Here is a 57671-nt window from a genome sequence, read left to right on the forward strand (position 1 = left end):
GTGTGAATGGCATCTCTCCATGTTAACCCGTACCAACTAAATAACGCTAAATACGGAACACCGAATGAACGAAGCTTTGAAAAATAAATGACGATGATAAAGAACGAAGCGAAAAAACCGAATAGTCCTAACAAAGCAGATAAAAGCAGACACCCCATGCGCAACAACGTCACCGATCCCGCTAACGATTGGTTGCTGATTGTATAGCTGGCCAGTGTCGACAGCGCGACAATCACGACAACGGACGGGGAAATAAAACCCGCCCGAATAGCAGCATCCCCAATAATGAGACCGCCGACCACCGTCAACGTTTGCCCGATGGAAGAAGGCAACCGCGCTCCTGCCTCGCGAAATATTTCGAGCAATGTAAATACAATAATAAGTTCCATCGGTGCCGGAAACGGCAAGCCGAGGCGCGCCATCGTGACCGTCGCTAAAAGCGGAAACGGAATCTGATCTTGATGGTATGAAATAAGCGCTGTCCAAAATCCCGGCAAAAACACGGCCATCATTAATCCCATTAAGCGGAAAAAGCGGCTGAATGACACGATATAATACGGAAAATGGAGATCTTCCGGCGATTTTAATAAAAAAGTCAAATTAGTCGGTCCAATGATCGCCGCAGGGTTGCCGTCCACCAAAATCGCAAATCTTCCTTTTAATAAAGATGCCACTACAAAATCCGGACGCGTGGAATCAGCGATTATCGGAACGATGGAAGCCGGGTCATCTTCGATTAAACTTTCAAGCTGCGTCACCGAATAAATACCATCAAATTCCACTTTCTTTAGCCGGCGGACCACTTCGTTTAACAGTTGTTCATTCATCACGTCGTCAAGGTATAACAAGGCAACTGTCGTCTTCGTTTCGGCGCCAAGAATAAACTTTTGATAACACAAATGCGATGTTTTTAACCGTTTGCGCAAAAGAGCAATATTCGTTTCCACATCTTCCACAAATCCTTCACGCGGTCCGCGAATCGCGACTTCCGATTTCGATTCTTCTAATGACCGTTTTGGTTTCTCCGCAGCATCGATCGCGACAAAATAATTTTTTTCAAAAAAGCACACGATGAGAAACCCGTCGAATACTTTTTCCGCCACTTCATGAAGCGTGATCGATTCTGGCATCGTCTGGCATTGCAGTGATTGCAGGAAAAAATGAAAGTTCTGAATATCTTGAGCTGCTTTTTGCAGTTTCGGATCGATATGTTCACTTAACAGTTCCTTATTCACAACCGATTCACAGTATAAAACGACGAACGGATCGATAAAATGAATGTTGACATCGCTATGTTTCGCAAAAAAGGAAACGAGCTGATCCAGATTGCTTTGTTGTAATGGTATTTCGTGCGGCATCTTTTATCCTTCCCTTTTTATAAAAATAAAAAGCCCCATGAGAAGAGATAAGCTGATAAAAAAACATAAAGCAGCTGGAAAATAAATATGCTTAATAAAAGAGTAAAGTTCGGCATCTCCAATTCGTTTCAGAGACGTTGCCACTAATAACAGGGAGAGAATTCGCAATAGCCATTTTCGATGCGATGTTTGAATCGGAAAGAGATCGGCGATGAGATATAACAAAATGGAAATACGAATTAATGTCCCAGACAACCATTGATAAATCGAGAAAAAATCAACATGGGAAATATATTTGCCAATTTGCAACAGCCGCCATTGTTCATAGGCTGGATAGCGTTGATGACTTGCCTCCGACACACCGAAAATGGTAATGCTCCCTATGAGCGGGCCTAGCGTTAAGACCACCAGAATCAATCCTAATAGCAACATGCTTTTTAATCGAATGGATGGAGAAATGCGGTGTTGTAAAAAGATGATGAGCGCCATTTCTGCCAAGCCGCCTCCGATATAAATGATGCCTCGCAGTGCTGGGGAAACCCCTTTTTCAAAAATCGGAAACAATCTGGTATAGTCTTTATACATAAAATTGGCCGTCATGACGAAAAAGCCGAGAATGAGGACAAAAAATAAAATGACAGCGGCCGATATCGCCAACGATTGAATATTGGACGAAGCACAAATATACCCGATCACCGCAAACAACAACCCTAATATGATGATCGGTGTTTGCGGAAAGTACGACGTAATCGTCCAAGTCAACGTATCTTTGAATGTAATAAACATCATTAAAAAAAGAAATATCGCAACCATCAGCGATAACAACCATGCTAAAAATGAACCGAACCTTTCACTGATCCATTCAAAAAAAGGGGCCCCATTCATGTTTTTCACAATCCAATAAAGGAAAACAATCCAGCCAGCGTAAAGAAAAGAAGTGAAAACGACAGAAACCCAAGCGTCTCGTCCCGATACTTCCAACAAAACCGGAATCACCATTACATGATTGACAAGCCCGCTGCTCAACATAAAAATGATGATCGCTTGTTTTGGAGCAATTTTATCATTATTCATTTTCAATCATCCCGCTTCACTGCTTCACGATTTTTTTACTATTATTTTCACAGAAATGGAAAAGTATACTCTGATTGAATACGGATATACCCTTTGAACCGAATCGCCTATTTTCCTTATATGTTTTCAATAGTCAGAAGAGGAATTATATCATTAAAAATTAGGAGGGAAGGAAGGGATGGCAGAAGGAATACCCTATCAAGCGAAAGACATTTTCTTTAAGTCGTTAGGCGAACTGTATAAAAATCAAACGCTTGAAGTTTATGGACTGCATGACCTGCCAAAGATCACGGAATTATTGCCGAATGAATATGCATCCGTTCGGATACGCTCTTTCTTCTGGAAGAAGGCTTGATTCTCATATTGGAATATGAAATCAATCAACAGATCATCGAGAATCGAGTCAAAACATGAAAAGACCACGAAGCTTTCTGCAAAAAACGCTTTGCAGCCTTGTGGTCTCCATCTTTCTGTATACGTTTTATGGTGATAAACCAACCGCATCATGTAGATTATTACGGAGTGATTTGTTATGCAAAAGATAGGTCAAAATAGAAATAAAAATTGCAGAATTTTTCTGTTCTCCAGTTTTTAATTTGATGGTGTTGCAAAACTAGAGTAAAAACTCGAAGTTATGCATAAGGATGCAACATAACACATGCAGTAAATATCGATGAAATCCATACCATCGGGGTTGTTCCACCCCATCGCTCTTTAACTCGTTAATACCCGTTCAAACCCGCGGCGAAGCCCAAACAGCCATTGGCCAAATCTCGTTTTCAACAAGACAGGAAGAACCCGGCCATAGGCATCTTTCCGTTCCTCGCTATTGCGGCGGTTGATGGGAGAAAGGAATAGGATTCCTGCTTGTTCGGCTGTTTGTCGAACCTTTTCGCTGTCATACGCGGCATCCCCTAACACGAACTCAATCTCCCATTGCCCTAAAGAAGCGAGCAATGCTGGTACCACTGCCGCATCATTCCGATTCGCTGTAGTCAACACATGAGATAAAATGATTTCCTCGGCAGTGGTGCAGTGATGGAGTTTATATCCTTTAAACCAGTGGTATCGGGTGGACACTCCCCACTTTGCCTGTGAATCGTAAAGACTGCTTCGAAGGGCCGTGCTGTCGATCAGCACGATTTGGGGATACCGTACTTCTAGATCTTTGAGTAGCTGTGCATGAAAAATAGGAAATCCCTGTTCCCGAAACCACTTTGCCGCACGGGAAAATGTAGACAGATGAAGGACTTCACTAAGCCCGCAAGCCCGCTGAAAACAGCGAAAACGCTGCAAGATGCGCACTAACTTTCGCAAGGAATCAATAGCAAAATAAGTTTTCAAAAAGAAACATTTCAACAATGATTTTTTCGACACCGGCGGTCTTCCTGTCACATACGGCGTTTCCGGCAACGACAGCGAATCGATATATCGAAATAATGCTTCTAAAATTGGATCGATTTCATAAGACCATGCATGTTCACTGTTCCAATTGGAAATCATAATAGTGTCCACCCCTTGGTAGTTGGTTTTGGTCACTGTATATGATTTCCAAGGTGGTGGATTTTTTATGTGCATTTATGCATTTGTTATGCGTTTTGCAACACGTTTTTGACATAATACCAGGTATTTTTCAATGAGTAGCTTGGCTCAATTTCACTTTACTTTATAAAATCTTTATTTTTAAACAACAATTCGTTTTAAATATAAAGAAAACCTTGAAGGCATATAGCCTATCAAGGTCTTTGTTTTAAATCAAGTTACCTCCATCTCCAATTTATTTCTCCGTCTTCATACACAGCTGGCAAATAAATTCCTCTTTTATTTTGATGATCATCCACAATAAACCAATTATCATCTTTCAACCATTCTTCATTATATTCACTTTCTTTAAAATCATTTTCTTCACTCGTAAGAGCCTTAAAAAAATCTTTAAACTTTACTATATTTTGATTAGGTATAAGTTTACCATACATCCACATGCCTTCAGTGTTGATATCTTGTATTTCACCCAGACATTCATCTTGGAAATATAATAAAAACATAATATACTCACTCCTTAGGAGAAATTTTTATGAATTTGCTTAGGTATTTCTCCTCTTATCAAATATTCATTGTCTCTTGTGGTCCAAGTTAACGCTCTATTTTTCCAAAAATCAGAAACAGAACTATCTCTCTCAATTAATTTCCGAATCTGCTTTGGAGATAAAATGGCCACATTTTTAACTTCTCCTGATCTAATCGCTTTTCTCAAAGCAGAAATATCTAATTCTATCAAGTAATCCCCATAATTTCTAACAATACCTTTATTACTAGTGAAACTAATATAAGGACTATTTGATTTTGCTCCCCTTCTGTAACCTCCTAAAATATGCTCTATAACAGCAACTTGTCGATTTTTGTATATACCTTTACTATTTGCAGGAACTAAATTACCTGAATCTGATATAAATGGCTTACCAACTCCATTAGGTCTTTTAGGTGAATTCAATAAACTATCTCCTCTATAAAGTTTACTGGTACCCTTATATGCAGCATCCCCCGTTCCTTTCCCCACTTCACCTCCGACTTCACTCATCGAAAAGCGTACGGAGCTGGCGGCTTCTTTCGCGGTCTCCCGCACCCCTGCCCTGGATACCGGCCCTATCCCGGCAAATGCCGGCTGCCATTGGACAGCTCGAACGCTGGCAAGAAGATCTTCCCATTGCTCTTTGAACGAACGGATCGTTTGGGTAATCGGTGCCTTTACGACTTGGTGGTATACCGCTTGAAGGGCAGGAATAACTTTATCATAGCGGAGAGCATGTTTCGTTTGCGAAACCAATTGGAAACATCCGCTGCTGTTTCTGCCGCTTTCAATCCTTTGATCCCTGCTTTGCCGGCGATGCCTGCTCCTTTGGCTGGAGGAATGACGGTCAATAATAGCATTCCCCCCGCAAGCAGACGGTCTCCTGCTGTAATCCGTTCTCCGGTGATTGGGTCGTATTCTCCAAACAATCGCTGCACATCATACCAGCCACTAAGCTCCAGACCAAATTCTTTCATGTTATCGGCAAGCGTTTGGTCTGCCTGTCGCATTGCTCGAAAGTTTTTTATTCATGCTATATCTGTTCTAGTAATTAAACTCTGTTTTTCATCTACTAACTAGCATGCAAAAAAGGCTTATTCCTTCTAAAATGGTAAATGGGAATAAGCCTACAAAATTTATCTGGTGAGTTTGTTTAGCTGGTAAGTGTATGGATTCCGCTTGGAAGATAGAAACACGCTAATCTATTGATTCAAAAGAGTTCTTCTCAAAGTTTTTATCTTCTCTATTTCATATTCATAATTACACTTCTCTTTGAAACACTTCTCCATACTTTGAAAAAAGTCATCGGCCCCCCGCAATAAAGCCTCAACCAACTCTCTTTTCGGCAATACAACTTTTATATGGTCATTCGCCTCTATTTCATAAAGCACTAAATCTTCAGATATTGAGTTTATTTGGAGCTTGACAGGTTGATCTGGAAAGTAAGTCTCGCCTTTTCCTGTACGTAACAAACTCTCAAGGACATTTAATATATACGCCCATAATTGATCAACTAAATCCCATAATGTAACATCAAGCAAAATTTGTTCACCATATTTGAATAGAATTGCCCCACTTAAATATTCAAAATCCAATAATTCTTCGATATTCAATAATTCTCTAGTATCAGTAATTGGCACGAAATAACTTTCAATATTATTCTTCAAAAGTGATAGGTCATTTATTTTTTTATCTGGTCTACAAATGAAAGTATTTACATAAAACAATTTTCTCACCTACTATTCAAGTGGATAAAATTGACCAACTCGTCCTCTGTTAAAACCAACTACATATTCTATTCCATTATAGGTTCCTTTTATTTGATAACTAAAGGTCGTTCCATTTTTCAATAGGGTATTTCGATTTTGCATTATAATAGTTTCTATAGCATTCACTATCTCATCAATGGACATATCTTTCCTTAGAAAAGTCTGTTTTGCTTTTATTGACCCATCCCAATACTCAGGATGATGCCTTTCAAGAATGTGCTTCATTCCTCGTTTATCTAGCAGGAATGTTTGATTCCCAACTACAAATTTTTTGCTTTGGAAATTAGCGAGTACGTTTACTACCTTACTAGGTTCAGCTTTCACCATCCCTTCAATAACTTCGTCAGATTTTTTAATCATGAAATGTCTAAACGTGTTAGTGGCTTCTTCCGCGGTCTCCCGCACCCCTGCCCTAGATACCGGCCCTATCCCGGCAAATGCCGGCTGCAGTTGGACAGATCGAACGCTGTCAAGAAGATCGTCCCATTTCTTTTTGAACGAACGGATCGTTTGGGTAATCGGTGCCTTTACGACTTGGTGGTATACCGCTTGAAGGGCAGGCACGATTTTATCATAGCGGAGAACATGTCTCGTTTGCGAGACCAATTTGGAAACATCCGCTGCTGTTTCTGCCGCTTTCAATCCTTTGATCCCTGCTTTGCCGGCGATGCCTGCTCCTTTGGCTGGAGGAATGACGGTCAATAATAGCATTCCCCCCGCAAGCAGACGGTCTCCTGCTGTAATCCGTTCTCCGGTGATTGGGTCGTATTCTCCAAACAATCGCTGCACATCATACCAGCCACTAAGCTCCAGACCAAATTCTTTCATGTTATCGGCAAGCGTTTGGTCTGCCTGTCTTATTGCCGCGGCCGTCCGGTACAGCAGTTCTTCCGCTTCATTCAGCTTTTCTTCATAACGGTCGAGCCAATGAATCAGCTCATCTCTGAGACTATCGATCGCATCAGTGCTAATGCCGGGAATCTTCATCACCAACGATGGAAATTCCCACGAAAGCGAGGTCCGAGCACGGGAGCAGCCGTCTTCGGCATCGGGGACATGCTCAGCTACAGATTCTAGCTCTTCCGGATTGACTCGAATCGTCGTCATTGCAGCTCCTCTATCTTTCGCTAAATTTAGGTAATTTCCTTTCTCATTTCACAAAAAAGAGTACCGGCACAGGATAAATATGAAGATTGGCGCAATTTCAGAAAACAGCCCCAAAATAATCTGAAAAAAATAACGAAATTAATATGCTAATTTACAATTAGGGTTATATTTTGTTAGTAACGAAGAAAGTGGCTTATTCGGCACTGGGTATCCTCCGCCAAAAAAGAAACTTTGAAAGGCATAAAACCCATCAAGGCTGAAAATAGAAGTAATCTAATAACTAATGAGGTTCATCACCAAATTTTGTGATTTAGTGACAAAAAAGAGAAAGCACTAACGAGATCCTAGCAATAATGTTAGCGGTGAAATAAACATTAAGGAGGTCTCGTAAGTGCTTTCTATACCACTAGGATTGCCGGAATTTAAAGTTATTAAACAAGAACTTCTTTCCTATGGTTATGCGATTCATGTAGAGAAAGCAGAGACACAGGAACGTTGCCCTCATTGTGGGTTTTCCACTTCCTCTGTCCACGACAGGCGGACAAGAAAAGTACGGGATTTGGCGATTTTCCATCAACCGGTGTACTTGTTTGTAAAGGTAAAGCGCTATCGGTGCTGGAATTGTTCCCAAGTGTTTTCCGCCTCTTTGGAATCGATTCAACCCAATCAACACTACACCAATCGATTTTGTGAGTATTTGTATGAACTTTGTGAAGGCTCCACCATTCAAGAGGTTAGCCGAAAGCACCGTATTCCATATACGACATTGGAGCGCATCTATTACTTCATTGCATCGAAAAAAGCAAAAGATCGTCAAACAGCGATAGAAGCATCTTCTCAAGAAGAGATGGTGCTTAGCTTAGATGAAATCGCTGTAAAAAGGGACATCAGTATGAAACCGTATTGATGGATGCCAAAGCCGGATCGGTCATGGGAATGCATGCCGATCGCCAATGTGACTCCGCCATCAACTTGTTGAGCCAAAATGTCCTGTCGAAAGAAATGGTCCAAACGGTGATTCTTGACATGTGGGAACCTTATCATAAGGCGGTTCGTGCCCTGTTTCCATCTGCTTCGATTGTCATCGATAAGTACCATGTGGTTCAAAAAGTGACACAAGCCTTGGATCAAGCAAGAAAGGAATTTTCTCCATTGAAAAAGGCTCGATATCTTCTCTTAAAAGGCTGTGAAAAGCTTCGTAAGGACCAACGGCTTCGATTAGACGATATCTTGGAGGAGTATCCGGTACTTTCCATTGTTTATTATCTGAAAGAGTTGTTTCGGGATTTTTACCGAACCGATGGATATAACGAAGCAAAGGAACGCTTGGAAGAATGGATTAAGTTAGCCAAACAGAGCCCTTTTGTTTCTTTTCAGGAAGCAGCCAACACTCTTGAAAAGTGGAAGGAGCCTATTCTTTCCTACTTTTTGTGTCCATATACGAACGCCCGAATCGAGGGGACGAATCACAAGATCAAAAACATCAAACGCCGGGCATATAGCTATCGAAATCTAGAACGGTTTCGTTTGCGTGTATTTCTGGAGTGTACAGGGAACACTACAGGTAGTCAGGCTGCCTAAGCGCTCCCTTCTTCCGCTATCGGTATGATAGTTGGCAGAATGGAACCCGTCAAGGAAAGCACTTGACTGTTTCCATTCTACCAACTTCATGGTCTGTATGCGGAAGAAGGATCCTGACTGATGAACCTATTTCATCCAGCTAACATGTTTCTAGGATTGAGTAGAAATCACAGAAAATGGTGAAGACCCAAATGTTATTTATTGTATATATGATTGTTACAGTGTATATAAAATAATTCGAGATATGCTAAAAAAATACCTCAAAAGAGATTTAATATCTCCTTTGAGGCTCTATATTACCATACTACAAGTTTCTATCTTATACCAACCCACACTTCCCCTTCATGATATATTTCTATTACATATCCTGAAGTTGGCGAAAAGATCCAAGTATCAAAACTAACCGCCGTAACATCATCAATAACTTCTAAAACCTTTTTTAAATCAGACTTGATAATGGGCAAAGTCCCCTCGTCCCAAATTATATAGACAACTGGATCAAAATTTTGGTAACAATTTTCTAGATAAGCTATTATATCATCTACAGTATTTACATTTTCTTTTTTACTAACCTTGTCCCAATCAATACGCCCCCATTCAGCAAATGGAAAAGAGCTTTCCAAAGCATCAAGAACTTTCTCTTTTTCACTATTCATTAAAATTTCAGCATCTTCACCTAAGGCTTCAATACATTCATCTAATAAAGTCATTCAAATTCACCCTTATCTATTCAAGTGTTTTAAATAAGTTTTAAAAGTACTTTTATTACCTTCAAAAGGTATTACATATTTTTTAGCTTTAAGCCCTTTACCCTCACGAAAATCTTCTACATTAATATGTGGCCCTTTATTAGGGTCGTAGTCTAATCTCCATCTAACCTTTCCATCAGCAGATTGCCTACCCACAACTTTTCCGTACCCTGCACTAGATTTAAGAGTACCTATATATGGCTTTGAATTTGGACCTAAATCCCCTACTAATTCAAGTGCTTTATTTCTAGCTTGTTCATACGTTCTTACCTTATCAAGTATTTGTTCACCTTTGCCAATACCCTTGCCAATCACCTGATCCCTCGTTCTGCTGACGATATTCATCATCGTTCCTTTGGCTTCCCTCTCAGCCCCGCTCATCCACATGCGGGATGTCGGGCCGCCGACTCCTGCCAAGGCCGGCTGTGGTCCCATCAGGACAGAGCCAACATTTTCGAGAAGTTGTTCCCATTGCTGTTTGAACGAACGGATCGTTGCAGTGATAGGCCCTTTGATGACCTGGTGATAGATCGTTTGTAAAGCCCCTTTGATTTTATCAACATTCAGGACGTTTTTCGTTTTCGAAATCCATTTCGAAACATCCGCTGCGGTTCCGGCCGCTTTCACTCCTTTAATCCCCACTTTGCCGGCGATGCCTGCTCCTTTGGCTGGAGGAATGACGGACAACAATAACATTCCCCCCGCTAGCAGGCGGTCTCCAAATGAAAGCCGTTCCCCTGTCAGCGGATCATATTCCCCAAACACCCGCTGCACATCATACCAACCAAGAAGCTCCAAACCGAATTCTTTCATGTTGTCCGCAAGCGTTTGGTCTGCCTGTCTTATTGCCGCGGCCGTCCGGTACAGCAGTTCTTCCGCTTCATTCAGCTTTTCTTCATAACGGTCGAGCCAATGAATCAGCTCATCTCTGAGACTATCGATCGCATCAGTGCTAATGCCGGGAATCTTCATCACCAACGATGGAAATTCCCACGAAAGCGAGGTCCGAGCACGGGAGCAGCCGTCTTCGGCATCGGGGACATGCTCAGCTACAGATTCTAGCTCTTCCGGATTGACTCGAATCATCGTCATTGCAGCTCCTCTATCTTTCGCCGAAGGCGGGCGATTTCCCTGCTTATTTCATGCAAAAGATCATCAGCGGTCGCATAAATATGTGCCTCAATTTGCCGCAAGTCCCCGTATACCAATTCATACGCTTCCCTCGATTCTCCCTGCCAATGCGGAGCATACTCGTCATTGGCGCGATAAAAGGCACGAGAGCCATATTGAAATTCCTCCATCGCTTCTTTGACCTGTCCCTGATAAGATTGCAAACAATCGATCATCATCTCATAGGCCCAACGTCTTAATTCTTTTTCAGCCGATTCCAATAAAGACGCCACCTTGGTTTCTCCTCCATATACACGCTATTTAAATGGCAACACAAGGATAAATCATGATATATTCCTATTTTTCCAGATGACAAATAGAGACTTTTTCTTATCTATGATTCTGCGATGTGAAACATGCCGCAAATATCCATTTATGAAACAAACTTTTTCATACGCGGAACGATTACCGTGAAGAGGACGATAAGAAAGCCGAAAATGAAAAAGCCGAACAGCCATGGCAGAAACGATGATGATGTTTGTTCCGCCTCATCCAATGGCTGATGAGACGGAACTGTTTGTTCTTCGATGGAAGAAAACAATTCTAGTTTCTCCGCTTTGGCGGCAATCGTATTCGTTTCTTTTTCACCCGATAAAAATAACTGTGCTTTTGTTTGTTCAAAGAAAGAAGATGTCGGTCTTTGAAATGTCAGCGATGTTTGCACCTCTGGTAAATCTCTTTTTTCATCGAGCAGCGACTCTTCATGAATGTAATCCATACGTAATTCGATGTTCTGCCGTTGATATTGATTTGGTTCAATTTCCGGCCACTTGTCCGTTTCCGCGTAAACCGTCCCCCCCATCGCAGCCAATACAAAGCAGAGGAAGGGGAAAAAGAACATCACAAGGCGTCCTCTACCCTTCATATGTTTCCTCCTCCTTCTGCAGAGCGGCTAGGCGCTGCTTCAAAAACGGAACAACGGACATGAATAGAGTGACAACTCCTAACGTAATGACAGCTGGATAAAATGCTTGCTGGTCTCCATATTGAATCGACATGTACGTTTTTGAGATCGGATGATCAAAGCTAAAGTTTGGCAATACTAAGTCGAGTAATGGAGTAATGAAAAACAGGATTAAGCCGACTCCGAGCACCCAGCCGGTAAACGGTCCGATGAAAAAGGCCAAACGAACAATGGCGGAACAGAAAAATAATAAGATGATGGTAAAAATGCTCCACTTGAGGGCCTGCACATCTTGCATCGGATAAATTCGCAATCCATATGTGCTGATGATGAAACCAACAAGTAAGTTCATCATGACGAGCAATGCAGCCTGCATCATAAGCGGAACAGAAGAATAATAATGCAGGAAGAACCCAATGAGCATGCCGCAGAGCAAAATAATGATAAACATCACGACAGGCGGCGTGTACGTTGTCTTCTCTTCCGGAATATCTCCTTTTACTTGTACCGGATTGGTTAAGTAATCATACACATATCCGTTTGCTTGTTGGTCTACCATCGCATTGTCTAGCAGATGATAGACATCATTTTTAATTTGTTTAGTTGTATTAACATTGGCTGCCCATTTGTTGTTTAACTCATCCGCCCGATCTTGGACCGATGCCACTTTGTCACGCAGATCATTTGTATAATCGATCATCCGGTCTTGCCCTTTGGCAATGGAAGTGACTAAATCAGAAATTTGTGCAACGTCTTGCATCGTGTTTTGCTGCATGGTAATAACAAATTCGCCATCGTTGGCTCCTAGCGTCGATTGTATAGTTTCTTCTTGATCCATGGTTTGCTGAAGCTGTGCTGTTACTTCATTCGCGGCGTCGTTTAGTGATTGTAATTGTCCCATCAACTCTTTTTGCGCTTTTTCCACATTTTCATCATATTGCCGTATATATTCAAGCGTTGCTTCAACAAAAGAATGAACGTTATTTTCAGCCGTTTCTGCACCTTGCAAAGAAGCGGCTGAGTCGCCCTGCAACTGCTGAATTCCGCTATGAATGTTCGATAAAGTTTGGAAAATCTCCGCTTTTTCCTTCCAATTTAAAATCAGCTGATCCACAAGTGCTTCATCAACATTCCCCGTTCGCTTTAATGCATCCTCAAAAATCGATAACCAAGCAAAATAGGCGAGAAGATCATTCATGTTTCTGCTTTGGATAGCCGGCTGAAAGCAGGCTGATAATTGTTGCTTTCGTCCTTCAGATAACGACGGAGACTGAAGAATAGCTTGTTCTTTGGCGATAATTTGCTGAACCACTGTTTCTTCCGATTGCCCATTGGCATCATTTGCCTGCGCGGCCAATTGCGCATATTTTTTCTGCCATTGCTGCTCGAGGGATAACTGCTTTTGCCATGCTTCTTTTGCCTTTTGCATTTCTATTTCCAGCTGATTCATGACATTGTCAATATTCCCCCAGCTTTCCGATGTACCTTGCCCTTCCTGCGTCTCTTGCGGGAGTTGCGGTTTTACCGTTTGCAGCTCGGTCTTTAAAGACGCCAGCTGCTGCTCGAGCGCATTCAGCCACTCTCCGTTCCCTGCCGGCTGCGGCAACTCTCCCGGTACCGGCGGTTCATTCGGTGCTGATGGAGTGGCGGCGGATTGCAGCTGCTGCCGTAGCGAAATGAGTTTTTGCTGCACTTCGTCCAATGTCTTTGTATCTGTTTGTTGTTGATACTGACGGATGAGATCTTTTTGCGACTCCAACAGTCGTTCATCAACGTTGGCATTTTCCAGCTGGTCATAGAGATTCGTCAATGCCGTATGGCTGTTCGCAACCGTATTACGCAGTGTGGACACAGATTCGAGCAAGGTTTGGCCATTTAATTTCAACTCCGGTTTGACATTCCATGGCCGTTCTACGACGGAACGTATTCCTTGACTCACCATCATTTCATACTGATGAATTCCTTCTTGGATGAGATCATGCTGCCGTTGCTGATATTCTTTATACTCCTGAATATCCTCGATAAACGAAGCAATCTCCGCTTTCGCCCGCTCCAAACCTTTTAACGTATCGTTGGAGGAGCTTTCGGCGTTTTTCGAAGACGAAAGCAGCTGTTCAAGCATCTTCTTTTGACTCTCGATCTCTTTTGTTAATTTTGTAGAACTAGGGGTGTAAAAATCATACATCGTCTTTTGAAAAGCGATTTCTTTTTCCAAAATAGCGCTGAATTTTTTGCGAATATCTTCTATCGCTTGACTGACATAGCTCCAATACAGTGTAGACATCTTTTGATTGATTGTATTTTTGGCTGCCTCTAACTCTTTTTGTACCCGCTCCCGATTTTTCGCCTCAAGATTTGGCTGGATTTTATATTGAACAGTTGCCTTTAGCGGCTGTTTTTCATTAAACGTTAAAATGTTTCTGGAAAAATCGGATGGCAGATAAACGACAGCGTCATATTGACCGTCCGCCAGCCCCTTTTCCGCCTGACTGCGGTTGACGACAGACCATTGATAAGTAGAAGCATCATCAAGGGCTGGTATCATTTCTTTGCCGAATTCGTATGTTTTCTTATCGTAAGTGGCTCCTAAATCTTCGTTGACTACCGCGATTCGGTTCGTTGTCCTCTCCGTTACCTTCATTGGGTTATGGCCAATGAACGTAAAGAATAGTACAGGAAGAGCAACAATAAACACAATCTTCGCAATCAACTGGACGATTTTCCCTTTTTCCGTCATATAATTCACCTGATTTCCTTTATTCTACTTTTGGGATTTGTATTTTTTGTTCTTTTCCATTTAAGACAAAGTAGCCAAACCCCGGATCCACTTCTGGTTCGTGTCGTGTAAATGGCAGTGCAAACAAGCTTTGTTCCGATTTTTTCATGACAAGGATTGCTTGCCGAATTTGTTTCAGTTCCGTTGTCAGCGCATCAAAGCCCTTTATAAATTCATTCGCGTTTCCTGCTACAATGACACTAAATCCAAGATGGCTGTATCGCTTCATCATCATCGCGATTCTCTCGTGAGTTTTACTATCCACAAACTGCTGAAACCGGGAAAGGCTATCCGCGACAAAAACAACCGGTGAAAAGGATTGCCCATGAACATTCACTTTCCTAATTGCCGCTAAATACTCTTCCTCTCTCTTTTGCAATATTCCGTTTACTTCATCAAGCCAATGGTGCATTTGCTCCTTTGCTTCTATATAGACGACGTTTTCTTTATTAGCGTATAAAGCAAGTCCACGGTCAACTCCATCAAACAGCCCGATGCCTGCTGTCGGCTGGGCGAGCAATGATTCCAATATCACTTTGATCACATTCGTCTTTCCTTTGCGCGACTGTCCTACTACAAGACAATGCGGATTGGTTTGTATACGAAGGGAGATCGGACGAACCGTCTCTTCATCGAGTCCAATCGGAATCAAGCCAGGCTGCGGCTCGCCCACATACGTTTTGGCAAAGACCGCAAATGGCAATTGCGCTGGAAGCATTGGAATAGGCTCTGGCGTCTTCATTTCCTTATATCGCTCTTTTAATCTCGTTATCTCTTGCTTTACGTTTTCGTGCACGGCGATGTCATGATCTCCATCAGCTGGAAGATATATTTGCGTTAAGACCGCTTGTTCTTTTTTTACCAGCGCTCGCCCCGGAATGGGTTCGACCTCGTACGGAGTTCGTCCAATGATGGAAAACCGTTCCGAACTGTCAAGGAAATAATGAACGATTTTTGTTTTTAAATTGTTCATAAGCGAAGGGCGAATTCCGCTAATTCTTGTTGCCGTCATTATCAAAAATATTCCAAGCGACTGCCCGTCTCGAGCATATTGAATAAGCTGTGTTTCCAAATCCGGCATTTCCTCTTTGACAAGGTCAAAATTGTCAATTGCAATAAAAATAATCGGAAGTTTTTCTTCAGAAAGCGTGTTATATAATTTGATGGTGCTTACTTCTTTTTCCATAAACCGTTGTTTCCGCCGCTCCATTTCCTCTTTCATGAACTTGATGAATTTTTCTATTTTCTTTCCATCGTCAAAACGGAAATAATCGGCGGTATGCGGCAATTGCCGCAACGGCAGCAGCGCGCTGTTGCCAAAGTCGAAAATGTAATAATGAAGCTGTTCCGGACTATAGACGGACGCAAAGCTCATTAACAATGTCATCGCCGTTGTCGATTTCCCATATCCCGCAGAACCAAAAATGCCGATATTTCCGTCTTCAAGCCATTGATATAAGTAGTCCGATTGCCGCTGCAGTTCAGGTTCATCTTTTAGACCAATCGGAAAATGAACGGTGTCTCGTTCTAGCAAGGCAGGGCGATGCAAGCGCGTAGATAGCGGCGGCAGCCATGGGCTCGGCAGCTTTTCGATCCCGAGTTGCTGCTGCGCCTTGATAATTTCTTGAACAACCATTTCAATTTCTGTTTTTTGTGTTTTCTTGTTTTTCTTCATTTTCGCATCAATATTCGAAACGGGAACAAGTCCTAAGTCGGTGACAATATAAATATCATCTTCTGATTCAAAGCCTTCTTCCATATACGGCGCACCGCTCCATGCCGATTGAAACAGTTCGTATACTTCATTATTCCCGACTTGAAGATAAGCGCGGCCTGTTACGGTAATGGTAGCCGCATCTCCGTTTTTCAATATTTCCTTGCTGTCGCTGGCATCTTGCACTTTCAAGCAGATACGAAAGCGGGCATTGCTCCAAATTTGCTCGTCGATGACTCCTCTTGGCTTTTGTGTTGCTAAAATAAGATGAACTCCTAAGCTGCGGCCAATCCGCGCCGCGCTCACTAATTCGCGAATAAAGTCCGGTTCTTCGCTTTTTAATTCGGCAAATTCATCGGCGATTAAGAATAGATGAGGCAGAGGCTGTTTCGCTTTGCCTTGTTTATATAAATCCATGTAATCATTGATATGATTGACTTCGTAGCGGTCAAACAAACGCTGCCGCTTTTTCAGCTCACTATTAATGGAAGCCAACGCGCGTGCGCTGAAGTTTTTGCTGCCGTGAATATTCGTAATGGTGCCTAATAAATGCGGAATGTTTTTAAACGGCTGCGCCATGCCGCCTCCCTTATAGTCAATGAGCAAAAACGCAACTTCATGAGGGTGAAAATGCGCCGCCAATGACAAAATATACGTTTGCAGCAGTTCACTCTTCCCGGACCCCGTCGTTCCCGCGACAAGCCCGTGCGGACCGTGCGCTTTTTCATGCAGGTTCAGCTCCACGACGTCTTTTTTGCCTTTTAGTCCAATTGGAACGGCCAGCGAGCGCGAAGACTGATGTGTCATCCAATTTTCCTTAATATTTATCTCTTCCGCATTCTTCACCTGAAGTAATTCGAAAAACGTTACTTTTTCTGGAATAGAGTTGTGCATTCCCCTTTGATGATCTAAAGAGCGCAATAGGCGGGCGAACCGCTCGTTTCCTTCCCGAGTATGTTCATCGAGCGTAAACGGAATATGCGCCGCTTTCCGGTGCTGAATTAAAATTTCTCCATCCCGTTCGTTGATATATTGCACAAGTGTATGAATGTTTTCTGTTAAACTTTCCTTTGTATCGGAAGCAAAAATAACGGAAATGCCGATATCTTCGTTTTTTTCCTCCAAATATTCTAAAATCACATGTTCGGCGATTAAAGAGCGGTTGGCAACGATAAACACAAAATGCGGGGAAAACCGTTTTTTCTCTTTTTCCTCATCGAGATCGCGTTCCCGCAATATCTCGTAAATGGACGACAACAATTGGTCACGTGTCTGTTCGTTATAAATAAATCCTTTCGCGAAAGAATTGGGCAGTTGAAAATGCGGGAGCCATTTCATCCATTCCCAATCCTTATAATCCTTTTCAGCAAAGATGGCAACAAACCGTACATCGTGGTAACTGTGGAAAAAGGCGATTTGCCCTACAAGCTGCTGAATTTCATGATTGACGATCGAAGCTTTCCCGATCATTCCCATTGCCCCGCTTGACAAATCAATCGTAAGCGGCACATTTTTGACGGTTTGATAAACTTGCGCCATCTGTTGAGCTTGCTCCAATAAATCATCGATTTCCCGATTGGCTAAATCACTCATACTCACCGACACTTCATAGGTAGACGGAACATCCGCTTTTCCGATCCGAAGATGGAGGAAATCGTCGCTTTCCATCGTTCGTTCCCAAATACGGTCGCTAATTTGCAGTGCGAACGATTTCATCTTTTCAAATGATGGAAAGTGGTAATATAGCACGTTTCTTTGTTTCTCGTATAGTGCGTGAAGCTCTTCCCGTTTTTGTTCCAAGTAATTCGTATAAATGCGCCGTCGTTTCTCTTTCCGTGCTTTGCGATTCTTTCTTTCCCGAAAATATTGCGCGGTCGATGTCACTAACGTGGTCGCAAACATCACGATCGAAATGAGGATAAAGATGCCCCGTGGTTGAATTAAAGCAATAACCCCCATAACAAGAAGCATCATCAACGGCGGTAAAATCATTAGCCATAAACCGCGCTGATCCCCATCTCCTTCTTGGCTTGGAAATGAAACCGTGACCTTTTCTCTTGGCGGTTCATAAATCATGCGCGGTGTCCGGTGATAAACAGGATATTTTTTTTTCATTTCTGAAACCGGCGGCAATGTTTCCGTCAGCAAAGATGTTATCTCTTGGCTGCTCGTGACCGCTAATAAATCATCCTCTAAAAAAACAAATTGTACATACGGACATAGGATCACGTCCCCGTTTTGTAAAGGTGCCATGTTAGATATTTTCGCCCCATTGAGAAACAGAGGTGATTCATGGTTTGAAGCAACCAACCATTCTCCTTGCTGCTTGACAAACGATGCCCTCGCTGTTTTGATTTGAATGTCTGCTTGTAGATCAGGCGCCACCATCAGTTCGGTTTTATTGCCGACGTAATAAATGTGCGTTTTTATTTCCTTGTCCATCCACACAACCGTAATCGTTTGTCCATCGTCATCCACCGTAAAGGGAGTGCACGGCTTCAATTCCCCAATTGGTTTATCTCCTTGCAGCACCGTCATGGCGGAAGCATCTGTTTGTTTGATTTCTATATATCCGTTACGAAATAAAAAGGATGGGATGGTGATATGATGCTCCAGTTTATTTCCGATAGAAATGCAACCCTCTTGTCCCGTCAGTGGGAATAGCTGGCAAGTATCCTTATAAAAAATCCATAATTGACTCATATAATCCTCTCCTATGATGCTCGTTGCTGCGCTTTCTTCCATTTATTTTTTCGTTTCCGCATTGTTTGGCTTCGCGCTATTAGATGCAGGCGGCTTATGATTAGGCGCCGGTGTGTTGGACTGTTGTTTTGGCGCCGCCGAAGCCGGAGGGCTGGTTGCCGGCTGCTGTGCCGGGGGTTGCTGCTGGCTTGTCTCCTCTTGCTGCTTTTCTTTCAATTGCTTTTCCTGCTCCTCTCTTTCTTTCTCATATTCTTCTATCTCTCTATCAATCTCTTCTAATTTTTGCTGCTTTTCCTCTCCGGACAACTCTTTGTCCACCTTTATTTCTTCACGGTATTTTAACAAACCGTACATAATCAGCTCCCTATCTTCCATCGCTCTCGCCAATTCAAGCGCGTCCTCGCTTCTTCCCCGGCCGATATAGATCCAATACAGCAAATACTGCGGGTCTGTTTTCAACGTAATATTATTTAATACCACTTTCTGCTGCTCTTCCGTAAGCGACTCTGTCATGACATAGGAAGAAGCAAGTTCATATTGCACTACATACGGCATTTTTTCTGGAGGGTAATTTTCTAATGTCGTAATCACGTCGCTATATTTATTTTGTAAAAACAGCTCGGTACTTTGGATATATGCTTCTTGTTTTGGCTGCAAAAAAAAGAAAGAATAAAACGTATAAATCATAGCAGGAATTAACAAACCAACTGTCGAAAAGAATATATATTGTTGCATAGTCCATTTTCGTTTTGGAATATGTACAGACGCTCGTTCTTTTGCTTCTTCCTCATCCATCCATCGTTCTAAAATGGACAAAAGCGCTTCTAGGTTTTCTGCTTGCAACATTTCCTTAGCGATATCGGAACATTTTAATGTTTCATGAAATTTAAAGTATTCTTCAAAACGGTGTTGCCCATCTGTCAATGCTAGCACCGTCGCTTTTACTTCTTGAAGGAGACGTGCTTCATCCGGTTCATACGGCGGCAGGCTCTCCTTTATTCCGACATGAAGGAAAAAAGGTTCCAATCCATGATCAAACACAAGGTTTTCCGGGCATATAATAAGGATAAACCGACGAAGAGAGTGATTTTTCACTTTTGTGACGAGTTGATATGCCGCTCTTAGCCGGGAAAGCAGCGATTTTTTCCGTACAGCTGGAAACGAAAAAAACGATGCAGGTGGAGTGATGGTGATCTTCACTTCATCCTCAGACACGTCAATATCCCGTAACAAATAAGGATCGATTTCCTTTATGATCTGTAATTCTAGCGGATGCTGCATTTTTAATTTCGCACGCTGGAAGACAATCGTGTAATGTTTATCTTTGGTCATTACGGCATCGATTTGCGTTTCCAAATAGGTCTTTTTCTCTTCCATAATAAAATAGAACTCCTTTTCTCTTTCTCGATGGCTACAATATAACGATGCGGTCTCCATCCGTAATTCCGCTGTCCTTTAATGTAAAATAGCCCGGGCAGACCATTTGTTTATTGTCTACCCGCACCCAGTAGCCTTCTCTTGGCGGCGCCGATATGTTTTTTAACTGCCAAACAATATCGATGAGTTTTTTGATCGAATAAAAATTGGACAGACGAAGATCAAATACATCCTCTGTATAATGCCGGAGATCGATTGTGACTTGAATGTACATGAGATAAGCCCCCAATATAGAAAAAAGCGCCATAATCTTTCTTAGATTTGTAGCGCTTTTTTCGAACATGTCACTCTTTATCCACGGATTTGGCTGGCGATTTGCTGATCTGTTTCTTCCAAAATCGTAGCGGAATTGTGCAATTGTTGCGCGATTTCGTTTAATAGTACAGCCATTTTTTCAAACGATGGGCGCAACTCGTGATACTGCTGGATAAATGCTTGACTGGAAGCACCTTCCCAAATTCCTTGCAGCATATTGCTCATTTGATCCAATCGTGAAACCAATTCCGTGACATTAGAGCTTTCTGTATTATATTGTCTTGCGACTCCACGCAATTCTTCCGGTGTTAAACGAATAACGCCTGACATAGTTTCTCCCCCTATAGCCATATTTTCCCTTTTATTTTAATGAAGATGACAAGCAGCGGTCAACAATATATAACCTTTTCTTTTAAAATAAGGAAAAGGTAGTATTTTTTACCTGATTGCCCAACGATTTTGTGCCATTTTTCTCATTACGCCAGATACTTTCTTACTATTCATGGAATTAAAAGAAGACGGAGTATAGGAGGAATGTATGTGGATAGGCGGGGCTGATGTTCTGATGTTCATTAACCCCCTCATTTATCTTTTCTTTTCCCGAATAACGACATCATAATACAAGATGATATTTTGTCCTCTCATCTCATTAATCATGTCTGTGTATAGCGAAGCGACGTATCTCATGTCGTCCCTGAACGTATAATTAATCGATAGGTTATTTTCTTGATACTGTTTTATCGCTTCATTGGTTTTGTCAATGATTTGCCCACTGCCATATTTCATTTCATGATGAATCAAATGAACCAATTCCTCATCCAATTCACTCATTCTATTTAATTGTTGAATAAAAGTGTTCGCTTTATACGTAAAATCCTGCTCTAGACCAAAATTATAGAGCATATTCAGTTGTCCCATACAGAATACCTCCCCTTATCAATACCGCAAATCAAATATTTTGGACAGATTTTGGTCCTGCTTAAAAAACTCCTCAAACGATTTTTTAATGGTTTCAATGAGTTCTTTTCCTCTAGAAATTTCATGTTCATAATACGAAAACATCGATTCTTCAAAGATATACGGAATCCTCCGATCCAACGGTGGAATAGACTCATGGACATCAATGCGGCGTAACACATACACTTGTTTTGCATCATCGGTAAAATGCCCCAATAAATGCTGATAAGCCCAGGGATTTTGTTCCATGTCCTCGATTTTCTTCATCAGTTCTCGTTTTTGTATTTCAAAATCCTCTACATATTCATCGAAATAATACTGCTTCATCTTATGCAATACCGCTTCTTTTTCTTCCATAATTTGCAGTCCCTTTTGATATATTCTTACGGCGGAGGAAAGATTCACCCGGATTTCGTGTTCTCCCACCTTCTTGATTAAAATTAAATTTCCATACTCATCATACGTTCTGCCTTTCGAACGGGCGAGAGCATTGATGACTTCGTTCAAGGAATGGGCATTCACGCTTGTGGTGATAGCATTTTGAAGATTCCTCGTATTTTCTTGGATGATTTGAAGACGTTTTTCAATGTCCAATGCCTTATCCCGAATTTGGAATAACGTCTCAATGCATTGAAGAATATCAACAGGATTTAAGAGAACGATCCCATTCCATAGTTCATGAAGCAGCTGTTGTATCAATGTGACATCTTTTTCAATTCCCTTGACTTCTCTCAACACTGTGTTCTTTTCCTCTACTGTCATGTAGCCTAATTGCACGAATACACTCAACATCGGGTCCAGATTTTTATACAGTATTCCGATGTGCCTGAGCAGCACTGGAATCTTCTCACTCATTTCATCGTACATATGATCGATTTTAGAAAGAATGTCTTTTGCATGCATCACATAGTCTATGGCATCATAGCCCTGAAGCGACTCAATAAAAGCGATATCGACTCCCGTCATCGCCTGAACAACCCCATCAAATCCTTTTTCGTTGTAAATGTCCGAATATTGCGACAAATACAATTGAATGGCTTTTACATCTTTATCGGATATTTTCGCAATCAAATCTTTGATACTAGTAAAATCCTTGTTCGTATCAATGACCTGGCGGCTTCCGATATCGATGAATCCCCGCACTCCGCTTACCGCATACAATAGATCCTCTTGAGCGGTCAGATGATGAATCGAACGCTCGTCGATTTGCTTTTTATAGTATTCTTCCGCAAAGGCCTTGAGCTCGGAAGGGGGGAGGGAGTAGATTAAGTTGTAATCTGACAATATATTTGGAGTAAATTTTTCAGCTAATTCATATCGAAATCTTTTATCTATATATGCCAGTTGATACGCACTGGGCGGCGCATCGTTAATGACATACACTTGGTCAAATCGATGTGCAGTGAGTTGGATCACTTGGACATGGTTCCCGCCCAGCGAATGACCCAATCCGATTTTTTTCAGTTCGATTGTTTGACCGTTCCTCTTTAATTCTTCGGTAATGATTTGTGTCACCACCTCATCAAACCGTAATGCATCATCATATTGATTTTTGTTTTGTCCGACAAAAATTCCAAAAGTATTGTACGCCCAATCCAGAGGTTTCCATGTATCTTTTTCTTGTATTTCGCTTCCCCGTGCAATGGTATACATTTGATTGATTCTTTTTTCTTCATCATAAAAATGAATAATCGTACCGTCAAAACCGGAATCGTTGATGTTTATATTTTTAAAGTCTTGCGAATGATAAACACGGATTTGGTCAGGGGGGTCGCTCCTTGTCTCTTCAATGTAGATACGCCTGATTTCCTCTACGGTCAAATGTTCGTATTCCAAATTCATCACTCTTGCCCGCAAGAGATCTGTATCCAAAACCAGTTTCTGAGACATGGCGCTTTCACCTCCATATCCCTTAATCGTGAAACTCAATGGATTTCATCAACATTTTTGCCCTTTCTTCCTCTTTGCCCACATCGATATGGCATCCCCGATCGGCATCCTTGCAACTGACCCCGTATATAAACCGCACTGCTTGGTGGCTGTGATTGGATTTGATATAGGCAAAAAATTTATAAACAATATCTTTCTTGTTATCTACAGATATATGCTGTTCATTTTTTGCAAAATAAATGGTACTGCGGTCAGCCTTTATCTTCGTGTATTTCCCGTCATAGTTGGCATAAGCAGATGAAGATAACAAAAAAAGATTTGTATCAATATCATCTGTTATGTGTCTGTTTTCATATACCATATCAATATCGTATATGATATTCTCCTGCTCTCTCACTCCCGCAATAACGGAAGATTCATAATATTTGTCATGCTTTTCATACAATCCTCTGTTTATTTTTGCGTCTTTCGGAAACCACATCGTAAAGCCGCCGGTTTTCGACTTGAACAAATAATACCCTTCTTTCACTTCTTTCGGCGAAACCATAAATTCCCGAGTAAACTTGTCTTGAAACGCCACCGTATCCGGCAACTTCTCCGGTTGAGCCTTGGAATCCATCTCACACCCTCCGATCCATATCAACATCAATAACAGCAAGTTTCTCCATCGCTTAAGCAAAGGACAGTCTCCTTTCCCAATTATCTCCATTCTCTCTATACGTATCATATGATCACAGTGTGATCAATAAAAAATGTAATTATATCCAAATTAAGAAAAAAGAACTATAGCTTTAAGAGGAAATGTAGGCGACTTATGACTTTAGACCTTATTGATGAATCAGAGAAATGAAAAGAAAATGAGGGGCTTGTCTTGCATGTCCTTTGAGGGGATTTTTGAAAGAGGTACCTGACATACACTTGGTCAAATCGATGTGCAGTGAGTTGGATCACTTGGACATGGTTCCCGCCCAGCGAATGACCCAATCCGATTTTTTTCAGTTCGATTGTTTGACCGTTCCTCTTTAATTCTTCGGTAATGATTTGCGTCACTTTCCGGTCACATTCCAATGCATCTCTATATTGACTTCTGCTTTGTCCGACGAAAATTCCAAAAGCATTGTAAGCCCAGTCGAGCGGCTTCCAAGTATCGTTTTCCTGCATTTCACTTCCCCGTGCAATGGTATACATTTGATTGATTCCTTTTTCCTCATTGTATAGATGAATCACTGGGCCATCAAAACCGGAATCGATATCGTTTAAATTCTTAAAATCATCAGAACGGTAAATGGTGATATTTGCAGGCGGCTCTTTTCCCGTCTCTTCGATATAAATTCTTTTGATTTCGTCAATGGTAAGATTTTGATATTCTACATTCATAATCCGCGCACGCAATATATCCGTATTTAGCACTTCTTCATTTGACACAAAATCTTCACCTCCCTCTCTCCATCAATACTGAAATTTTATCGATTTCATAAACATTTTTGCCCATTCTTCTTCTTTCTGTACATCCATGTTACACTTCTGGTTTGCGTCCTTACAAGTGACTGCATATATAAATCGGACTGCTTGATAGCTGTGATTCGACTTTACATAGCTGAAAAAATAATAAATAATATCATTATTGGAAATATGTTGTTCATTCTTACCAAAGTAAATCGTGTTGTTATTAGATTCAAATTTTGTATATTTGCCATTATAGTGGACATAGGTAGATAATAAATCAAGGTTTACGTCAATGTTTTCCGTTATTTTTGCATTTTCATATGTCATTCTGATATAGTTGGAAATATTTTCCTTTTCTCTCCCCCCTCCCAAATGTATAGATTCATAATATTTTTTATGCTTTTCATAAAACATGCGGTCTATTTTTGCATTTTTCGGATACAGCATCGTATATCCGCCGGTTTTCGACTTGAATAAGTAATATCCTTCTTTCACTTCTTTTGGCGAGACCATAAATTCTCGAGTAAACTTGTCTTGAAATGCCACCGTATCCGGCAACTTCTCCTGTTGAGCTTTTGAATCCATCTCACACCCTCCGATCCATATCAACGTCAATAGCAGCAAGTTCCTCCATATCTTAAGCAAGGACGGTCTCCTTTCCCAATTATCTCCATTCTCTCTATACGTATCATATGTTCACTGCTTAATCAATAAGAAATGTAATTATATCCAAATTTATACAAAAAGAACTATAAAGTCAATATAATTTTGGACGAGAATGTAAGCGACTTATAACTTTAGACCTTAATTGATGAATTGGAAAAATGGAAAATAACGAGGAGATTGGTTCTGTATGCTTGTTGAGGAGTGGTACACGCTGATCTAGGCTGAAGGCTCGCTGCCTGCTTCTTTTGATTTCCTCTGCGACGAAGATAAAAAAATCAATAAGAGACACAAAACTTACTTTATTTATATCAAATATCAAGACGAATTTTATGAAATTCAAAGATATCAAGTACTTATTATATAAATATAATGATAAATGTTTTTTATTGGAAGGAGAGGTGCTATATTATGAAAAAAGCCGGCATCATGCCGGCTCCTTGATTATTTATATACTTTAACTTTTACTGTTCTGACGCCCCATTGGATAGCTTTTGCTTTTGTAGGCATGAGTACGTCAATTTTATAGCCTCTGATTCCGCTTCCTTTATCAGCTGCAACCGCATAGCCGTAACCTTCCACATAAACTTTTGAACCTAACGGAATTACCTTTGGATCAACGGCAATTACTTTCATCGAAGGGTTTTTCTTTAAATTTAAGCCTGTAGCCGTTATTCCGCGGCAACCTTTGCAGTTTACTGTATAAGCATATGCTTTAACGGTGATTGTTTTGTACGCTGCTGTTTTGGCTGCTGCTTTTTTTACTGTAGTTTTGGCAGCCGTTTTGGTTACTGGTCCTGAAATCTTTAAAACCTGCTTTGGTTTGATCAAATCGCTTTTAAGGTTATTCCATCTCTTTAGCTGGCTGACAGTCACTTTATACTTTTTAGCTATACCCCAAAGAGTGTCACCACTTTTTACCTGATATGTACCGGCTGCCGATGCAACTCCTGAAAATCCGAATGCTAGAAAGATTGATGAAGTAATATATAATAGTAATTTTTTCAAGATAATAACCCCCCCGTGCTTACATTTGTAACAATAGAATATCAATAAAATGTAACAATTATGTTTCATATAATTAGTAATTATGTTACAAAATGAAGACATAATTGTATCATCTTGTTTTTTCTTGACTTTTAGTTCTTCCATCATCAGATAGACTTTATTAAATTTGCTGGTAATTTCCACTCTGGCAATTTTTGAAACCACTGTGAGTAGCTGAACAAACTTGTTTCAGGATAACACTAAGCACACTTTTGAACTATCCAGCCCAATAATCTAAGAAGATACTCTCTCTAGAGAACAACAAAAAAGGCAGATCGCTTTGATCTACCTTTTTTGTGATATGAATTAGTTGCCCTTACAGCTTATATTATCTTAACCTCACGTAAGAAACGAATTTTCTTGGAAGTACAAAAACCTTAAAGTCTTCTTAAATGGGAGCATTAAATAGGAGTGCCAGGCACTTTTAAGAATGCACATAATGAAAAAGGAAAGTTTCACCAAAGGGTGAAGTCTGTCCAAAATAAGGTCGAATTCATTCATAGGCGGTTTGTTAACAGGATATTGCTGTTCTATGTTTCCAGTGAATTATTTTTGCACCCAGAACTCCATTTGAATACATTTTGATTCTTTACACCGAATAACCATCCTTTTTTAGATTGATAGTATCAATCAGTATGTCCAAGTTTGCTAGATTTCTTGCACTAGCCCCCATAGTATCCCTACAACAACTACAGATGACATCCGGCCCTCCCCCTTCACGAAAGGGAATTCCTATTTCTTACATACCTCGTCAATTCTGTTGTCATTTCATAACGCATAAACGGAGTAATTAGATAAATCCCTTGAAAATATTCAAGAACTTTATCCACGAGTTCCTTCGCAATTTCCATTCCTTGTTTTCTTGCATCCTCACCTTTATAGCCATTCATTCTTGCTCGTACGTCATCCGGAATTCGAATCCCGGGTACTTCGTTATGAAGAAATTCAGCATTTCTATGGTTCGTTAAAGGCATAATTCCAACAAAGATGGGGACGGACAAATGCTGGATAGCTTTTGCTACTTGTTCAATTTGTTTACGGCAAAAGAGGGGTTGGGTCATGATAAAATCTGCACCGGCCTCAATCTTTTTTTCTAGACGTTCAACAGCCTTTTGTAGGTGCCGTGTATTGGGGTTAAATGCTGCGCCTACAGTAAAAGAGGAGTGATTTTTAAGGGGACGATCAGAGAAGGAAATACCTTGATTTAGCTTCTTGATCATACGAATCATTTCAATTGAACTCACATCGTAAACTGAGGAAGCTCCCGGCAGGTCGCCGTAACGCGATGGATCACCAGTTATGACCAAAACATGATCAATTCCTAAAGCATAGAGGCCCATCAAATGAGCCTGTTGACCAATCAAATTTCTATCTCGGCAAGTCAAGTGAAGAAGAGGTCGAATTCCTTCTTGTTCTTTTACAAGTCTTCCTAACGCCATATTACTCATTCGTGTTATCGCCAGCGAGTTATCGGCTAGAGTAATTGCATCTGCGCCTGCCTCCTTCAACGCTTTAGCTCCTTCTAGAAAAGGAAGGTAATCTAAGTCTCGGGGAGGATCTAATTCCACAATAATGGTAGTCTTTTCTCGAACCAATTCCGGTAATGTTTTTTGCTGAGGCGGGTCTGATATATGAATGGTTTCCTTTTTTTGTTTTTCCTCTATTCCGCTAACAGCACGCTTCGTAATTGGTGTTTTTCCTTTCAACTCAGCGGATACGGCTGCAATATGTTCCGGAGTTGTTCCGCAACAGCCTCCGATGATTCTAACTCCAAGCTCATATAAGGTCTTGGCTGCCCATCCAAAATAATCCGGAGAAGGGGAATAAATATATTTCCCATCCTCATAACTTGGGATTCCTGCGTTAGGATATGCGGATAAAATAAAACCTTTATCTAAGGGGATCGTCTCTAATGAACGAATGAGATTGGCTGGGCCATTATAACAGTTAAGGCCAACAATATGGGCACCTGCATGATACAATTGGAGAAAGGCGTCCTCCAATAGATAACCATCCTGGGTCCTATGAATATCCTGAACGGTTAATTGACAGACAATTGGCAAGTCTTGATATTTACGTGCTAGAGAAATGGCCAATAATGCCTCATCTACTGAGCAGAATGTCTCCAACATCAATCCGTCAATGCCTGCAGCTACTAAACTATCAATTTGTTGACCATATACCATCTCCAAATTCTTACGGTTAATATCCTTTTTTATCTCCCCCATAATCCCCCCCTACTGCTCCCACAACAAAGGTATCATTCCCCGCTGCTTCTCTAGCAATCATTACCGCAGCACGGTTAATCTCGTCCACCTTATCCTGCAATCCAAACTTGGAGAGTTTTTCAGCATTAGCTCCATACGTATTCGTTTCAATGAGATTAGCTCCTGCTCGTCGATAACTCAAATGAATGTCCCGGATCATCTCCGGATTTTTAAGATTTAACCACTCTACACAGCTTCCGATGGGAATGCCTTGGCTATAAAGTAATGTCCCCATTGCTCCGTCACCAATCAACAGATTTCCTTGTATATAGTCCAGTAAGCCTTGTTTCAACTTACCACATCCTTTACATTTTAACATTAATCTGCATTAAAATACTTTGCTTCCGGATGAGCAAAGACCATGGCCGAGACTGAAGCTTCTGGCTCCATCATACACCCTTCTGTAAGGGTCACACCAACTTGTACCGGATTTAATAGACGAAATAGCTTTTTCTGATCTTCCAACTCCGGACATGCAGGATAGCCAAAGGAAACGCGAATTCCTTGATACCGTGCGCCAAACCGCTCTTGCATGGTCATCTCCACTGGATCGGGGAAGCCCCAACAATTACGCATAACATGGTGCAAACGTTCAGCGAAAGCTTCCGCTAATTCCAAGGCAAGGGCTTGAATAGCATAAGAGCGGAGAAACTCTCCTTTTTCTTTCCATTCCGCAGAAATTTCGCGAATCCCTTCGCCCGCCGTAACTATCAGAAATCCTACGTAATCCATTTCTCCGCTTTCTACCGGACGAAGAAAATCAGACAGACATAGATATGGTTGGTGCGTTTGGCGAGGAAACGTAAACTTCTCCAGAACACGGAAATGATCCGCAGGGTCATAAATCAAAATATCATTGCCGGATGACTGGGCGGGAAAGAACCTGTACATTCCATGTGCTTTGACCAAGCCGTTCTGCACGCCTTCTTGAATCATCTGCTCTATGACTCCCTTTAACTCCAAAACCTTTGGATCCCCTTCTTTGATCAGTTTGTTTACGTTCCCTCTGACCCCCAGATGTTTTCCTAAAAGCATGCGCCAATTTATATAAGGCTGCAGATAAGAAAGCGGATAGTGGCAAAAAATATGAGGTTCAAAATCAGGGGGCAGATAAACAGGTGTGGTACGACTAATATTGGATACCTGAGATCCCTCGGGAACTTGCATTCCTCCAACGGTAGGTTCCTCCTTCTGCTGCATGCGGGCCTGCCTGTTTTTTCTTAACTCTTTCACCAACTTTTCTTGCTTCTCACTATCCATCAGCTGATTGACCAGCTCCAATCCATTCATCGCATCCTTTGCATAAAGAACAAGGCCGTCATACTCCTGTGCAATCTTCGTTTCTGTAAATTTGCGGGTTAACGCTGCTCCTCCTACCAGCAAAGGGATATCGATCCCGGCCGCTTTTAAATCTTGAGCTGTTATAACCATCTGTTGGGCTGACTTCACCAGCAAACCGGATAGTCCAATCGCATCCGGCTTTTCTTCCCGGTACGCTTGAATCAATTTTTCAGGTGGAACCTTGATGCCTAGGTTTACGACGTCATACCCATTATTCGATAAAATGATGTCTACCAAATTCTTTCCTATATCATGGACATCTCCTTTGACCGTAGCCAACAGGATTTTCCCTTTTACAGATGCCTCTTTCCGTTCCATATGGGGTTCCAGGAAGGAGACTGCCGCTTTCATAATCTCCGCACTCTGCAAAACTTCCGCTACAATCAATTCGTTGTTATTAAAGAGCCTACCTACCTCTGTCATCCCTTCCATCAATGGGCCGTTGATAATGTCCAATGGAGGATATTTTTTAAGTGCCTCTTCCAAATCTTGAAACAAACCATCCTTAGAGCCCTCAATGATATAATGTGCCAATCGTTCCTCTAAGGATTGATTCAAAGCTGCTTCCTGCTTTGCCACTTTCTTCTCCCGATAAAAATTTGTAAACAAAGACAACGCTTCACCAGTATTACCGAATAATACGTCCTCTGCCATCTTTCGTTCCTCATCCGGAATCGAAACGAAGCGTTCCAGTTTTTCCGTATTTATAATTGCATAATCCAAGCCAGCCTTCGTACAGTGATATAGGAATACTGAATTTAATACTTCCCGACCAGCTGGCGGTAATCCGAACGAAACATTGCTTATTCCGAGAATCGTTTGGCATTCCGGTAAAGTCTCTTTAATTAGTCGGATCCCCTCTACAGTTTCTAGGGCGGAGCCAATATAGGCTTTATCTCCCGTACCAATCGGAAAGACAAGCGGATCAAAAATAATATCCTGAGGACTAACTCCATATTTTTGAACCAACAAATCATAGGAACGCTTTGCTATCTCTAATTTCTTCTCCCTGGCAACAGCCATCCCGTTTTCATCAATCGTCCCTACCACAATAGCTGCGCCATACTTGGATATAAGCGGTGCTACTTCTTCAAAACGCTTTAACCCGTCTTCCAAATTAATCGAGTTTATTATGGCCTTCCCTTGCGAATATTTCAAGCTGAGTTCAATGACTGAGGCATCCGTCGAATCGATCATAAGCGGCACTTTAACTTTCTTTACCACATGTTCAAGGAATTTTCTCATATCCTCAGCTTCATCCCGATCTGGATCAGCCAAACAGATATCAATAATATGGGCGCCCTTTTTCACCTGCGCTCTGGCAATCTCCGAAGCCTCTTCATACTTGCCGGCAGCAATTAAATCGCGGAACTTTCTTGACCCGATCACATTGGTTCTTTCCCCAACAAATAAAGGTCTATTGTCCTTTTCCAGATAGACAGGCTCAATGCCGGAAACGACGTGACCGTGCGGTTTTGCTTTTATTCTCGGCTGATATTCTTTTAACCTTTCAGCAATTGCACGAATATGCTCAGCCGTCGTCCCACAACAGCCCCCCGCTATGTTCAGCCATCCTTTCTCCGCAAAACCGGCCAACTTTTCGGCTAACCCTTGCGGTGATTCATGATAGTGCCCGTTTTCATCCGGCAAGCCGGCATTAGGGTAGCAGCTGACGGCACATTGAGCCAACCCTGACAGCGTACGGATATGGTCCCTCATGAACTCCGGCCCAGTAGCGCAATTAATGCCTACAGAAATAGGCTTCAAATGTTCAAGCGACATATAGAAAGCCTCAATATTTTGACCGGCCAACGTTGTTCCCATTGGTTCAATAGTTCCAGAAACCATAAGCGGGATTTCCTTTTGCAATTCCTCAAATGCCCTTCTAATTCCAATGCTTGCCGCCTTGACATTGAGCGTATCCTGAGCGGTCTCTAAAAGCAGGATATCGACTCCACCTTTAATCAGAGCGCGTGCTTGCTCATAATAAGATTCCGCCAAATCATCAAAGGTTATTCCCCCTGTTACAGACAATGTCTTCGTTGTAGGTCCCATAGATCCCGCGACAAATCGAGGCCACTCCGGAGTTGAATAGGCGTTTACTGCTTCTCTAGCCAAACGGACTGCTGCTAAATTAATTTCTTCGGTACGTTTTTGTAACCCATATTCCGTCAAAACGATACTTGTCGCCCCAAACGTATTGGTTTCTATGATGTCGGCACCCGCTTTAAGATATTCCTCGTGGATTTGCTTTATTAAGTCGGGACGTGTAAGATTCAATATCTCGTTGCACCCATCAAAACTCTCTCCACCAAAATCCTCCGCTGCTAGATTCAATTGCTGGATCATCGTCCCCATGGCTCCATCAAGGATAAGGATTTTTTTGTGCATCTGTTGTTCAATACTCTTCTCTCCCACACTCGCTCCCCCCTTCACCTCATGGTTAGATTGCAATATTCTATGCGCTAACAATAGAGTTGAATAGTCTCTTACCCTATGACAGTTTCTCTATTTTTTTATAGATTGGATAAATTCGTTCTTTAGTATAGAAGGCCACGGTCCAAAACATAAAAAGATCGCCCTTCACCTGGCTGTGATAGCCTAAAGGCAAGGGCGTTCGGTAATTTTTTGATAACATCATGTCTCTTGCTTTACTGGACACCACAAAGATGCGAGCGATTCTCTACACAATCTAAGGCACTTTAATTAGGCGCTTAAAATTTATACTTATGTAGGCTCTTATACACGCAAGGGGCCTCTTGCATGCATAAGTGTTAATATACTATATTCAAATTTCTATAAAGTGCTACAAAGGTTATTGCCTAATTTTACTTACCTACAATAACTACGATTTTTTATTTTTGCACCAGAATCGTTTAAAGTCTCGATAATCTCTCTTTTTCAGTTAACTCGTAATATTGGATGAGTGCATAAGCAAGATAACTAATTTAATCCCCCATCATCATAAAAATGTACTTTTATCTTTTCTCTTTCATTGCTTGATTCGATTGTGTTTAAACAAGGCTGTCTTGGATTGCATACACGCAATTCTATGCTTCATCATATAATGTCTGTAAATTTTTTTAGCAGAGGTGATCAAGTTGAACGATAGTCTCCAACCAAACTCCACCCGTGGCGATGTTTACGATCTGATTGAGATGGAGCAATTATTGGCAGGACCACATCGCATAATCTATGAGGGAAGCAGCCAATACCAAAATATCCTTTTGATAGAATCAAAGAATATACGATTGTACTGGAATAATCAATTAGAATTAAATTCTTTAGATGAACGGATTTATCACGAGGCTCTAGTTCACCCCGCTATGACGTTGGCTGCTCAACACGACCGTGTCTTGGTCATAGGCGGGGAAGATGGTTGTGCAATACGTGAAGTCCTAAAATATCCTAATGTCAACCATGTCAGTCTGATCGCTGTTTCCCCGGAGACGCTGCATGCAGTACAGAATATTCCCGAGATCACTGAACTTAACGAAGGATCACTCTTTGATAAGCGTGTGCATATTCACGAAAGTGATATTCATGAATTTTTAAGCAGCGGGCAGCAACCGTTTCATGTGATTATCGTCGATCTGCCTGACCCTGAGACTGAAGCAACGAGCCGCTTCTATACCATGGAATTTTTTCACCAATTGTCCAACTTTTTAACCGATGACGGCATCTTGGTCTGCCAGTCTACATCGCCAGAACATACTCCATTGGTATTCTGGAGCATTGCTCGAACACTCGAGCAGGCATCGCTTCACACGTTAAGCTATCATGTCTTAGTCCCCTGGTTTGGCGACTGGGGATTTCACCTAGCAGGAAAGGGAGCGCTTGTCTGGGGAGAAGAAAAGAAAGTTGCTGTCTCCAACCGTTCACTCTCTGACGATTTGATCTCATTGTTTACATTTTCACCAAAGGTTCTGAACATCCGGGATCAAGCGGTTCCTAACACCTTGGACTGCCTGATCTTGCACAAGTTTTATGAAGCAAGTGAAGTGGAAACCGTTCCTGAAAAAGGGCTTAGCGTATTTTATAACCTCCAACATAGTGTTTTGGAGCAGGACAATGATACGGAAGATTTGATAGAGATTCAACAGCTCCTTTCCGGTCCGCATCGAGTCCTATATCAAGGTGGACCCAAAGGGGATCACGTGTTAATGCTAGAGACAACCGATGTGCGGCTGTATCTCGATAAGCAGCTGCAATTTAGTTCTTTGGATGAGCAAATTTATCATGAGGCCCTTGTTCATCCCGCACTGGCGATGGTCCAAAAACGAGATCGTATCCTCATCGTCGGAGGTGGGGATGGACTTGCGACTCGTGAAATCCTCAAATATCCCGATGTAAAGTACATCGACCTTGTGGATCTCGATCCATTGATGCTCCACATAGCCAGAAATGTCCCCGAGATCGTTACTCTCAACAACGGTGCTCTCCACGATGAACGCGTATCGATCCATCAGCAAGATATCCTGGTGTTTAAAGAGATGAAGAGAGAGCCATACGACGTTATTATTGTGGATCTGCCAGATCCGGGAGATGAAATAATAAGCCACTTGTATACCGTGGAATTTTTCAGCGAATTGTCCAACCTTTTACACGAAGATGGCATCCTAGTGTGTCAATCCCATTCGCCAGAGTATGCCCCATTGGTGTTCTGGAGTATCGGATTAACACTTAAGGGGGCAGGATTTCATATCCTCAGCTACCATGTCGATGTTCCCTCATTTGGGGATTGGGGATTTCACCTGGCAGCAAAAAAGCCGCTGCTCTGGGGGAAGAGAGAAATAGCCGTGCCACACCACACACTCCCCGAAGATCTGTCTTCCTGGTTTGATTTCCCAGAGAAGATTCGGTCGATTTGGGCGAATTCGCACATGAACACATTGTCTAACTTAAAATTACATCAATTTTATTTTCAAGAAATACAAAGCGATTAACACCGTTATCATGATTTTTTTATCCGCCGATGAATTGCTGCTTTTTTAGGTGAAACGAACAGCGTATACAACAAAAAAGGAGTATATCTCTATTCTCTTATTGAGCAAGTGAAGAGCAAGCTCAAGAGATTAGAGATAACTCCTTATTTTTATATGAAAAGGAACCTCATTTTGGCTGTAACCTTACTCGTCACCCCAGGCATCATCTACAATTTTAGCAAGAACCAAGTTGCTATCGGTTTGAATTTTGTAATTCGACCAATATTTGGAATAATTATAGGGGATATGGAACATATCCTTCAGCCTCTCCTGCGATAGGAAACGGGTTGGGATTGGAATGGAAATATCGTCGGGCGATACCGGCCTGTTTGTCGCCATACAAAATCCATAGTCATCTCCATATTCCACGATTACGTCAAAATGATAGGGCAATACATAAAAACCTGCTGCCATCAAGGTCGCCTGGACGCTCCAGAAGTATTCCGGTATCTGAGCTAACGAGGGGCAAGAGATGTTAATAACTCCGTCTGGTTCCAACCGCTCCTTTAGAAGCCTGTAAAATTCCCAACTGAAAAGCTTGCTGAGTTCAGGGCATTCTTCGCTTGGCTCCGGAATGTCCACGAAGATGACATCCCACTTCATAGTGGTGTTCTCGATATACTTCCGACCGTCTTCTACCACCGTGCGTACTTTAGGGTGATGCAAAGATCCTTCATTGAATTTGACCAATGCCTCTAAATTCTTGCCAAAATCCATCATCATAGGGTCGATGTCTACAGTGGTGATCTCCTTTACTTCAGGATACCGAAGCGCTTCTCTCGTTGTAATTCCTCCACCCCCACCGATAATGAGAATGTGTTCCCGTTTACCAGCAACGGACATGGGTACATGGATCAGCGCTTCAGCATATATATCATCGTCCTCAGTTGTGCCAAACATCACATCGCCGTTACCATAAATCAACAATTGTCCTTGATGTTCGACCAAGGCGATTCGCTGGAAAGGAGTTTTGATCCGACGGACTATAGTGTAATCCCCATCGGGTTCCTCTTCCTCCGATACATAATCCCGGATGGAACCAGCACCCCAATACCGCCAATAAAACCATGCCAGTGTTTCAACGATAAGCACCAGGAAAGCACCTATGGCGATCCAATAAAGCTGACTTAAACCTACCATTTCCTTTAACCTCCTTCTCCCTAGATTTAATTATGCTATGAGTTCATTCCATAAAATGACATAGCAAAATATCATACTTCGATCTAATTTTTTAGAGAAAAATGATTGTAGTGAATGATCCTTTTATTGACTAAAGTATCTTGTTTTCGCTTTTTTCTACCCCAGTTACCGAGTTCTGGTGCAAAAAATCTATCAAATTTCGACATACGGATACTGCTACTCTAAAAAAGGAGTGTGATCGGTATGGAAAACCAAAGTTTATTTAAATATGTTCATTGCTCTAACTTTCATATAAAAAAGGTGCACTTCCTATCAAGTGCACCCCAACCATTGACATAGAACCAATAAAAAAACGGACTTGCCATTACCGGCAAGTCCGTTGATTTATGTTTAACCTATCAAAAACATAATGTAGAATGGAGACGGTGGGAGTCGAACCCACGTCCAGAGATATCGCCACTTAAGCATCTACGAGCGTAGTCGGTATATTTGGTTTCGCTGCATCTTCCGCCTACCGACAGGCCTCCGAGCAGCTAGCCTGATTGGTCTCTTCCCTCGTCCTCAGGCGGCGGACTCGGGCGTAGCCCACTCGCTATGAGCCCCTGAACCGCCACGTGGGCGATGGCGGGAGGAGCTAGCTGCGTTTAATTAGGCAGCTAAAGCGTAGTTTTCTTTGCCAGTTATCTTTAGGTGACGTTTTTTACGAGGACGGTCCCCTCGGCTCGCAGCTTAAGCTCGATCTATCCCTGTCGAATCCGTATCGTCCCCGTGATGGAGAAACGATGACGAATAAGCTTAAGCTTTGGATAACTGGCCATCGGCATTATTTATTATAGCATAATGCATATAAAATTCAATTGTGAAGTTTTGGAATTAGAGTTTTTGCCGTTCGCGAAACGCGCGTTCGATTTCCCGTTGTGCTTCTCTTCGTTTCATATCTTCACGTTTATCATATTTTTTCTTTCCTTTGCCAACACCTAACAACACTTTGGCAAAACCGTTCTTAATATATAGCTTTAACGGAACGAGCGTATAACCTTGTTCCTTGGTGTAGCCAATCAGCTTATTAATTTCACGGCGATGAAGAAGCAGCTTTCTTGTCCGCAATGGGTCATGGTTATAACGGTTCCCTTGTTCATATGGGCTAATATGCATATTATGAAGAAATACTTCTCCTTTTTCGACTTTCGCAAACGAATCCTTTAAATTTACTTTTCCAGCGCGAATCGATTTAATCTCCGTTCCTTGCAGGACAATCCCTGCTTCATACGTTTCTTCGATAAAATAATCGTGATGCGCTTTTTTGTTTTGCGCAATCAGTTTCCCTTCACCTTTCGGCATACCGCGCTCTTCCTCCTCTTATAGCGACAACTATAATTTTAGCAAAAAACCATAAGAAGGAAAAGTCTCCTCTTATTGAGACTTTTCCTCATCGTTTTTTCTTTTTCTTCTTTTTTGCTTTTAGCCGCGGAACATCTTCATAAAATTTCTTTGATTTTTTCTCTTTTCCATTTTGTTTATTTGCTTTTTTTCTTCTTTTTCCTTCAATGACAACAGGGGCACTTTTCGGTTCTTTACGGCGACGGTCTTTCATTCCGACAATTTCAAAGTCGACGATCCGCTCGTCTTTGTTCACGTTAATGACGCGGACGGTAATCTCGTCGCCGATACGGTATACTTTTCCCGTTCGTTCGCCGACCATGGCGTAATGCCGCTCATCATAACGGTAATAGTCATCCGTTAAGTAGCTGACATGCACGAGCCCTTCGATGGTGTTCGGCAGCTCGACAAATAGGCCGAAATTCGTAACGGAGCTAATAATTCCGTCAAACTCCATGCCAATCTTATCTTCCATAAACTCCGTTTTCTTCAAATCGTCTGTTTCCCGCTCGGCTTCCACCGCACGCCGTTCCATATTGGAGGCATGTTCGGCAATATCCGGAAGTTTTTCTGCCCATTTTTGTTGCGTCTTTTCATCCATTTGCCCGTTGATCAAGTACGTGCGGATGAGACGATGCACGATCAAGTCCGGATAACGGCGGATTGGAGAGGTAAAGTGCGTATAAAAATCGGTTGATAATCCATAGTGGCCAAGACTTTCCGCATCATAGCGAGCCTGCTTCATCGAACGAAGCATGACCGTCGAGATGACCATTTCTTCCGGCTCGCCGCGCACCGCCTCTAAAATTTCTTGGAGCGCGCGCGGATGAATTTGGTTTCCTGTTCCTTTCACGACATAGCCGAAATTCGTAATAAACTCCAGAAAGCGCTGCAGCTTTTCCGGTTTTGGATCTTCGTGCACGCGATAAATAAACGGAACGTTCAGCCAGTGGAAATGTTCAGCGACCGTTTCGTTCGCCACGAGCATAAATTCTTCAATAAGCCGTTCCGCCACCGAACGTTCGCGCAGCACGACATCATACGGCTTCCCGTTTTCATCGACCAGCACTTTTGCTTCTTTAAAATCGAAATCAATCGCACCGCGTTTCATCCGTTTATTGCGCAAAATTTCCGCCAGTTCCGCCATCAATTCAAACATAGGCACAAGCGGTTCGTATTTTTTTCGTAATTCTTCGTCTTTATCGACGAGAATTTTGTTCACATCCGAATACGTCATCCGTTCCGTTGTGCGAATGACGCTTGGGAAAATTTCGTAGCTGACGACTTCTCCGCGTTCGTTAATTTCCATTTCACACGAAAGTGTCAAGCGATCCACTTTCGGATTTAAGGAGCAAATGCCGTTCGATAAACGGTGCGGAATCATCGGAATGACGCGGTCGACCAAATAGACGCTTGTCCCGCGTTCATATGCCTCACGATCTATCGGCGATCCTTCTTCCACATAGTAGCTGACATCGGCGATGTGAACGCCGAGCTTGTAATTTCCATTCTCGAGCCTGGTGACCGTTACAGCGTCATCTAAATCTTTCGCGTCTTCGCCGTCAATCGTGACAATCATCTGGTCGCGCAAATCGCGGCGGCCTTGCAGGTCCTTTTCCGTAATCGTATCGGAAATACGGTTGGCGTGTTCGATAACTTCTTCTGGAAATTGCAAAGGAAGGCCGTATTTATGAATGATCGATAAAATATCGACACCAGGGTCATTTTTATGGCCAAGAATTTTAATGACTTCTCCTTCGGCGCTCATTCGCCCTTGCGGGTACGAGGTGAGCCGCACGACTACTTTGTGGCCTTCCACGGCGCCGTTTGCCGCATGTTTCGGGATGAAAATATCATTGACAATTTTCTTATCATCGGGTATGACAAAACCGAAATACTTGCTTTCCGTATAAGTTCCGACCACTTCGGTGACGCCGCGCTCTAAAATCCTTACAATCGTTCCTTCTCTGCGCGCACCAGAGGAGTCGGCATGCACGCGCACTAATACGGTATCCCCATGCATCGCATTTTTCATTTCCGACGGCGGGATGAAGATATCATCCAGCGTCGGATCTTCCGGCACGACGAAAGCGAACCCTTTCGCGTGTCCGGACACTTTTCCGCGCACTAAGTTCATTTTTTCCGGCACACCGTAACGATTGCTTCTTGTGCGTACGACTAGTCCTTGTTCTTCCATCGCCACCAGCGTTTTGACAAACTCTTTAAATTGTGCGGCATCGGTAATGGCAAAAGCGGTTTCCAGCTCCTGGACGGTCAACGGTTTGTATGCCTCGTCCCTCATAAACGTTAAAATTCGTTCCGCTAATGATGAATCCATCATTCTCCCTCCTTTCAACGGTTACCAATCTAACGATTCCAAAAACTCATAAATATCCTCCTGCAGCTGTTCTTTTTCTTTATCTAGCGTAATGACATGGCCCGAATCTTCATACCATTTGATTTTTTTCACTGGTGATTCAATGCCGTTATAAATAATATTTGCACTATCGGGATTAATCATGTCATCATGCCGCGCCTGCACGACAAATGTCGGCGCATAAATTAAATCAATATGATCGCGGACGTCGGCAATCAGCTCCTGTAGTGCTTTCAATGTACGCATCGGCGTCTTTTTAAACTCTTCCATTTCTTTTTCAATTTGCTCCGCTGTTTTTCCTTCCCGCTTTTTATATTCGCGCGCATACTCCAACACGCCTTGATACATCCTTTCCTCGCTTTTTATATACATCGGCGCGCACATTGAAATAATTCCCACTACAGGTACAGTGTAACCTAATTTCAGGGAAAATACGCCGCCAAGCGATAATCCTGCGACTGCAATTTTTTCGTACCCTTTATTTTTTAAAAATTCATAGGCATTCATCACATCTTGCCACCAATCGTCCGGCCCGGTATATACGAGCTCTTCCGGCGGCACGCCGTGTCCTTTATAAATCGGCGCATGGCATGTATATCCTTTTGATTCCAGAAAACGGCCTAACATTCTGACATCCGCTGAATTTCCAGTAAAACCGTGCAGCAACAACACGGCACGCTCCCCTGCTTCAAAGAAAAATGGCTTTGGTGGAACAATCTTCATGATGCATAACTCCTTTCATTTTATAACAAATAGAAAAGGCAGCCCGAATCAATTGATGGACCGCCCCATTGTTTTTCCATTAAAGTTGCACATACGTTACAGCAATCGTCAAGGCAAAGAACAATACTGCCAATACTACGGTAATACGCTGAAACACCGCATCCAGCCCGCGCGCTTTTTGTTTTCCGAACAGCTGCTCAGCACCGCCAGTAATCGCGCCGGAAAGCCCCGCGCTTCTTCCTGATTGCAACAAAACGATCACGATAAGCGCGATCGAAACAATGACTAACAACGTGACAAGCAACGCATGCATGCCTACTCCTCCTTTAAAACACGCCCTACAATGCTTCCAGTTTAACACAAATGCAGGACTTGCACAATAGGGATAAGGAGCACGCATTATTTATTATAGCAAATTTGTCCTTAAACTAAAAAAATATAGCCTTCCTTTATCCCTCATATAGGACGGTTTTTGGTCATGAAAATAAATGTTGCTTTCCTTTCTCCCAAACATCTCTTTCTTTGCCGAACGGATCGGCTTCGACGCGGCTTGACGCGCCAAAAATCATCGCTGCTCTCTTGTTAAAGTCATAAACCGGCCATTCTTCCGGCAGCTGATCATGATTAGGATTTCCATTGCGCGCAAACGAAATCCATGCATCATGCATCTGTTTGCTGATCTGTTCTCGTTCCGGCAAATCTCCTGTAAAATTCGTAATTCCCGGCTGATGAAGGTTACCGAACACAAATGGCAGTTCAAGCGCATGGCATGCTTTCAATTTGCCGCCCATAATCGGCGTCTCATAATCAAAGCGATACATCCAGACGTTTGCCCCTTGTTCCACTTGATAATCAGCAGTGCGTAACATGCCATTGGTAAATACGCGGTAAGTCATGATGCGCAGCAGTTTTTGCCATATTGGCTCCGCTTCATCTCCTTGATGCAGATAATAATCGACAACCTCGCGTGGAACGGGACCGACTTCTTTGTTAATCCGCTTGAGAAGTTCTTGTTCGCTAAGCGCGACCCATGAAGGGTCTGTCAGCGTAAACAAGTTATATTCGTCTTTCGTAACGCCGATAATCATCGAAATATCGCGTGCCGCTCCTTCTTTTAACGCTTCAATCGGATGATTTGGCAATGTTTTTCCGTCTATCACCGGTCCGTAAGACACTTGCGGGCCAAGCGACAGTGCGGCTTGAAGCAGCTTTTCTGCCGGAATCGTTAGCAAACGGTCACGATCTCCGGGACGAATGCCAGCTTGGTGCAGTATCTTTTCTGCCATCGCGGTCGCTTTAGCAGCAGACTTCAACAAAAGCGCGCCCGAACCGCTTTGTAAAATCGCTTGTTGAAATAAGCCTTTTGCCTCAGGCATGGCTAACAACGTTCCAACGCTTGCAGCTCCTGCCGATTCGCCAAAAATCGTAACTTGTTTCGGATCGCCACCAAACGCCTCAATATTTTCCTGCACCCATCGCAATGCCGCTATTTGGTCAAGAATGCCGCAATTTCCGGAAGCAGCGTAATCTTCCCCAAATAAATCCGCCAAATAAAGAAAGCCAAATACGTTCAGCCGGTAATTGATCGTCACGACAACGACATAGCCATTAGCGGCAAAAGCCGCCCCGTCATACCAAGGAGTCGACCCTGAACAAAAAAGCCCCACCATGAATCCAAACCATTACAGGACGTTTCTTGCCGTCGGCTCCCGGAGACCAAATGTTAAGGAACAAACAATCTTCACTTCTAGGTTCCGTGGTGCGTCCCAATACTCCGCCAAACAGCAAACCAGCTGGCTGCATCGCAACTGCACCAAACGTTGTGGCATCGCGCACTCCCGTCCAAGGTTCAGGCGGCTGCGGCGGCTGGAAGCGATGTTCTCCTACCGGCGCTTTTGCGTACGGAACCCCCTTCCAATAGTAAACGCTTTCATTTTTACCTCCTTGCAATTTTCCATAGCGTGTCTCGACTATGGTGTTCATCAACGATCCACCTCTTTTCCTAATTATTAGAATGTTCTTAAAAAATATAAGCGAAGCAAGACATGGTCGTCAAATTTTCTGCTTTCTTCATATAAAAAAGCACCTAGCAATCACTCGGTTAGGTACTTGGTTTGCCATCTTGGCAAACAGATATCTGTTTGATTTGATTATTTTCCGCGGTGTTTCGCTTTTGCTTTAAGGCGCTTAAGCTCTCTTTTTCGTTCCATAAGAGCTTGGCGTTGTTCCTTTCACAATACCTTTCTTTCTTTTTTACGATGCTCCAATTCTAGCTTAAGGGCGGTTTGTGCGTAGGTGGAAAACGGCCGCTCTTTTATTTCTTTTGCCACTTCTCGCTGTATCCGTTTCGGGTTTTTACGCCGTTGCAGTTGTGCAGGGATAGCAGCGGCTGTATGGCATTTGTCCAATAACGCGAGCATCGGTCCATTGACAAACGCCAACACTTCTTCCGGTTTCGGTTCCGAACCAAACACGTAGCGAACCGCTTTTAAGGTCTCATTTTCCCTTTGTTCCACCACCCCAACCCAAAATTGGCCATCGTAAAAAACCGTCAGCTTCATGAAAGGTCCCTCCTTTAGAAATTGCCAACAGCGATGGACATCCCAAGGAGGGGAAGGTTACTGACACTCGTTTCCGAGTGCGCCCGGACTACCAACCGGGACCGTGTTTTTACGCTGTCTACGTTTATTATACGTACTGCATCCTCTCATATAGAAGCCGTTCTTTGCTATTTTCTATCGAAAAAAGACCTAACCGCTCACCGGTTAGGTCTTACTTCATTATTTTTTTAAGTTATAGAACGATTTGATCCCGTTGTAGATCGCCGTGTCGCCAAGCTGATCTTCGATGCGGAGCAATTGATTGTATTTCGCGACGCGGTCGGTGCGGGAAGGCGCCCCTGTTTTAATTTGGCCGGCGTTTGTCGCTACGGCGATGTCAGCGATCGTGCTGTCTTCCGTTTCACCGGAGCGGTGGGAAACAACCGCCGTATATCCCGCGCGTTTTGCCATTTCAATCGCATCAAATGTTTCGGTTAACGTGCCGATTTGGTTGACTTTAATCAGAATCGAGTTGCCAACTCCTTTTTCGATTCCTTCCGCCAGTTTTTTCGTATTTGTTACAAACAAGTCGTCGCCGACAAGCTGTACTTTTTTGCCAAGACGTTTGGTTAATAGTTTATGGCCTTCCCAGTCGTTTTCATCTAAGCCGTCTTCGATGGAAATGATTGGGTATTTCGAAACAAGTTCTTCATACCAAGTAACCATTTCTTCGGACGTTCTTACAATGCCTTCGCCTTCCAGATGGTATTTTCCATCTTCTTTATTGTAAAGCTCAGAAGAAGCAACGTCCATCGCCAGCATAACTTCTTCGCCTGGTTTGTAACCAGCTTTTTCAATCGCTTCGATAATCGTTTGCAGCGCTTCTTCGTTCGATTTTAAGTTTGGCGCGAATCCGCCTTCGTCACCAACCGCAGTATTGTAGCCTTTTGCTTTTAATACGGCTTTTAAGCTATGGAAAATTTCTGCGCCCATGCGAAGCGCTTCACGGAAGCTTTTCGCGCCGACAGGCATAATCATAAATTCTTGAATGTCCACGTTGTTATCGGCATGTGCGCCGCCGTTTAAAATGTTCATCATTGGCACTGGCAATGTTTTGGCGTTAAATCCGCCAAGGTATTGATATAATGGCATGTCTAATTCATCTGCTGCTGCGCGCGCGACTGCCAGTGATACCCCTAAAATCGCGTTGGCGCCTAATTTGCTTTTGTTTTCCGTGCCGTCTAATTCAATGAGCGTTTTGTCAATGCCGACTTGGTCTGTCACTTCAAAGCCGATAATCGCTGGAGCGATAATTTCATTGACGTTTTCCACCGCTTTTAATACGCCTTTGCCAAGATAACGGCTTTTATCGCCGTCGCGCAATTCCACTGCTTCGTATTCTCCTGTTGATGCACCGCTTGGCACTAATGCGCGGCCAAAGCCGCCGTCTTCCGTATATACTTCGACTTCTACCGTTGGGTTGCCGCGCGAGTCCAATACTTCACGTGCATATACATCTACAATTGCAGACATGTTCACACTCTCCTTTATTATTTCATAATTAATGTTTTTCCTGTCATTTCTTTTGGCTGTGGCAAGCCAAGCAAATCAAGCATGGTTGGGGCTAAATCTCCTAAAATGCCGTCTTTGCGAAGTTCGATTCCTTTTTTCGTGACGATGACCGGAACCGGATTTGTCGTATGCGCGGTTTGCGGTTTGCCGTCCGGCGTCAATACTTCATCCGCGTTTCCGTGGTCTGCCGTAATAATGGCGATGCCGCCTTTTGCAATAATCGCATCCACGACCTTGCCAAGACACTCATCAACCGCTTCGATTGCCTTAATCGTCGGTTCTAATTTTCCTGAGTGACCGACCATGTCCGGGTTCGCATAGTTTAAAATGATCGCATCATATTTATCCGCTTCAATTTCTTTTAGGAGCGCATCCGTTACTTCGTAAGCGCTCATTTCCGGTTTTAAGTCATATGTGGCAACTTTTGGCGAGTTGATTAAAATGCGGTCTTCGCCTGGAAACTTCTCTTCTCGTCCGCCGTTCATAAAAAACGTCACATGCGGATATTTTTCCGTTTCCGCGATGCGAAGCTGGCGCAATCCGTGTTGCGATAGGACTTCACCAAGCGTATTATCCAAATTCGTCGGTTTAAACGCGACATAGCCTTTTACCGTTTCGCTAAAGTGCGTTAAGCATACAAAGAACAAGTTTTTCGGATGTTTCGGACCGCGGTCGAACTCGCGGAAGTCTTCGTTTGTAAACGTGTTGGAAATTTGGATCGCCCGGTCTGGACGGAAGTTGTAGAAAATGATCGCATCTTCGTCCTTAATCGTTGCCACCGGCGAGCCGTCTTCGCGCACGATGACCGATGGAAGCACGAATTCATCGTAAATGCCATGTTTATAAGAGTCTTCGATACATTCAAGCGGATCGCGATAGGTTGGTCCTTCACCATAAACCATCGCGCGATATGCTTTTTCGACGCGCTCCCACCGTTTGTCGCGGTCCATCGAGTAATAACGGCCGGATAATGTCGCGATTTCCCCGACGCCATACTCTTTTATTTTTGCTTGCAATTCTTTGATATATTTCGGCGCCGTTTGCGGTCCGACATCGCGGCCATCTAAAAAGCCGTGGATGTAGACGTTTTTTACGCCTTCTTTAGCGGCTAATTTTAATAGCGCATATAGATGGTTAATATGGCTATGAACACCGCCGTCAGAGAGAAGACCAAAAATGTGCAAATTCGTTCCTTTTTCTTTGACATGATTCATCGCCGCTAAAAACGTTTCGTTGCGGTCAAACTCTCCCTCGCGAATCGCGATGTTGACGCGCGTTAAGCTTTGGTAGACAATGCGGCCGGCACCGATATTTAAGTGGCCGACTTCCGAGTTTCCCATTTGTCCTTCTGGAAGACCGACCGCCTCGCCGCATGCAGTTAATGTAGCGTGCGGATATTCATTCCAATAACGGTCAAAGTTCGGTTTTTTTGCTTGTGCGATCGCATTGCCATACGTTTCTTCGCGAAGTGCAAATCCGTCTAAAATAATTAACGCTACTGGTTTTTTACTCATGTTGTCCAGCCTCCACTAGTTGTAAAAATGATTTCGGATCGAGGCTTGCACCGCCGACAAGGGCGCCATCAATATGTTCCTGCGCTAAAAATTCGCGAATGTTTTCCGGTTTGACGCTGCCGCCGTACTGAATGCGTACTGCTTCGGCCACTTCCGGCGAAAAGATTTTGGCAATGACCGAACGGATATGACCGCACACTTCATTGGCATCTTCCGCCGTCGATGATTTGCCAGTTCCGATCGCCCAAATTGGTTCATAGGCGATCACCACTTGTTTTGCTTGTTCCGTGGTTAAACCGGCAAGCGCTTTTTCTACTTGCGCGCCAACAATGTCATTCGTTTTGCCGCTTTCCCGTTGTTCTAACGTTTCACCGCAGCAAACGATCGGAATTAATCCATGCTTAAAGGCAGCATGTACTTTTTTATTGACTGTTTCATCCGTCTCCGCAAACATTTCACGGCGCTCGGAATGACCGATAATCACGTAAGTCACACCGATATCTTTCAGCGCAACTGGACTAATTTCGCCAGTAAACGCTCCTTTGTCTTCAAAATGCATATTTTGCGCGCCGATTTTTAAATCAGATCCTTGTACGTTTTGAACAAGCCGGTCCAAAAACAAAAATGGCGCACAAATGACAGAGTCTATTTGTTCTGCCGGTGGAACAAGCTGTTTTACTTCTTCCACGAAGCTTACTGCCTCCGGCAATGTTTTATGCATTTTCCAGTTTCCAGCGATAATGCGTTTTCTCATCATCTATCCCTTCCTTTCTAAGAAAGGAGTGAGCGTATTATTTATCGTTTAACGCCACCACTCCAGGAAGTTGTTTTCCTTCCATAAATTCAAGCGATGCGCCGCCGCCGGTAGAGATGTGGTCCATCTTTTCCGCTAAGCCGAATTTTTCTACCGCCGCTGCCGAATCACCGCCGCCGATGACCGAATATGTATCGGCAGCATCCGCTAACGCTTGGGCCACTGCTTTCGTTCCTTCGGCAAAGGCATCCATTTCAAATACGCCCATTGGGCCGTTCCACACAACCAGCTTCGATTTCATAATGACATTGCGATATAGTTCGCGTGTTTTTGGACCGATATCCAGCGCTTCCCAATCGCTTGGAATCGCATCAATCGCAACGACTTTCGTATTGGCGTCGTTCGCAAACCGATCGGCTACGACGACGTCAACCGGCATATAGAAGTTAACTCCTTTTTCTTTGGCTTTTTCCATAAATGATTTGGCCAATTCAATTTTATCTTCTTCCAGCAGCGATTTGCCAACTTCATGGCCTAGCGCTTTCACGAACGTATACGCCAGCCCGCCGCCGATAATCAAATTGTCCACTTTGTTAAGCAAGTTTTCGATGACACCGATCTTATCTTTTACTTTCGCACCGCCAATAATCGCCGTAAATGGACGGTCTGGATTGGACAGCGCTTTTCCTAACACTTCAATTTCTTTTTCCATTAAAAACCCCGCAACGGCTGGCAAATAATGGGCAATTCCTTCGGTAGACGCATGGGCGCGGTGAGCAGCACCAAACGCATCGTTCACATAAATGTCCGCTAATTCAGCAAAAGCTTTCGCCAGCTCTGGATCGTTTTTCTCTTCTCCTGGATAAAAGCGGACGTTTTCCAGAAGCAACACATCGCCTTCCTTCATGCTGGCGATCGCTGCTTTTACCGCATCCCCGTATGCTTCATCTGTTTTTGTTACCTGTTTGCCGAGCAGCTCGCTTAACCGTTTAGCCACCGCATTTAAGCGCAGCTCTTCGACAACTTTTCCTTTTGGACGGCCAAGATGGCTCGCCAAAATCACTTTGGCACCTTGTTCAATTAAATAACGAATCGTCGGAAGTGCGGCGCGAATGCGTGTATCATCCGTAATCACGCCATTTTCCATCGGCACGTTAAAGTCAACGCGGCAAAACACACGTTTTCCTTTCACATCGACGTCCCGAACCGTCTTTTTGTTCATGGCCCTATGCCCCCTTTTTGATAATATCATTCCCACAAACGAAGAGGAGTGGGGATCATTCCCCCGCTCCCCCTCCACCATCCTATTATAGACTTGACTGAGCGTGAAAAACAACGATTATCCTTATAGGCCTTTTGACGCAATATATTCGGCAAGATCCACAACGCGATGAGAGTAGCCTGTTTCGTTATCGTACCAAGAAACGACTTTCACCATTTTTCCTTCAATAACCATCGTGGAAAGCGCATCGATTGTCGAAGAAGCAGTGCTGCCGTTATAGTCACGAGATACGAGCGGCTCTTCACTGTAAGCCAGGATGCCTTTCAATTCGCCTTCCGCAGCTTCTTTCAATGCCGCGTTGACTTCTTCTACCGTTACTTCTTTTTCAAGCTCCGCAACAAGGTCGACAACTGACACGTTTGGTGTCGGTACACGCATTGCCATACCGTTTAGTTTACCTTTTAGTTCAGGCAGTACAAGCGCAACAGCTTTTGCCGCACCAGTAGTTGTCGGAATAATCGATTCCGCAGCAGCACGGGCGCGACGCAAATCTTTATGAGGCAAATCCAAAATTTGTTGGTCGTTCGTATACGAGTGAACCGTCGTCATCATGCCGCGGACAATGCCAAATTTTTCATGAAGCACTTTAGCAAACGGAGCCAAGCAGTTTGTTGTACAAGAAGCGTTAGAAATAATATGATGGTTTGCCGGATCGTATTTGTCTTGGTTTACGCCCATAACAATCGTAATGTCTTCATTTTTTGCCGGCGCAGAAATAATGACTTTTTTCGCTCCAGCTTCTAAATGTTTTGCCGCATCCTCACGTTTTGTGAAACGGCCTGTCGATTCGACAACAATATCAACCCCTAATTCGTTCCATGCTAGTTGAGCTGGATCGCGTTCCGCTTTGACAACAATTTCTTTTCCGTTTACAACGATATTATTGCCATTCACCGATACTTCTGCGTCTAGCTTTCCATGAACCGAGTCATATTTCAACAGATGAGCCAATGTGTTTGCATCCGTTAGGTCATTGACGGCGACAACCTCAATGTTTGGATTTTTTAATGCAGCGCGAAATACGTTGCGGCCGATACGGCCAAAACCGTTAATACCAATTTTTACTGCCATGAATAGCTCCTCCTTAAAAAATAGTTTATGATAAAGGGATATTACTCCCCTAACAACGCTTTTGCCGCACCTTCATCAGTGATTAAAATCGAATGCGGGGCCCTTTTCATATACGCTTGAATCGCTTTCGCCTTCGACGCTCCTCCAGCAACCGCAATGACGTGTTCGACATGCGGGAGGTCTTCAAGCTGAATGCCGACCGTTTTCACTTTATGAACAACTTCCCCTTTTTCGTTAAAGTAATAGCCAAACGCTTCTGCAACCGCATGACGTGCTTTTATTTTCTCCATATCCTCTTTTCTCGTTTTCCGGCGCTCTGCCATAGTGATAGCATCTCCTATTCCATGCACAACCATGCGGCACGACTTAATGAGTTCCAGCATTTCTTTTACAGCCGGCTCTTCAATTAACGATTCATACGCTTCGCGGCTAAGATGGTCCGGAACGTGAAGAAGGCGGTAATTTCCTAGCGCTTTTTCCGCCATTTTCGCGCAAATGGTATTGGCCTGGTTTTCCACGTTTTCCCCTAAGCCGCCTCGTGCGGGAACAAATAAAAGATCGTTTAACTTCGCATCCGGTGTCATCATCTCGGCCACCGCAGCCATTGTGGTGCCTCCTGTTACTGCCACAATGTCGCCATTTTTCAGCCGCTCTTTCATGCAGGTGACGCAGGCTCTTCCCATCTCTTTTTTTACCCAAGGAGAAAGGTCGCTATCCCCAGCCACAACGATGGCTTTTTCAATATGCAGCTTTTGTTTTAGCGCTGTTTCTAAATCTTTTAGCCCCAGCACTTCCCTCATGACATCCTCGAGCGTATGCAGCAATTCCTTGCCTTCAGGCGTTAAGCTCGTGCCGATTGAACCTACTGCCAACAAATTTTGCTCTTTTAAAAACTGCACCTCGGAACGAAGCACACGCTCGCTCATTCCCAAACTGTTCGCCAGCACCCGGCGCCCGACCGGCTGCATGAGGGAAATATAGTGCAATATTCGATAACGTTTTTGCATCACTTCCAGAAGATCGGGCAATAATTTCTTTTGAGCTTCGATTAACGATTGCATCGATCCCTTCTCCTTAGCTATGGATATTATATGGACATTAATTGTCCCAGTGTGACTTATTATGTCCCACTGTTGCAAAAAGAATTCCTCCCGCGTCAATTTTATTGTAACAGGAGGAATACGATTGTTCAACTTCTTTCCGCTTCCAGTAAGCGCTTTCTTATGACATCTTTTTGAACCATCCCAAAATCCACTTCTTCCCCATCGATCTCGACTACAGGAATCATTAATTGATATTTTTCCAGCAGCATGTCGTCTTGATAAATGTCGATTTCATTGATTTGAAAGGGGAACTCGTTTTGCAGCTCTTGCAAGACTTGTTTCGCTTTATCGCATAACGGGCAATTCGTTTTGGAATATAAATTGATCTTCATGGTTTGTCCCTTCCTTATCCATACTGCTTTCGCTTTGTCGATGATGGAATATGCAGCTGCTCACGGTATTTGGCGACCGTTCTCCGCGAAACGGCGATGCCGTATTGCTCCTGTAACAATTCAGCAAGCTTTTGGTCAGAGAGAGGCTGTTTTTTGTCTTCCGCCTCTATGAATTGCTTAATTATCATTTTTACTTTTACCGAAGAAGCAGCATCCTCCTCTGTGTAAGCGGAAGAAACAGAGCTGGAGAAAAAGCGGCGCAGTTCCACGGTGCCAAACGGTGTCTGCACATATTTATTTTTCACCGCACGGCTGACAGTAGATTCATGAATGCCCAGTTCCTCAGCTACTTCACGCATCGTAAGGGGCTTTAACGCAGCAAATCCCGCTTCCAAACATGGCAGCTGTTTATCGACAATAACGGCCATAATATTTAACAACGTTCGTTTGCGCTGCTCTAAGCTTTTGGCAAGCCATAAAAACTGCCGATATTTATCTTTGACGAAGCCGTGGACTTGACTGTCGCGATAATGGGTCATTTGCTGTTCATACGTCCGATTCCAGACCAGTTCCGGATGCACATCGTCGTTAAAGAAAATGCACCATTGGCCTTCCGGACCGCGTTCGACAATCAGATCGGGGATGATAAAATGCGGCATCTCCTTTGTATAATGAATGCCAGGACGCGGTTCGAGCGTGCGGATTAAATCCCAAACACGCTGCAACGAAGCGATATCGACCCCAAGCTGCTTCGCCAGCGTTTTCCATGATTTTTCAGCAAATAAAGAAAAATGATGCTTGATGATTTGTTCGGCGAATTCATCCCGCTCTGGCAAACGCTGCAGCTGCAAATATAAACATTCTTCCAAGCTGCGTGCGCCCACGCCAGCTGGCTCTAATGACTGCACGATTTCAAGCGCCTTTTCCGCTTTCTCCCTTGAAATAGCTAATTGATCAGCAATTTCCTCCAGCTCGATCCGCAAATAGCCGTCTTCATCAAGGGAAGCGATGAGGTAACGCACGACGCGTTCTTCCTGTTTTGCAAGCGAAAGCGCCGGCAGCTGCGCCATTAAATGCGCCGAAAGCGTTTCTGAACGTGTGCTCATATTTTCCAGCCATTGCTGTTTGTCTTTCTCCGATAAGCGGCGCCCGCTTTGCTTCCAGCGATGATCGCGAATTTCCAAAAAAGGATTGTCGAGCGACTGTTCGTATAAAAAAGACTGCAGCTCTGCAGCAGAGTACTGCAATAATTCAATCGCCTGCGTCAGTTCTTTTGTCAGCGCCAGCTTCAGCCGCTGCTCTTGCAATAATTCCGCCCTCATCATCCATCCCCCTTTTCTTCTATTGTACACTACTGCCCCCACGGAATGGTATAGAAATAATTTAACAACGCAGTGATGGACATTCCAATGTCTGCTTTAGCCGAACACAGTCTATAGCAATATATATATTCAATAAATGTAAAAAACCTGCCGCAAATTACGACAGGTGACTTTTTCGGCAAGCTGTAAAGATCTTTTCTAATGTGAAATGATTATGAATAGCTCAATATTCCGTTTATAGAATTAATAAAGGAATCTCCATAAATAAAAAGTTGCATAGGCTTCCCAGTTTGTCCATCTTGAAAATAGCTTTAAAATTTCATCTTTAGAAGGTTTATTCTCCGAGCCCATCAAATGTTTAATGGCGTTGTGCAGTCCGACATCATCAATGGGAAAAGCAGAAGGAATTCTCAGGCAGCGCATCAAAACATAGTTTGCCGTCCAAGGCCCAATTCCCCGGATATTTACTAACATCTTTTCCGCTTTTTTATAGTTCCCCGCGCCCATCAAAAGCTCTTTCGTCAATTTTCCTTCCGATATGAGTTTCGCCACTCCAATTAGATATTCGCTTTTCTTGGCTGTCATTTGTAATGCCGTTAAATCACTGACCTTCAATGCCGCGATTTCATGGGGGGATGGAAATATCCAATATTGTTCTCCATCCCACTCTACGTGTCGACCGAAGGTTTCCACAAAACGCCTTTTTAATGTATACGCAAAGGTAAGATTAATTTGCTGTCCAATGATCCCCCAGCACAGAGCCTCAAATAAATCGGGAATTCCGATAAGACGAAGTCTATAAAATTCACTGACTGCTTTTTGCAGCAAAATATCGCTTTTACAGTTTGATTTTGAAATCTTGCTTTTATATTGTAAAACCGTACATACGATCTGGTTTCAAGGTATACTATAGGTAATCTACCATCGATGGAGGTAAACGAAATGAAAATGAAAATGAAAACACAACGAAAACAAGGGGATATTCAACGTGTACCTCATCACGCGAATGAAACAGGTGCCATTGTGGAAAATTTGACAGATGAAATATGGCAAGCCATTGTTTCAAACGATTCATCCTATGACGATAAATTTTTCTATGCTGTAAAGAGTACGGGTATCTTTTGCCGGCCTTCTTGCAAATCCCGTGCTCCAAAAAAAGAAAACATTCTCATTTTTCGCAGTGCCCAGCAAGCCCTATCGGAAAACTTTCGCCCATGCAAACGATGCAAACCAACTGGAGAGCGTTTGCCAGATGAGGATTGGGTGGACCAAATCACACAATGCATTGAAACGAATTACAGTGAACCTTTAAATTTAAAAATATTGGCGGATATGTGCCATGGAAGCCCTTACCATTTGCACCGTACGTTTAAACGGATCAAGGGGATTACCCCAGCCGAATATATCCGGAAGGTAAGGATTTCCAAATCAATTCAATATCTTGCCACTTCAGATAAAACCATTACAGAAATTTCTTTGGCAGTTGGCATTCCTAATACAGCATACTTTATCACTTTGTTTAAAAAAGAAACGGGTTATACGCCGGCAGATTATCGCCAATTAATTAGCGATGGAGGCGTTAAATAATGGTGTCAAAAAATAATCTAACGGTTTATTGGACTTTGTTTGTGTATGAACAATGGAAAATGTATATAGCTGCGACATCAAATGGGCTTTGTTACGTGGGTTCTCCGAATAAGCTATTTGAAGAGCTGTCCAATTGGGTAAAGAAACACTTACCGAATAGCGTTTTAGTGCAAGATGATAAAAAATTGCAGCCTTATACAGCCGAATTAACAGAGTATTTCTGGGGGCAGCGCAAGACCTTTGTACAGCCTCTTGATTTATACGGCACACCATTTCAATTATCCGTGTGGAACGCATTGCGCAAAATTCCGTACGGGCACACGCGGTCTTACTCGGAAATTGCGAATCATATTCAAAAACCGTTTTCGGTACGTGCAGTTGGAGCCGCTATTGGCGCCAATCCAGTTTTAATTGTCGTACCTTGCCATCGTGTGATCGGTAAAAATGGAACACTGACAGGATATCGGGGCGGTTTGGAAATGAAGAAACAACTGTTACAGTTAGAAAATGAAAGTTCGCTTATAGGAGAGAGATACCTGCATGCCTAATAATATCACGAAGCACATTGCCTCATTGGATTAATGTTACTGTAGAGCCTTTGGAGGATTTCACATGAAAGTCGAATTTTTTTACAAATACCCGAAGACACTGCTAAATAAAGGAACAGGTTTCTTTCTGGATATAGCTATTCTTTAAATCCGTATGCTGGTTGTGCATTTGGTTGTTCATACTGCTATGTGCGTCAAATGCCTGCTTCGATGTTCCGTAAGGAGGAATGGGGGAGCTGGGTAGACATAAAAAGAAATCGGCAGATTTACTGCGCAAAGAACTTTAGGTATTAAAAGCGATTTGGTCAACAGACTAAAACCTGCCGCAATTGCGGCAGGTTTTGCATTGATACGCCCTCGGCAGGATTCGAACCCACGCTAAGAGAACCGGAATCTCTCGTGCTATCCACTACACTACGAGGGCATCATGTTCAGTTGCATGTTCAATTATAGTAGAAACTTCTCCAAATTGCAAGAGGGAAAATGTGTTTAAAAAATGGAAAAGAGGTTATGATGAAAAGAGGGATGTTTGACATCGTTCACGAATAATTATAAATGTAAGGTCGAAGGTGTTTCGTTTGACCTTCATTGACCATTAAGGTATGATAAAAATACATATGATTAGTCAATGGCAAAGGAGGAAACTTCATGTATTTAATCCCTACCGTTATCGAACAAACCAACCGCGGAGAACGTGCGTATGACATTTATTCCCGCTTATTAAAGGACCGCATTATTTTTCTCGGCACTCCGATTGATGATCAAGTAGCGAACTCGATCGTCTCTCAGCTGTTATTTTTAGCCGCGGAAGATCCGGAAAAAGACATTTCGCTTTATATTAACAGCCCAGGCGGTTCGATTACGGCCGGCTTAGCGATTTACGATACGATGCAATTTATTAAGCCGGACGTTTCGACGATCTGCATCGGCATGGCGGCATCTATGGGAGCATTTTTGCTCGCTGGCGGCGCCAAAGGAAAACGATTCGCTTTGCCAAACAGTGAAATCATGATCCATCAACCGCTTGGCGGCGCTCAAGGTCAAGCAACGGAAATCGAAATTGCCGCTAAACGCATCCTTTTCTTGCGTGATAAGTTAAATCGCATTCTCTCTGAAAATACGGGTCAGCCGATTGAAGTGATTGAACGCGATACCGACCGTGACAACTTTATGACGGCGCAAAAAGCGCAAGAATACGGAATCATTGACCGCGTATTAACGCGCTCGGATGAAAAGTAAAATAAAAAGGCTGCTTCGCTATCGTGTGAAGCAGCCGCTTTTTTATTTCTCTTTTTGCACATAGCTGGCCAGCTTTTCAATCGCAGCCTTTTCGTCGGGTCCGTCCGCGATCAACGTAATGACAGAACCGCTGCTAATCGCTAGACTCATTAGTCCCATAATGCTTTTGGCGTTTACTCGCTTTCCGTCCTTTTCCACAAAAATATCAGAAGAAAAGCGATTCGCTTCTTGCACAAACAACGCAGCAGGGCGCGCCTGCAACCCCGTTTTTAATTTGACTTCTACTTGTTTCTCGATCATTCTCCATCTCCCCTTTTATTTATAATGATTTATGAAAATCAACAGGCTTTCCAGCCCGCAGCCGTTCGGCAATTTCATCGATTTTGCGCAAGCGGTGGTTAATCCCCGATTTGCTGATCTTACCCCCGGATACTAATTCGCCTAATTCTTTTAGCGTCACATCTTGATACTTCATTCGCAATTCGGCAATTTCCCTCAGTTTATCCGGGAGGGAGCTTAATCCGATCGTTTCGTCAATGTAGCGAATGTTTTCGACTTGACGGAGCGCAGCGCCAATCGTTTTATTGAGATTGGCCGTTTCGCAGTTGACAAGCCGGTTGACCGAATTTCTCATATCACGCACAATGCGAATATCTTCAAAGCGCAGCAGCGCTTGATGGGCGCCGATAATATTTAAAAACTCGGCAATTTTTTCTGCCTCTTTTAAATAAGTAATAAACCCTTTTTTTCGTTCCAACGTTTTCGCATTCAGAAAAAAATGACTGTTCATTAATTCACATAATGAATTGTTATGTTCTTCATAAAGGGAAAAAATCTCTAAATGGTACGAGGACGTTTCTGGATTGTTGACCGATCCGCCGGCAAGAAACGCGCCTCGCAAATAAGAACGCTTACAGCACTTTTTTTTCACTAATTCCGGCGAAATCGCGTGAATTAGTGAAAAATCCTCCTTCAATATTTTCAAATCTTTTAAAAGCTCATGCGCGCCATCAATAACGCGGACAATGTACACATTATTTTTTTTCAAACGCATTTTTTTGCGGACGAATAGTTCTACCGTGACGCTATACCCTTTCTTTAGCAAAGTGTAAATTCTCCGCGCAATGGCAGCGTTTTCCGTTTGTACATCGACAATCATTTTCCGGTTGGAAAACGACAAGGAGCCGTTCATGCGGAGAAGGGCGGACAATTCTGCCTTTAAGCAGCACGGCTTGACTTCTAAATTGGTCAGCTCTTTTTTTGTCTCTGACGCAAACGACATGTATCGTCACCTCCATTAGTTCAACGCGCGCCATTAGGAAGAAGGAGGTGCTGTAATCAGCGAAAGAAGCAATGACGCCACTTTTTTCGTATCATGACGGATGACTTGATCCTCATAGCTGACGATATGATCGCGGATCACGCGAATCCCTAATTCCGCAAGCCGGTCGCTGTCATCTTGCACCGGTTCCGCCAGCTCTTGTGCATAGCGTTGTTGAATGTCTTCCGGAATTTGGCCGTTATTGACAACGACCACATCAAGAAAGAAACATCCCATATGGTCATGCAGGGCTTTGACATGATCGCTGACCGTATAATGCAGCGTTTCTCCCGCCTGGGTCATAATGTTGCATATATACACTTTTTTTGCCTTCGCCTGGCAAACTTCCTGGCCAATTTTCGGCACGAGCAAGTTCGGCAAAATGCTCGTATATAAACTCCCCGGGCCAACAACGATTAAATCGGCCTGACGAATCGCTTCAATCGTTTCCGGAAGCGGTTCAATATCTTCCGGGGTCAAAAACACTCTTTTAATTTTTTTTCCGGAATAAGGGATTTTTGACTCCCCAGAAACAATGGCGCCGTCTTCCATTTCCGCATGAAGGACAACACTTTTATTCGCTGCCGGCAACACTTGCCCGTGTA

The 57671-nt window shown here is 43.0% G+C and carries 43 protein-coding genes, 1 tRNA gene, 1 other RNA gene and 7 pseudogenes (2 of these 52 only partly in view); 7 read left to right on the plus strand and 45 right to left on the minus strand.

Annotation, left to right across the window (positions count from 1 at the left end; genetic code table 11):
* On the minus strand, nucleotides 1-1358 hold the 5' portion of the coding sequence (locus HT574_RS06105) for a spore germination protein (RefSeq protein WP_175243896.1). It extends 79 nt beyond the left edge of the window; only the first 1358 of its 1437 coding nucleotides appear in the window; it begins with the start codon at nucleotides 1356-1358; the stop codon falls past the left edge of the window.
* Between the two features lie 3 nt (nucleotides 1359-1361).
* Nucleotides 1362-2432, minus strand: coding sequence for a GerAB/ArcD/ProY family transporter (locus HT574_RS06110; RefSeq protein WP_175243897.1), 1071 nt, complete (start codon nucleotides 2430-2432; stop codon nucleotides 1362-1364).
* A gap of 178 nt (nucleotides 2433-2610) precedes the next feature.
* On the opposite strand from HT574_RS06110, the gene HT574_RS06115 reads away from it, so the two are divergent.
* Entirely contained in the window at nucleotides 2611-2787 is a 177-nt protein-coding gene (locus tag HT574_RS06115; RefSeq protein WP_175243898.1) for a hypothetical protein, read from the plus strand.
* 258 nt (nucleotides 2788-3045) lie between these two features.
* On the opposite strand, the pseudogene HT574_RS06120 reads toward HT574_RS06115, so the two are convergent.
* The 5 genes and pseudogenes from HT574_RS06120 to HT574_RS19810 all read right to left on the minus strand — a co-directional run bounded on the left by HT574_RS06120 (nucleotide 3046) and on the right by HT574_RS19810 (nucleotide 7376).
* Nucleotides 3046-3935 (minus strand): annotated as a pseudogene (locus tag HT574_RS06120) (transposase).
* 257 nt (nucleotides 3936-4192) lie between these two features.
* Nucleotides 4193-4477 (minus strand): hypothetical protein, encoded by a 285-nt coding sequence (locus HT574_RS06125; protein WP_003253190.1) that lies wholly within the window; start codon nucleotides 4475-4477, stop codon nucleotides 4193-4195.
* 419 nt (nucleotides 4478-4896) lie between these two features.
* Nucleotides 4897-5513 (minus strand): annotated as a pseudogene (locus tag HT574_RS20460) (pre-toxin TG domain-containing protein); the annotation flags it as partial.
* A gap of 189 nt (nucleotides 5514-5702) precedes the next feature.
* Entirely contained in the window at nucleotides 5703-6227 is a 525-nt protein-coding gene (locus HT574_RS06135) for a hypothetical protein (protein WP_175243899.1), read from the minus strand.
* A gap of 12 nt (nucleotides 6228-6239) precedes the next feature.
* Nucleotides 6240-7376: a pre-toxin TG domain-containing protein gene (locus tag HT574_RS19810; RefSeq protein ID WP_254698604.1), complete on the minus strand. Its 1137-nt coding sequence runs from the start codon at nucleotides 7374-7376 to the stop codon at nucleotides 6240-6242.
* 391 nt (nucleotides 7377-7767) lie between these two features.
* Here HT574_RS19810 and HT574_RS20330 point away from each other — a divergent pair.
* A pseudogene (locus HT574_RS20330) lies at nucleotides 7768-8957 on the plus strand (ISL3 family transposase).
* A 314-nt stretch (nucleotides 8958-9271) separates the two neighbouring features.
* Here HT574_RS20330 and HT574_RS06150 read toward each other — a convergent pair.
* From HT574_RS06150 to metH, 17 genes and pseudogenes are all read right to left on the minus strand, one after another.
* On the minus strand, nucleotides 9272-9667 hold the full coding sequence (locus HT574_RS06150) for a CDI toxin immunity protein (protein WP_042412403.1): 396 nt from the start codon (nucleotides 9665-9667) through the stop codon (nucleotides 9272-9274).
* A gap of 12 nt (nucleotides 9668-9679) precedes the next feature.
* A complete protein-coding gene (locus HT574_RS06155) occupies nucleotides 9680-10798 on the minus strand; it encodes a pre-toxin TG domain-containing protein (protein WP_175243900.1) in 1119 nt (372 codons plus the stop codon).
* Entirely contained in the window at nucleotides 10795-11109 is a 315-nt protein-coding gene (locus HT574_RS06160; protein WP_175243901.1) for a DUF5082 domain-containing protein, read from the minus strand. The genes HT574_RS06155 and HT574_RS06160 overlap by 4 nt, the downstream gene beginning before the upstream one ends.
* Before the next feature lie 140 nt (nucleotides 11110-11249).
* Nucleotides 11250-11741, minus strand: coding sequence for a type VII secretion protein EssA (gene essA / locus HT574_RS06165; RefSeq protein ID WP_175243902.1), 492 nt, complete (start codon nucleotides 11739-11741; stop codon nucleotides 11250-11252).
* Nucleotides 11731-14517 carry a type VII secretion protein EsaA gene (gene esaA, locus HT574_RS06170; protein WP_175243903.1) on the minus strand — a complete coding sequence of 929 codons (2787 nt, stop codon included), beginning with the start codon at nucleotides 14515-14517 and terminating at the stop codon, nucleotides 11731-11733. The genes essA and esaA overlap by 11 nt, the downstream gene beginning before the upstream one ends.
* A 19-nt stretch (nucleotides 14518-14536) precedes the next feature.
* Entirely contained in the window at nucleotides 14537-18973 is a 4437-nt protein-coding gene (gene essC / locus HT574_RS06175) for a type VII secretion protein EssC (protein WP_175243904.1), read from the minus strand.
* 42 nt (nucleotides 18974-19015) lie between these two features.
* Nucleotides 19016-20350 carry a type VII secretion protein EssB gene (gene essB, locus HT574_RS06180; RefSeq protein WP_175243905.1) on the minus strand — a complete coding sequence of 445 codons (1335 nt, stop codon included), beginning with the start codon at nucleotides 20348-20350 and terminating at the stop codon, nucleotides 19016-19018.
* Between the two features lie 34 nt (nucleotides 20351-20384).
* Nucleotides 20385-20624 (minus strand): ESX secretion system protein YukD, encoded by a 240-nt coding sequence (yukD, locus tag HT574_RS06185; protein ID WP_017435737.1) that lies wholly within the window; start codon nucleotides 20622-20624, stop codon nucleotides 20385-20387.
* Between the two features lie 77 nt (nucleotides 20625-20701).
* Nucleotides 20702-20995 (minus strand): WXG100 family type VII secretion target, encoded by a 294-nt coding sequence (locus tag HT574_RS06190; protein WP_017435736.1) that lies wholly within the window; start codon nucleotides 20993-20995, stop codon nucleotides 20702-20704.
* 255 nt (nucleotides 20996-21250) lie between these two features.
* Complete coding sequence (locus tag HT574_RS06195) at nucleotides 21251-21583, minus strand: hypothetical protein (RefSeq protein ID WP_175243906.1); 333 nt, start codon at nucleotides 21581-21583, stop codon at nucleotides 21251-21253.
* 18 nt (nucleotides 21584-21601) lie between these two features.
* Nucleotides 21602-23512, minus strand: a complete 1911-nt coding sequence (locus HT574_RS06200) for a DUF6792 domain-containing protein (protein ID WP_175243907.1) — start codon at nucleotides 23510-23512, stop codon at nucleotides 21602-21604.
* Nucleotides 23513-23534: 22 nt separating this feature from the next.
* On the minus strand, nucleotides 23535-24131 hold the full coding sequence (locus tag HT574_RS06205) for a hypothetical protein (protein ID WP_175243908.1): 597 nt from the start codon (nucleotides 24129-24131) through the stop codon (nucleotides 23535-23537).
* A 164-nt stretch (nucleotides 24132-24295) separates the two neighbouring features.
* Entirely contained in the window at nucleotides 24296-24937 is a 642-nt protein-coding gene (locus HT574_RS06210; RefSeq protein WP_254698605.1) for a DUF6792 domain-containing protein, read from the minus strand.
* Between the two features lie 24 nt (nucleotides 24938-24961).
* Complete coding sequence (locus HT574_RS06215) at nucleotides 24962-25543, minus strand: hypothetical protein (protein WP_175243909.1); 582 nt, start codon at nucleotides 25541-25543, stop codon at nucleotides 24962-24964.
* Between the two features lie 522 nt (nucleotides 25544-26065).
* Nucleotides 26066-26629, minus strand: a complete 564-nt coding sequence (locus tag HT574_RS06220; RefSeq protein ID WP_175243910.1) for a 3D domain-containing protein — start codon at nucleotides 26627-26629, stop codon at nucleotides 26066-26068.
* Nucleotides 26630-27384: 755 nt separating this feature from the next.
* Nucleotides 27385-29227 (minus strand): annotated as a pseudogene (locus HT574_RS06225) (bifunctional homocysteine S-methyltransferase/methylenetetrahydrofolate reductase).
* A gap of 26 nt (nucleotides 29228-29253) precedes the next feature.
* Nucleotides 29254-32667 (minus strand): methionine synthase, encoded by a 3414-nt coding sequence (gene metH, locus HT574_RS06230; protein ID WP_175244188.1) that lies wholly within the window; start codon nucleotides 32665-32667, stop codon nucleotides 29254-29256.
* 701 nt (nucleotides 32668-33368) lie between these two features.
* Here metH and HT574_RS06235 point away from each other — a divergent pair.
* The gene (locus tag HT574_RS06235; RefSeq protein WP_309138283.1) at nucleotides 33369-35222 is read left to right on the plus strand and encodes a spermine/spermidine synthase domain-containing protein; all 1854 of its coding nucleotides are present in this window, start codon (nucleotides 33369-33371) and stop codon (nucleotides 35220-35222) included.
* A 183-nt stretch (nucleotides 35223-35405) separates the two neighbouring features.
* Here the strand turns inward: HT574_RS06235 and HT574_RS06240 are convergent, their stop codons facing one another.
* The 17 genes and pseudogenes from HT574_RS06240 to HT574_RS06320 all read right to left on the minus strand — a co-directional run.
* A complete protein-coding gene (locus HT574_RS06240; RefSeq protein WP_175243912.1) occupies nucleotides 35406-36401 on the minus strand; it encodes a spermine/spermidine synthase domain-containing protein in 996 nt (331 codons plus the stop codon).
* A gap of 414 nt (nucleotides 36402-36815) precedes the next feature.
* Nucleotides 36816-37169: a transfer-messenger RNA gene (gene ssrA, locus HT574_RS06245) on the minus strand.
* Nucleotides 37170-37274: 105 nt separating this feature from the next.
* On the minus strand, nucleotides 37275-37742 hold the full coding sequence (gene smpB / locus HT574_RS06250; RefSeq protein WP_015865015.1) for an SsrA-binding protein SmpB: 468 nt from the start codon (nucleotides 37740-37742) through the stop codon (nucleotides 37275-37277).
* A gap of 88 nt (nucleotides 37743-37830) precedes the next feature.
* A complete protein-coding gene (rnr, locus tag HT574_RS06255; RefSeq protein WP_175244189.1) occupies nucleotides 37831-40119 on the minus strand; it encodes a ribonuclease R in 2289 nt (762 codons plus the stop codon).
* A gap of 21 nt (nucleotides 40120-40140) precedes the next feature.
* Nucleotides 40141-40881: an alpha/beta hydrolase gene (locus HT574_RS06260; RefSeq protein WP_175243913.1), complete on the minus strand. Its 741-nt coding sequence runs from the start codon at nucleotides 40879-40881 to the stop codon at nucleotides 40141-40143.
* A gap of 79 nt (nucleotides 40882-40960) precedes the next feature.
* Nucleotides 40961-41194, minus strand: coding sequence for a preprotein translocase subunit SecG (secG, locus tag HT574_RS06265; RefSeq protein WP_061580131.1), 234 nt, complete (start codon nucleotides 41192-41194; stop codon nucleotides 40961-40963).
* 163 nt (nucleotides 41195-41357) lie between these two features.
* A pseudogene (locus tag HT574_RS06270) lies at nucleotides 41358-42867 on the minus strand (carboxylesterase/lipase family protein).
* A gap of 245 nt (nucleotides 42868-43112) precedes the next feature.
* Nucleotides 43113-43442: a YjdF family protein gene (locus tag HT574_RS06275; protein WP_254698606.1), complete on the minus strand. Its 330-nt coding sequence runs from the start codon at nucleotides 43440-43442 to the stop codon at nucleotides 43113-43115.
* Nucleotides 43443-43661: 219 nt separating this feature from the next.
* On the minus strand, nucleotides 43662-44954 hold the full coding sequence (gene eno, locus HT574_RS06280) for a phosphopyruvate hydratase (protein ID WP_175243914.1): 1293 nt from the start codon (nucleotides 44952-44954) through the stop codon (nucleotides 43662-43664).
* 17 nt (nucleotides 44955-44971) lie between these two features.
* Nucleotides 44972-46507, minus strand: a complete 1536-nt coding sequence (gpmI, locus tag HT574_RS06285) for a 2,3-bisphosphoglycerate-independent phosphoglycerate mutase (RefSeq protein ID WP_042410553.1) — start codon at nucleotides 46505-46507, stop codon at nucleotides 44972-44974.
* Nucleotides 46500-47261, minus strand: coding sequence for a triose-phosphate isomerase (tpiA, locus tag HT574_RS06290; protein WP_175244190.1), 762 nt, complete (start codon nucleotides 47259-47261; stop codon nucleotides 46500-46502). Before tpiA ends, gpmI begins: the two co-directional genes overlap by 8 nt.
* Before the next feature lie 37 nt (nucleotides 47262-47298).
* Entirely contained in the window at nucleotides 47299-48483 is a 1185-nt protein-coding gene (locus tag HT574_RS06295; protein ID WP_175243915.1) for a phosphoglycerate kinase, read from the minus strand.
* A gap of 123 nt (nucleotides 48484-48606) precedes the next feature.
* On the minus strand, nucleotides 48607-49614 hold the full coding sequence (gene gap / locus HT574_RS06300) for a type I glyceraldehyde-3-phosphate dehydrogenase (protein WP_017435717.1): 1008 nt from the start codon (nucleotides 49612-49614) through the stop codon (nucleotides 48607-48609).
* Nucleotides 49615-49655: 41 nt separating this feature from the next.
* Nucleotides 49656-50675, minus strand: a complete 1020-nt coding sequence (locus tag HT574_RS06305) for a sugar-binding transcriptional regulator (protein ID WP_175243916.1) — start codon at nucleotides 50673-50675, stop codon at nucleotides 49656-49658.
* 128 nt (nucleotides 50676-50803) lie between these two features.
* On the minus strand, nucleotides 50804-51049 hold the full coding sequence (locus tag HT574_RS06310) for a glutaredoxin family protein (RefSeq protein ID WP_175243917.1): 246 nt from the start codon (nucleotides 51047-51049) through the stop codon (nucleotides 50804-50806).
* Nucleotides 51050-51063: 14 nt separating this feature from the next.
* Entirely contained in the window at nucleotides 51064-52371 is a 1308-nt protein-coding gene (gene rpoN / locus HT574_RS06315) for an RNA polymerase factor sigma-54 (protein ID WP_175244191.1), read from the minus strand.
* Nucleotides 52372-52614: 243 nt separating this feature from the next.
* Nucleotides 52615-53211 (minus strand): annotated as a pseudogene (locus HT574_RS06320) (DNA-3-methyladenine glycosylase family protein); the annotation flags it as partial.
* 108 nt (nucleotides 53212-53319) lie between these two features.
* Between HT574_RS06320 and HT574_RS06325 the strand changes: the two are divergent.
* The 3 genes and pseudogenes from HT574_RS06325 to HT574_RS19825 form a co-directional block, all read left to right on the plus strand.
* A complete protein-coding gene (locus HT574_RS06325) occupies nucleotides 53320-53958 on the plus strand; it encodes a bifunctional transcriptional activator/DNA repair enzyme AdaA (RefSeq protein WP_175244192.1) in 639 nt (212 codons plus the stop codon).
* Nucleotides 53958-54506 carry a methylated-DNA--[protein]-cysteine S-methyltransferase gene (locus HT574_RS06330; RefSeq protein ID WP_175243918.1) on the plus strand — a complete coding sequence of 183 codons (549 nt, stop codon included), beginning with the start codon at nucleotides 53958-53960 and terminating at the stop codon, nucleotides 54504-54506. Before HT574_RS06325 ends, HT574_RS06330 begins: the two co-directional genes overlap by 1 nt.
* Before the next feature lie 64 nt (nucleotides 54507-54570).
* Nucleotides 54571-54790, plus strand: a pseudogene (locus tag HT574_RS19825) (radical SAM protein); the annotation flags it as partial.
* Between the two features lie 68 nt (nucleotides 54791-54858).
* On the opposite strand, the gene HT574_RS06335 reads toward HT574_RS19825, so the two are convergent.
* A tRNA-Arg gene (locus HT574_RS06335) sits at nucleotides 54859-54930 on the minus strand.
* A gap of 224 nt (nucleotides 54931-55154) precedes the next feature.
* Between HT574_RS06335 and clpP the strand changes: the two genes are divergently transcribed.
* Nucleotides 55155-55745 (plus strand): ATP-dependent Clp endopeptidase proteolytic subunit ClpP, encoded by a 591-nt coding sequence (gene clpP, locus HT574_RS06340; protein WP_017435708.1) that lies wholly within the window; start codon nucleotides 55155-55157, stop codon nucleotides 55743-55745.
* 42 nt (nucleotides 55746-55787) lie between these two features.
* On the opposite strand, the gene HT574_RS06345 is transcribed toward clpP, so the two are convergent.
* The 3 genes in view from HT574_RS06345 to HT574_RS06355 are tightly spaced (at most 33 nt apart) and all read right to left on the minus strand, a layout consistent with a single transcriptional unit that may run on beyond the window.
* A complete protein-coding gene (locus tag HT574_RS06345) occupies nucleotides 55788-56045 on the minus strand; it encodes an HPr family phosphocarrier protein (RefSeq protein ID WP_017435707.1) in 258 nt (85 codons plus the stop codon).
* Between the two features lie 19 nt (nucleotides 56046-56064).
* A complete protein-coding gene (whiA, locus tag HT574_RS06350; protein ID WP_175243919.1) occupies nucleotides 56065-57027 on the minus strand; it encodes a DNA-binding protein WhiA in 963 nt (320 codons plus the stop codon).
* A gap of 33 nt (nucleotides 57028-57060) precedes the next feature.
* Nucleotides 57061-57671 carry the 3' portion of a gluconeogenesis factor YvcK family protein gene (locus tag HT574_RS06355; protein ID WP_175243920.1) on the minus strand. The gene runs 361 nt beyond the window's last position, so the window shows 611 of its 972 coding nt (coding positions 362-972); the start codon falls outside the window, past its right edge — the gene reads right to left on this strand; its stop codon occupies nucleotides 57061-57063.

Origin of the sequence: Parageobacillus sp. VR-IP (assembly GCF_013357975.1) — a bacterium.
In the GTDB taxonomy this organism is placed as follows: Bacteria; Bacillota; Bacilli; order Bacillales; family Anoxybacillaceae; genus Saccharococcus; species Saccharococcus caldoxylosilyticus.

Bases quoted from the DNA above. Each gene is read 5' to 3' on its own strand.
- HT574_RS06110 (WP_175243897.1), bottom strand. From the start codon at position 2,432: ATGAATAATGATAAAATTGCTCCAAAACAAGCGATCATCATTTTTATG.
- HT574_RS06115 (WP_175243898.1), top strand. From the start codon at position 2,611: ATGGCAGAAGGAATACCCTATCAAGCGAAAGACATTTTCTTTAAGTCG.
- HT574_RS06125 (WP_003253190.1), bottom strand. From the start codon at position 4,477: ATGTTTTTATTATATTTCCAAGATGAATGTCTGGGTGAAATACAAGAT.
- HT574_RS19810 (WP_254698604.1), bottom strand. From the start codon at position 7,376: ATGACGACGATTCGAGTCAATCCGGAAGAGCTAGAATCTGTAGCTGAG.
- HT574_RS06150 (WP_042412403.1), bottom strand. From the start codon at position 9,667: ATGACTTTATTAGATGAATGTATTGAAGCCTTAGGTGAAGATGCTGAA.
- HT574_RS06155 (WP_175243900.1), bottom strand. From the start codon at position 10,798: ATGACGATGATTCGAGTCAATCCGGAAGAGCTAGAATCTGTAGCTGAG.
- essA (WP_175243902.1), bottom strand. From the start codon at position 11,741: ATGAAGGGTAGAGGACGCCTTGTGATGTTCTTTTTCCCCTTCCTCTGC.
- esaA (WP_175243903.1), bottom strand. From the start codon at position 14,517: ATGACGGAAAAAGGGAAAATCGTCCAGTTGATTGCGAAGATTGTGTTT.
- essC (WP_175243904.1), bottom strand. From the start codon at position 18,973: ATGAGTCAATTATGGATTTTTTATAAGGATACTTGCCAGCTATTCCCA.
- essB (WP_175243905.1), bottom strand. From the start codon at position 20,350: ATGGAAGAGAAAAAGACCTATTTGGAAACGCAAATCGATGCCGTAATG.
- yukD (WP_017435737.1), bottom strand. From the start codon at position 20,624: ATGTACATTCAAGTCACAATCGATCTCCGGCATTATACAGAGGATGTA.
- HT574_RS06190 (WP_017435736.1), bottom strand. From the start codon at position 20,995: ATGTCAGGCGTTATTCGTTTAACACCGGAAGAATTGCGTGGAGTCGCA.
- HT574_RS06195 (WP_175243906.1), bottom strand. From the start codon at position 21,583: ATGGGACAACTGAATATGCTCTATAATTTTGGTCTAGAGCAGGATTTT.
- HT574_RS06200 (WP_175243907.1), bottom strand. From the start codon at position 23,512: ATGTCTCAGAAACTGGTTTTGGATACAGATCTCTTGCGGGCAAGAGTG.
- HT574_RS06205 (WP_175243908.1), bottom strand. From the start codon at position 24,131: ATGGATTCCAAGGCTCAACCGGAGAAGTTGCCGGATACGGTGGCGTTT.
- HT574_RS06215 (WP_175243909.1), bottom strand. From the start codon at position 25,543: ATGGATTCAAAAGCTCAACAGGAGAAGTTGCCGGATACGGTGGCATTT.
- metH (WP_175244188.1), bottom strand. From the start codon at position 32,667: ATGCACAAAAAAATCCTTATCCTTGATGGAGCCATGGGGACGATGATC.
- HT574_RS06240 (WP_175243912.1), bottom strand. From the start codon at position 36,401: ATGGTAGGTTTAAGTCAGCTTTATTGGATCGCCATAGGTGCTTTCCTG.
- smpB (WP_015865015.1), bottom strand. From the start codon at position 37,742: ATGCCGAAAGGTGAAGGGAAACTGATTGCGCAAAACAAAAAAGCGCAT.
- rnr (WP_175244189.1), bottom strand. From the start codon at position 40,119: ATGGATTCATCATTAGCGGAACGAATTTTAACGTTTATGAGGGACGAG.
- HT574_RS06260 (WP_175243913.1), bottom strand. From the start codon at position 40,881: ATGAAGATTGTTCCACCAAAGCCATTTTTCTTTGAAGCAGGGGAGCGT.
- secG (WP_061580131.1), bottom strand. From the start codon at position 41,194: ATGCATGCGTTGCTTGTCACGTTGTTAGTCATTGTTTCGATCGCGCTT.
- HT574_RS06275 (WP_254698606.1), bottom strand. From the start codon at position 43,442: ATGAAGCTGACGGTTTTTTACGATGGCCAATTTTGGGTTGGGGTGGTG.
- eno (WP_175243914.1), bottom strand. From the start codon at position 44,954: ATGTCTGCAATTGTAGATGTATATGCACGTGAAGTATTGGACTCGCGC.
- gpmI (WP_042410553.1), bottom strand. From the start codon at position 46,507: ATGAGTAAAAAACCAGTAGCGTTAATTATTTTAGACGGATTTGCACTT.
- tpiA (WP_175244190.1), bottom strand. From the start codon at position 47,261: ATGAGAAAACGCATTATCGCTGGAAACTGGAAAATGCATAAAACATTG.
- HT574_RS06295 (WP_175243915.1), bottom strand. From the start codon at position 48,483: ATGAACAAAAAGACGGTTCGGGACGTCGATGTGAAAGGAAAACGTGTG.
- gap (WP_017435717.1), bottom strand. From the start codon at position 49,614: ATGGCAGTAAAAATTGGTATTAACGGTTTTGGCCGTATCGGCCGCAAC.
- HT574_RS06305 (WP_175243916.1), bottom strand. From the start codon at position 50,675: ATGCAATCGTTAATCGAAGCTCAAAAGAAATTATTGCCCGATCTTCTG.
- HT574_RS06310 (WP_175243917.1), bottom strand. From the start codon at position 51,049: ATGAAGATCAATTTATATTCCAAAACGAATTGCCCGTTATGCGATAAA.
- rpoN (WP_175244191.1), bottom strand. From the start codon at position 52,371: ATGAGGGCGGAATTATTGCAAGAGCAGCGGCTGAAGCTGGCGCTGACA.
- HT574_RS06325 (WP_175244192.1), top strand. From the start codon at position 53,320: ATGAAAATGAAAACACAACGAAAACAAGGGGATATTCAACGTGTACCT.
- HT574_RS06330 (WP_175243918.1), top strand. From the start codon at position 53,958: ATGGTGTCAAAAAATAATCTAACGGTTTATTGGACTTTGTTTGTGTAT.
- clpP (WP_017435708.1), top strand. From the start codon at position 55,155: ATGTATTTAATCCCTACCGTTATCGAACAAACCAACCGCGGAGAACGT.
- HT574_RS06345 (WP_017435707.1), bottom strand. From the start codon at position 56,045: ATGATCGAGAAACAAGTAGAAGTCAAATTAAAAACGGGGTTGCAGGCG.
- whiA (WP_175243919.1), bottom strand. From the start codon at position 57,027: ATGTCGTTTGCGTCAGAGACAAAAAAAGAGCTGACCAATTTAGAAGTC.